The organism is Bradyrhizobium sp. B117 (genome assembly GCF_038969555.1).
Lineage (GTDB): Bacteria > Pseudomonadota > Alphaproteobacteria > Rhizobiales > Xanthobacteraceae > Bradyrhizobium.
Genome location: NZ_CP152414.1, coordinates 1,532,876 through 1,589,259 on the forward strand (window position 1 = coordinate 1,532,876; position 56,384 = coordinate 1,589,259).

Sequence of the window (56,384 nt, forward strand, 5' to 3'; positions counted from 1 at the left end):
GCACGGACGCTACGTGCTGTCGGGCCCGTGGCGGCAGCTTGCGATTCCGGCGACGCTGACCGACTCGCTGATGGCGCGGCTGGACCGGATGGGTCCGTTCAAGCGGATCGCGCAGATTGGCGCCACCATCGGCCGCGAGTTCTCCTACGAGACGCTACACGCGGTTGCCAACACGCCGGCCGAGCAGATCGAGGCTGCGCTCAATCATCTGGAGGAGGCGGGGCTGATCATGCGCCGCGGCCATCCGCCCGATGCGCTCTACTCCTTCAAGCACGTGATGATCCAGAACGCCGCGCATGCGAGCCTCTTGCACAGCGAGCGTCGCAAGCTGCATTCCCGCATCGCCCAGGTGCTGGGGGAAATGTATCCGGAGAAGACCGAGCGCGAGCCGGAGCTGCTCGCCCATCACCTGACCGAATCAGGCCAGAGCGAGGGCGCCGCCAGCTTCTGGCTCAAGGCCGGCAAGCAGGCGGCCAAGAGCGGGGCCAATCTGGAGGCGATCGGCCATCTACGCCGGGGCTTGAGCGTCGTGCAGGCCAATGCGCGCATGCAGGGCGCCGACGAGATCGAGCTCGAGCTGCGCATCGCGCTCGGTAACGCGCTGATCGCGGCCAAGGGCTATGCGGTGCAGGAGGTCGAGGAGAACTACACCCGCGCGCTCGAGCTCGGTCAGCAGCTCGACGACGAGGAAAAGACCTTCGCCGCCACGCGTGGCCTCTGGGTGTGCCATTTCATCCGCGCCGACCTCACCCGCGCGCACGATCTCAGCGTCGAGCTGTTGAAGTTCGCCAAGCGCGAGCGGCTCAACGACCGGACCCACCCGGCGCAGCAGACCGGCTATCTGATCGAGGCGCACCGCTCGATCGCGATGACCATGCTCTATCGCGGCCGCTTTGCCGCGTCCCAGCATCATCTGCACCGCTGCATCAACCTCTACAGCCCCGACCTGCACTCCGATCTGATGGAGCGGCACGGCACCGATCCCGGCGTCGTCTCGCTGTCCTATCTCGGCTATCTCCTGTGGTTCCTCGGCCGGCCCGACGCGGCGCGCCAGCACAGCGAGCAGGCGATCCTGCATGCGGAGAAGATCCGCCATCCCTTCTCGCTCGCCTTCGCGCTCGTGTTCGGCGCCTATCTCTGCCAGCATCTGCGCGACATCGAGGGCACGCGCGACTACGCCAACCGCGCCATGATCATCGCCACCGAGCACAATTTCCTGCACTGGAAGCAGCAGGCCGCGATCCTGCGCGGCTGGGCGCTGGCGCAGCTTGGTGAGGCCGACGAAGGCATCAGCCAGATGCGCTTCGGCCTCGACGAATACGAGGCGATGGATTCCTGGCTCGCCGGCTGCTGGTTCCGCTGCCTGCTGGCGGAAGCCTATGCCAAGGTCGGGATGCGCGATGCCGCCTTGCGCGCGCTTGACGGCGCTCTCGCGACCGCGCGGCGGACCGGCGATCACTCCTACCTCGCCGAGGTCTATCGCCTGCAAGGCGAGATCACGCTGCTCGACCGCGACCCGGCCTCGGTGCAGGAGGCCGAGGATCTGTTCGCGCTGTCGCTGGAGACCGCGCGCAAGCAGGGCGCGCTGTCCTGGGAGCTCCGCACCGCCGTCAGCCTCGCACGCCTGTCGCACGAGGCCGGCAAGCGCGAGCACGCAAGCCTCCTGCTCGTGCCGATCGTCGGCAAGTTCAGCGAGGGCTTTTACACGCCGGACCTGAAGCAGGCGATGCAACTCGTCAACGAGCTCGGTGCGGAAGTATCCGTGCGCGAACCGGCTGATCCCGTGCGATGAGTGACCTTGCCGCCGCGCGTGCGCGTTACGTCGCGATGATTGCCAAGCGCGAGCGGATTTCCTCACCGCGCTTGCTCGAAGCGCTGGCTGCCGTCCCGCGCGAGGATTTTCTCGCCAGAGGCCCTTGGCGTATCAAGAGCGAGGCGGCGCGCAGCTACCGGCTGACGCCAGATGCCGATCCGGTTCATCTCTATGACAATGTGCTGGTCGCGATCGACGCGCGCCGCAAGCTCGACACCGGGCTGCCCAGCCTGTGGGCGCATTTCGTCGATTTGCTCGACGTCAAGGAGAAGGACCGTGTCGTGCAGATCGGCTGCGGGCTTGGCTATTTCTCGGCGGTGCTGTCGAAGATCGTCGGCCCAAAGGGCAGGGTGCATGCGATCGAATGCGACGAGCGGCTCGCGGCGCGGGCCGCGACCTATCTCCGCGCCTATGATAATGTCGCGGTCGTCCACGGCGACGGCTGCCGCGACATTGGCGAGCCGGCCGACGTGATCATCGTCCACGCCGGCTTCTCGCATCCGCATCCGCTCTGGCTGAAGTCGCTCCGCCCGCGCGGACGCCTTTTGGTGCCGTTGACCCAGCGCGACCGCGAAGGCGCCGCCCTCAAGATCACGCGCAAGGGCAAAGGCTTCGAAGCCGAGGCGGTGCAGCAGATCCGGATCTTTCCCGGCCAGGGCCGAGGCGTGACTGCGCTCGACGACCGCGTCGCAGACTGGTGGCAGCGCGCCTCTGCCCTGGCCCCACTGCGCTTTCGCGGGATAGAGCAAGGGCTGCCGTCGGATGGCTAACGATTCGTTTCATTTTACCTTGATTGCGAATCCAAGTTTCCAATGTCTCGCCTCGCTTGTATGACTGCGGCTCGATGGCCATTCGGGCGCGCTCCATGCATTCCGTTGCACTGCTGACTGCCAGCTATGCCAAGGATATCGAACGCTTTTCGCTGCTCAGCGAGAGCATCGACACCTGGCTGACGGGATACACGCGGCATTATGTTCTCGTTAACGATGAGGATGTGCCGCTGTTCGAACGGTTCGCGTCCGACAAGCGCGTCATCGTTCCGGCCTCGCGTTACTTGCCGAAATGGCTGTTCGCGCTGCCGCCGGCGCTTCAGTTCATCAGCAGCCGCAGGGTCTGGCTGTCGCTGCTGTCGTCGCCCGTGCACGGCTGGCACATCCAGCAGATCCTGAAGATCGCCGGCGTCCTCAACGCGCCTGAGCAGCGCGTCTGCATCCTGGACTCGGACAATCTGTTCTTCCGCGAATTCGACGTCGGCCAGTATGCCGGCGGTGAGAAGACGCCGCTGTTCGTCACGCGCAAGGGGATCGACGCTGGTCACCCCTTGCATGTGCTGTGGCTGCGTACCGTCGACCAGCTCCTCGGTATCAAGGACCGGTCCTTCCCCGCGGACGACTATGTCGGCAATGCGCTGGTCTGGGACAAGGACAGCGCGCGGGCGATGACCGCGGCCATCAAGTCGGCGACTGGCCTGAGTTGGGCGCTGGCGCTGTGCCGGAAGAAGAAGTTCTCCGAATACCTGCTTTACGGAAACTTCGTCGCGAACTCGCCGGAACATCTGGCGAGGCATCGGGTCACGGAGGACAGCATCGCCGTCTCGCATTGGGACGACACCCGCCTCGACCGCGCCGCGATCGAAGCGATGATGCGGGCCGCTTCGCCGGAGCAGGTCGCGCTGTGCATCCAGTCCTATTCGTCGACCTCGATCGACGACATCCGCGACGTGTTCCGCTTCAGCTCGCGCGACCGCCGCGGCCCGAGTCTGTCGCCGGATCACATCGGCGATGCGGCGGAATTCGAAGTGCCGAAGACCCTCAAACGTCCTTCGTGAACTTGCTGATCACGTCCATGAACGGTTTTGGCTTGAACTCGCCGTCGAGCGGCAGGGGCCGGTTCGGCTGCTTGTCCTTGCGGGCGAAGGTGCCGTTGATCCAGCTGTAGCGGTCGGAGATGCCCCAGGTTAGGATCGAGCGCACCGGGCCGCTGGTCGAGATCGCCGTCAGGAGATCATCGACGCGTTTGGCGACGATGGCATCGCGCTCCGCCGGACTGCCGGCCAGCTTCTGATCGTCGACGTCGAGCTCGGTGACGTACGCCTCGAGCCCCCACGAGCGCAGCTCGGTGACGAACTCGGCGAGGCCATGCGTGTCGATCTCGAGCTCGGCATGCAGATGCGATTGCAGACCCACCGCGTGCAGCGGAACGCCCTGGTCGAGCAGGTCCATGATCAGGTTGCGATACGCCGCGCGCTTGGCGATGAACGAATCCTTCGCCGATTCTATGTCATATTCGTTGATCGCGAGCTTGACGAAGGGATCGGCCGCGGCCGCCGTGCGGAAGGCCAGAGGGATCCAGCGCTCGCCGAGATGCTGCGTCCAGAACGTGTCGCGCCGGTCCTTCACACTGCGGGGATTGTCCGGGATCGGCTCGTTGACGACGTCCCACGACGTCAACTTGTCCTTGTAATAGGACACGACGGTGCCGATGTGATCGACATAGGCGCGCTCGACGCCTTTGGCGTCCTTGATCTGCTTGGTCCAGTCCGGAATGTCGTGATACCAGGCGAGCGCGTGGCCGCGCATCGTCAGATCGTTCTTCTGCGCGAATTCATAGATGGCGTCGGCGCGTTCGAACGCGAATGTATGGGCATCCGGCCGCAGCATCGGCCATTTCAGCTCGAGCACCGGCACCACCTGGGTGCAATAGGTGCTGATGGCTTCACCGAGCCGCGGATCGGCTTGCAGGTCCCACAGTGTCGCGGCTGCGCCATAGCCGGGACGGCGCTGGGCGAACTTCGACGTAGGCGCGGCCGACGCCGATGCGCCCGCCGCAAGCGTTGCGGCGCTGCCGAGGAGAAATTCGCGTCTGTCGAGCCTGGTCACGGCCGTCCTTTCGGAACCAACGCGCCATCGTACCAAGCGGCACGTTGCGACGCCGGGCTTTTCCGTTGTTGGGTTAACCTTTGTGGCGTTGTTCCAGTCTGGATCAGGGCTTTCGCCTCGCGGTCGCGAAAATCGCTTCGGCGAAAGGGCAAATTTAACGCTAACGGGCGAAAGCGGCGTCAAAACCTCATTCGCCGCCCGGTCTGCAGACTTATGTGACACTCTTGCGCGATGCTGCGGCGCGGTTCGTTCGCCCCGCCAAGATCCCGTTAAGGCCCATTGATTGACGGCCGTCATCATCGCAACGGTCCCGCATGCTGAACCGCCATTTCTCGATCTATCTCGTCGCCTATATCCTGCCCGCGGCGGTGGGCTTCTTCGCCGTCACGGCCTACACGCGGCTGCTGACGCCCGCGGAGTACGGCGTCTATGTCGTTGGCATCAGCCTTGCCGGCATCTTGGGCGCGATCTTCTTCGCCTGGATCAAGCTGTCGGTGTCGCGCTATCAGGCGATGTCGGCGGAGGTGGATTTCCGCGGCACGGCGATGGTTGCCTTCGCACTGACGGCGGCGGTGCTCTGCGCCACCGCGCCGCTGGTGTTCCTGTTCGGCAGCGATCTCAGCGCCGAGCTGCTGCTCGCCAGCATGTTCGTCGCGATCATGGCCAATGCAGTCGACGTCGGCCAGGAGTTCGAGCGTGCCAAGCTGCGTCCCTATCGGTTCGCCGCGATCTCGATCGTGCGCAGCATCTCCAGCGTCGGCTTCGGCCTCGTCGGCATCTGGCTCGGTTGGGGCGGCCTCGGCCTGCTTGCGGCCTTTGGCCTCGGCTCGCTCACCGGCATCATTCTCAACCTCGTCGGCGACCGCAGCAAGATCGCGCGCTTTCAGCGCAGCCAGTTCATGCAGCTGGCGCGCTACGGCCTGCCGCTGACGCTGGCCGGACTGTCCGTCGCGGTCTATTCGGCCTGCGACCGGCTCATTGTGGCTTATCTGCTCGGCAAGGACGCGGCTGGCATCTTCGGTGTCGCCGCCGATCTGCCGCGCCAGTTCATGGTCATGATCGCTTCCAGCGTCGCCGCGGCGACCGTGCCGTTGGTGTTCCGGTCACTGTCCGAGAACAACAAGGAGACGACGCGGGAGCGGCTGACCGAAAGCCTCGAGCTGCTGCTCGTCGTCGTCGCGCCGGTCGCGGTCTGGCTTGCGCTCGCGGCCGACCAGGTCGCCGGCACGCTCGTGGGCGTCGACTTCCGCGCCGGTGTGTCGGCGCTGCTGCCGACCCTCGTGCTCGCGCGCTTCTTCGGCATCGCCAACCAGTTCTATGTCCAGATCAGCTTTCAGCTCGCCGAGCGGCCGTTCATGCTGGCGGCGCAGTCCTTCCTCACGCTCGTTCTGAGCGTGCTGCTGATGTTCGTCCTGGTCGCCGGCTACGGCCTTTACGGTGCGGCGCTGGCGACGCTCGCGACCGAAGCCATCGGCTTCCTGGTCGCCGTCGTGCTGATGCACCGCGCCCATCCGGTCCCGTTCGATCTCAACCGCCTCGCCGGCGTTGCCGCTTCCGCCGCCGTGATGGCGGCTGCAATCCTGGTCGCGCGATCGCAAGCCGGCGGCACTGGTCTCGTGTCGCTCATCATCGTCAGTCTTACCGGCGGCCTTGCCTATGCCGCGACGGCCTGGCTGCTGAACGTCGCCAGTGTCCGGACGCTGTCGCTGCGCTTCGCGCGCACGTTCAACCGGAAAGCGCTGGGCGTCTAGCCGGGCGCATCACACCCGGAGGCAGGTCTGACGCATGCGGCGATATGTGATCCGGATTGCGATCTTCGGTCTGCTCGGTCCCGCAGCAACGTATCTCGGCCTCTATTTGCTTGTGAGACATGCCGAGAGGTGGTGGTGGCCGCAGCCTGCGATCTATCTCGTCGAACTGCCGCCATTTCTTCTTTGCGCCGTCATTGACGGCGCGCTGAAGGATGCGCGCGCCTGGGAGCGTGCGGTCATCGCCGGGTTCAGCGCGCTCGTCGCATCGAGCCTGGCATTGGCGATTGCCTATGGAGGGCTCAGAGCCTGGACGCTCGGCTTGGTCGCGCCGTTCGCGGCGGTTGCCTGCTCCATTCTGGCGACAGGGACGGATGTGACGGACAGCACGGATCCGATCGACCGGCTCTAGGTGGCGAGCATCTTCCGCGGTACCGCCGTCCGCCGCATGCGAGTTTCCCCTTGCGTTCTATTCCTTGTCACGGAATGCTGCGGACGAGCCGGGCCAGCCGCACCACATTTCATAGCGGCGGCCCGAGCCATGTCGTTAGCGCTTGAAAAGCAAAGTTCGTTCTGCTCATTAGGGTTTAGAAAATGCGCTGCAACATGCGCAAAAAGCCCATCGACTAAAGTCGATAGCCAGCGAGGAAACAAACAATGCGCAAGCTCACTTTGGCCATTGCCGTGATCGCCCCGATGCTCGGTCAACCAGCGTCGGCTGAGGACACCATCAAGATCGGCTATATCGATCCGCTCTCCGGCGGCGGCGCCAGCGTCGGCGAGGGTGGTTTGAAGACCTTCCAGTATCTCGCCGACGAGCTCAACGCCAAGGGCGGCATCCTCGGCAAGAAGATCGAGATCATCCCGCTCGACAACAAGACCAATCCGCAGGAGAGCCTGGTGCAGGCCCAGAAAGCGATCGACGCCGGGGTGCGTTACATCACGCAAGGCAACGGCTCGTCCGTCGCCGCGGCGCTCTCGGACTTCGTCACCAAGAACAACTCGCGCAATCCCGGCAAGGAGGTCCTGTACTTCAACTACGCCGCCGTCGATCCGAGCCTGACCAACGAGAAGTGCAGCTATTGGCATTTCCGCTGGGATGCGAGCTCCGACATCAAGATGGAAGCGCTCACCAACTACATGAAGGACGCGCCGTCGATCAAAAAGGTGTACCTGATCAACCAGGACTATTCGTTCGGCCAGTCCGTGCGCACCGATGCGCGCAAGATGCTGGGTGCGAAGCGGCCCGACATCCAGATCGTCGGTGACGAGCTGCATCCGCTGCTGAAGGTCACGGATTTCTCGCCCTACATCGCCAAGATCAAGGCTTCCGGCGCCGATAGCGTCGTCACCGGCAATTGGGGGCAGGATTTTGCGCTGCTGCTCAAGGCCGCGGCTGATGCCGGTCTGAAGGTCAACTGGTACACCTATTATGCCGGCGGCGCCGGCGGCCCCACTGCCGTCAAGCAGACCGGTCTGGATCATCAGGTGTTCCAGATCACCGAAGGTTTTGCGAATTCCGGCAACAAGGCTGCGATGGACTACGAGAAGGCGTTCCGCGCCAAGGTCAATCTGTCGCTGTGGTATCCGCGCGCAGTCAACGAGATGCGCATGTTCAAGGCGGCGGCCGAGAAGGCCAATTCGATCGACCCCGTGAAGGTCGCAGCGGCGCTGGAGGACCTGAAGTTCGAGGTCCTCGACGGTGGCCAGGGCGTCATGCGCAAGGACGACCACCAGTTCTTGCAGCCGATCTACATCTCTTCCTTCGGCAAGCTGACCGAGAGCGAGCCATTCGACGAGGAGAGCACCGGTTGGGGCTGGCATCTGGTGTCGAAGATCGACACGCCGCAGGCGATGGTCTCCACGACCTGCAAGATGGCGCGGCCGTAATCACTGAGCTTGTCGTTGCCCGGCGGTCATCATGGGCCGCGGGTTGACGGCAGCAGGACTGTGTTTGATTGGTCGATGTTCACCGGGGCCATCAGGCCCCGGATATCCATGAGTGCGCTGTGCTTGAACTCATTGTCATTTCGACCCTGAACGGCGTGCTGTTCGGCATGCTGCTCTTCCTGTTGTCGAGCGGGCTCACCGTCATCTTCAGCATGATGGGGGTGCTCAATTTCGCCCATGCCAGCTTCTACATGCTCGGCGCCTTCTTCGGCTTCCAGCTCACCAAGTGGACCGGCTTCTGGCCGGCGCTGGTGCTGGCGCCGCTGCTGGTCGGCGCCATTGGCATGGCCGTGGAGCGTTACGGCCTGCGCAACACCCACAAGCACGGCCATGTCGCGGAGCTGCTGCTGACCTTCGGTCTCGCGTTCGCGATCGAAGAGATCGTGTCGATGATCTGGGGCAAGAGCCCGGTCGATTATCGCGTGCCGACGCTGCTCGACTTCCCGGCCTTCACGGTGTTCTCGACCAACTACCCCGCCTATAAGATCTTCATGCTGGCCGTGTCGGTCGTGATCTTCGTCGCGCTGCTGATCGTGCTCAAGCGCACCCGCGTCGGCCTGATCGTGCAGGCGGCGCTGACGCATCCGCACATGGTCGGGCATCTCGGCCACAATGTCGGCCGCGTGTTCATGGTGGTGTTCGGCGTCGGCAGCGCGCTCGCCGGCCTTGCGGGCGTCATCGCGGGACCGGCCCTGGTGACGCAGTCCGACATGGCCGCAGCGTTAGGGCCGATCCTGTTCGTGGTCATCGTGTTCGGTGGCCTCGGCTCCTTGCCCGGCGCCTTTATCGCTTCACTGGTCATCGGCCTGGTGCAGACCTTTGCAGTGGCGCTGAACGGCTCGCTCGCCAGCGCGTTCGGTCCGCTCGATCCGTCGGCGGGGCCGTCCGTCCTCACCGACGTCTGGAACGTCACGATCGCCCAGGTCGCGCCGATCGTGCCTTATCTTCTGCTGGTGATCATTCTGATCGTACGCCCCATGGGCCTGATGGGGACGCGCGAGTCATGACCACCACGAATACGTCGACATCCAAGATTGCAGACAAGCCCGCCGGCGACGGAATGCGCTTCTACGGCGTCTGGCTGATCGGCATTGCCGCACTGATCGTGCTGCCGATGGTCTTCTCCTCCGGCGGCTCGCTGACGTCGTTCAGCCTGATCGGCATCGCGATCGTGTTCGCGCTGTCCTACAACATCCTGCTCGGCCAGACCGGCCTCTTGTCATTCGGCCATGCCGTGCATTACGGCCTCGGCGGTTTTGCCGCCTGCCACATGATGAATGCCGTGGTCTCGCACGGCTGGCCGATCCCGCTGCCGTTCATTCCGTTGTTCGGCGGGCTCGGCGGCCTGGTCTTTGCGATCATCATCGGCTGGGTGATGACCAAACGCGCCGGCACCGTGTTCGCGATGATCTCGCTCGGCATCGGCGAGCTGGTGGCGTCGTCCTCGCTGATCCTGCGCTCCGTGTTCGGCGGCGAGTCCGGCATCACCACGGACCGCACCGCGCTGCCAAAAATGTTCGGCTGGTCGTTCGGGCCGCAGCTTCAGGTCTACTACCTCATCGCGTTCTGGCTCGTGCTGTCGGCGATCGCGATGTACGCGCTGACCCGGACGCCGCTAGGGCGGATCAGCAATGCCGTCCGCGACAATCCGGAGCGCGTCCAGTTCATTGGCTACGATCCCCACGTCGTCCGCTATCTCGCCTTCTGCTTTGCCGGATTCTTTGCCGGTGTTGCGGGCGGGCTTGCCGCGATCAATTTCGAGATCGCCAACTCCGCCTATCTCGGCGCGATCCAGTCCGGCCTCGTGCTGTTCTCCACCTTCATCGGCGGCACTGCCTATTTCTTCGGCCCGATCCTCGGCGCGATCCTGGTGACTTATCTGCAGCTCGGACTGACCAGTGTCACCAGCGTGTGGCAGCTCTATTTCGGCATCATCTTCATCGGCATCGTGATGTTCTCGCCGGGCGGTATCGCGGGCCTCGTGATGATGCACCGGCCGCTGGTTCGCGCCGGAACGCTGTGGACGGTGATCCCGTCCTATCTCGTCGCCGTTGTGCCGACCGTGGCGCTCGCCTGCGGCGTCATTCTCACGATCGAGACCATCGCGCGCTATTCGGGCGGGGACGTCATCAACCTGTTCGGGATCGGCTTCAGGCCGACATCGCCGGTGACCTGGGTCGCTGCCGCGGTTCTCGTGATCGGCGGCGCCTTCGTCGCGCGGCTGACCTGGCGGCGGATCGCGGATGCGTGGGACAGGGCTGCCACGGTCGCCCGCGACCGGGGGTATTTGGCATGACCGTAGCGATCGAAGTCCGCGCCGTCGAAAAGCGCTTCGGCAATGTCGGCATCATCCGCGACCTCAATCTCAGCGTCGCCCAAGGTGAGCGTCACGCCATCATCGGCCCGAATGGCGCCGGCAAGTCCACGACGTTCAACCTGATCAGCGGGCACATCAAGCCGACCTCGGGCGAGGTGATGCTGAATGGCGACCTGATCTCGGGCCTGAGGCCCTTCGAGATCAACCGGCGCGGCCTGTCGCGCTCGTTCCAGGTGACCAACGTATTTGCCCGGATGTCGGTCTGGGAGAACGTCCGCTGCGCCGTGCTGTGGGCGACGGGGCATCGCTACGCGTTCTGGAAGAACGTCGACCACCTGCCAGAGGTGCGCGAGCGCACCGCGCAGATCCTGGATGACATCCATCTGACGCATCGGCGCGACGTTCCGGCTGGGCTGCTCACCTACGCCGAGCAGCGCGAGCTCGAGATCGGCATCACCATCGCGAGCGGCGCCACGGTCGTCATGCTGGACGAGCCGACCGCCGGCATGAGCCATGCCGAAACCGATCGCGCGGTGTCGCTGATCCGCCGGCTGACCGAAGGCAAGACCCTCGTCATCGTCGAGCACGACATGAGCGTCGTGTTTGGTCTGGCCGATCGCATCTCGGTGCTGGTCTACGGCCACATCATCGCCTCGGGTACACCGGAAGAGATCCGGCGCGACCCGAAGGTCAAGGAAGCCTATCTCGGCGAGGAAGCGCACTGATGCTCGAGGTCAGGGATCTCCACGCCTATTACGGCAAGAGCCACATCCTCCAGGGTGTCGATCTCGACGTCGCCGCCGGCGAGGTCGTGAGCCTGCTCGGCCGCAACGGCGTCGGCCGCTCCACCACGGTCAAGGCGATCATGGGCGAGGTCGCGCCGCAGGGCACGATCCGCTTCAAGGGCAAGGACATCGCAGGGCTTCCCAGCTACAAGATCGCGCGGCTCGGCCTCGGCTATGTGCCTGAGCATCGCGATATCTTTCCGAGCCTGACGGTTCGCCAGAACTTGTTGCTCGGGGTCAAGGACACGCGCCGTCCCGGCAAGTGGCGGCTGCAGGACATGCTCGACATGTTTCCCAATCTCGCCGCGCGTGCCGACACGGCCGCGGGCGTGCTGTCGGGCGGCGAGAAGCAGATGCTCACGACCTGCCGCACGCTGATGGGCGATCCGGATCTCATCATGATCGACGAGCCGACCGAAGGCCTCGCGCCGCTGATCGTGCAGCAGGTCGGCGATCTCATCGCGCGTATCGCGGAGGCCGGTGTCGCGATCCTGCTTGTCGAGCAGAAGCTGTCGATCGCGATGCGGATTTCGAAGCGCGTCTACATCATGGGCCACGGCCGCGTCGTGTTCGAGGGCACGCCCGACGAGCTCAAAGCCAACGCCGCGGTGCGGCAAGAGTGGCTCGAAGTCTGACGCTCACAGGGCGGACATCCGTTCGCGTGCCGATCCGCCCGCACCCCGGCTGCCTGGCAGCCATGTGACACAGCTCTGTGTGATGACCGTCACATCCTGCCGTCTCCGGCTGGCCTAGCGTAGGTCCGTTCATCTTCGCCCCGGTTCTGGTCATGACCGCCACCGACTTTGCTGCCGTTTTGCGCAAGCTGGGTCTTGCCGCCGCGCTCATCTGCGCGCTCCTCAGCCTCACCGTGTTCGCCGTGCTGCTGATCATGCAGCATGAGCCGGCCGCGCAGGCCGCAGTGCGCGCGTTGCCGCTCATGGTCTTTGCGCTATTCGGCCTGTTCGGCGCCGCAATGACCCGGCTGATCGGGCGCCGGACCCATTAGCCGGACATTCTGCCGCAGTGATTCCCCAGCCCCGGATCAGCCCCGGCCCCGGGCCATCTTCCGCCTTTCCGGGCCGTCGTATATGAGAGATTTGCCGCCGGACCGGTCCGAATATCGCCAGATACGGAACGCAAGGTGGCTGCGAATTCTTAATCCAAAGATCGCAATCTGACATGCGATCGACACACGGACGCGGACTGGACCGGGGTATGGCATGAAAGACCTGATGACGACGGCGCAATCCACGATGGCGACGCGGCGTTGGCGGACCTCCGGACTTGTTGCGCTCGCGACGATCGCCGCCCTGACCGGGCTGACCGCCAGCGCCGAAGCGGCCAAGCAGGCCCGCCAGGCGGCCGAGGCGGTGGCGCCGCGCGAGGCCGGCGAGCCGATCATGGCGATCGTGTCGATCAAGAGCCAGCAGGTCATCTTCTACGATGCCGACGGCTGGATCCTGCGTGCTCCCGTGTCGACCGGTACCACCGGACGGGAGACGCCGGCCGGCGTCTTCGCCATCATCGAGAAGGACAAGGACCATCACTCGACCATGTATGACGATGCCTGGATGCCGAACATGCAGCGCATCACCTGGAACGGCATCGCGCTGCATGGCGGGCCGCTGCCCGGCTATGCCGCCTCGCACGGCTGCGTGCGCATGCCGTTCAACTTCGCCGAGGGCCTGTTCGACAAGACCAACATCGGAATGCGGGTGATCATCTCGCCGAACGATGCGGCCCCGGTCGATTTCTCCCATCCCTCGCTGTTCGTCCCGAAGCCGGAGGCCATCGCGGCGGCCCCTGGCCGTATCGGCAAGCTCTCGGCTGAAGCCGAGGAGGCGACGCGTGCTGCTGACGAGACCAAGAAGGCAGCGGCTGCGGCGGCGAAAGAGGCGCAATCGCTTCCGGCGACGCTGCGCAAGCTGGAGCAGCAGAAGACCCGCACTGATGCCGAGAACGCCTATGCCGACAAGCTGCTTGCGAATGCCAAGACCGACCAGGCCAAGGCAAAGGCCGAGGAGCTGAAGCAGAAGGCGGCCGCCAAGGCGGCGGACGCGGCAACCCAGCTCGATGCCGCCAAGGCCGCGGCGCAGCCGAAGCGCGATGCCGTCGCCGCCACCAAGGAAGCCGCGAAGGTTGCGGCGACCAGGAAGGCCGATGCCGTGAAGGCGGCACTGGACGCAAAGCTCGCGCTCGAGCCGGTCTCGGTCTACATCAGCCGCTCGACGCAGAAACTCTATGTGCGGCGGAACACGCACAAGCCGGCGCCGGACGGCGGCGGCGAGGTGTTCGACACCAGCATCGAGGTCCCCGTCACGATCCGTAATCCGGACCAGCCGCTCGGCACGCACATCTTCACGGCGATGGCGAAGAACGACACCGGCCTGCGCTGGAGCATGGTCACGATCGACGACGGCGACAATGCCAGGAGCGCGCTCGACCGCATCACCATCCCGCAGGAAGTGTGGGATCGCATCGGGCCGACTGCCTTGCCGCGCTCGTCGATCATCATCTCGGACGAGCCGCTGAGCAGCGAGACCAACTACCGCACCGAGTTCGTCGCGGTGCTGAGCAACCATCCGCAGGGCGGCTTCATCACCCGCAAGCCGACCGCGCCGCCGATGGCCGTTGCCAGCGATGACGGCTACTGGGACAATGGCGGCAACGGCTTTGGCTTCTTCTTCCAGCAGCCGAACCCGCAGCAGCCCGTCAATCCGCGTCGCCGCGGCCAGTACCAATATTATCAGCCGGCGCAGCCGATGCCGCGGAGCTTCTGGTAGGAGAGCGCTCTAAAGCATGATCCGGAAAAGTGCGAAGCGGTTTTTCGGAAAGATCATGCGTAAACAACAACTGAAAGCGCGATGATGATTCATCCAAATCTCATCGCGCTTCAGGGTGACCCCGTCGACATGCCCTGCAGCTGTCGAAGCGGATTGAGCGGGCCAAGCGGGATCAGCTCGAACCGCATGAGATGCGCTTCGCCCAAGGGCAGCTTTTCGAGCATGTCGTGAGCCGCCGCGACATCCGTGACGTTCAGGATGAACGCGACGCCGACGCGATCCTGCAGCGAGTACCACTGGTCGATCTTGCCCTCGAGATAGAGCTTCACCGTCTCCCGCACTTCCTTCGGCAGGATGGCGCGCGCGGCGGCGGCGTCGGCGCCGGGGCTGATCGTGCCGATCGCGAGAATTCGGGTGGTTGGCGTCGGCGGCGTGGGTGACTGCGCGCGTCCCGGGACCGCGGACACCAGGCAGAGGACGAAAGTCACCAAGGCGGCAGCGAGTGTAGGTTTCATTCGAGTTCTCCTTGCCCTGAGGTTTACGCTGTTCAACTACATAGGCTGCGTCGTGCTGCATCGCCGCCGGCGCGCGGCGGCGATGCAGGCTCGAACTTCAGGCGCAGGTCCAGCGCATTGTCACTTGCCTTGATTCACTTGCCTTGGATCAGAAGACCCAGCGGCGCGAGCGGGCCGACCGGCATCAGCTCGTAGGTGCAGAAGCCGTCAGTCACGAGCGGCAGTGCGTCCACGGTCGCCTTAGCCTGTTCGACGGACTCGGCGTTCATCAGGAAGACCACGCCGGGCTTGTCCTGGCGAAACCAGAACTGCTCGATCTTCCCGTCGAGATACAGCTTGAGCGTAGCCGGGACTTCCCGCGGCATGATCTGCTGCCGCTGCTCCGGCGTCGGCGCTTTGGTGATGTTGCCGATGGCGATGACTTTCATGGGGCTCTCCTTTTGGATGGTGTTCGTCAAAGGACGGCGTCCGGTCCGAAGGCCCTGCAGAGAGGGGCGAAAGCGCCAACTTTGGAGGCATTTGCGCCATCGATAATCGCGTCGATCATCCGCAAAAGCGTTGTTTTCTCAGATCGCTACGACTATCTCTCGTTCGCGGTGTGGGCCTCGGACCGAGCGCCGATGGGGAGTAGGCTAGGCCGCCCTCCGCACGAGCGGTATTGTCGTAAACGACAACTTTGAGAGCATTTCCGCCATGCGCATCGCGTTGCTCGCCCTCGAGGGATTTTGGGACACCGGGCTGACCGTGACGCTCGATGCATTCACGATCGCCAACAACTTCGCAGCCGCCCAGGCGGGCGGCGCACCCCATTTTGACGTGTCGATCGTTGGCGTGCGGAGGAAGGTCCGCTCCGGGCAGGGCTTTGCGCTCCCGGTCAAATCCGTGACGCCCGACCTGAAGCCGGACTGGGTCATCGTGCCGGCGTTGAATACGAGCCGGCCGGAACAATTGATTCCGGCGCTCGGCCGTCGCGACGTCAGGCAGGCGGTGGGGCAGCTTCAGTCCTGGTACGCCAATGGTGCGCGCATCGCTGCATCCTGCATCGGGACGTTCGTTCTTGCCGAGGCGGGGCTGCTCGATGGACAGGGAGCGACGACCACGTGGTGGCTGTCACCGCTGTTCCGTCAGCGTTACCCGAATGTCAGGCTCGATGAGAAACGCATGCTGGTGACATCGGATCGCGTCGTCACGGCGGGCGCCGCCATGGGATATCTCGATCTCGCATTGTGGTTCATACGTCAGGCCAGCCCCGAGCTTGCCGGCGTCGTGTCGCGCTACTTGCTGGCCGACCTGCGCTCTTTGCAGGCGCCGTTCATCATTCCCAATCATCTCGCGCAGGCCGATCCGCTCATCCAGCGTTTCGAACGCTGGGCGCGTGGGCATTTGAAGCAGGGGTTTTCGTTGCAGGAGGCCGCCAGCGCGCTCGCGACCAGCGCGCGAACCTTGCAGCGCCGCTGCGAGGCGGTGCTCGGCAAGTCTCCGCTGTCCTACTTCCAGGACCTCAGGGTCGAGCGCGCACAGTCGCTGCTGCATGGCAGCGGTCTCGACGTCGATGCGATCGCCGCCGAGGTCGGCTATGAGGACGGCGCGACGCTCCGAACACTCTTGCGGGAACGTCTCGGACGCGGCGTGCGCGAGCTTCGCGCGAACCTGCGCTGACCGTCCGCGGCTACGGCCGCGCTTCGATCACGATCGCCTGGATCTTGCCGTCGATTGCGCCGGAGCCGTGGCGCGACCGAAGTTCCTCGGCAACGAGATCCGTCGCGGCCTGAAGCTTGCTGGCATCCCTGGCCTCGATCTCGCTGCGCAGCGGCGTGCCCTGGCAGAGCGCGATCGCGACATAGTCCGCCGACGGTGCATGGCTGATTTCAGTTCGCGTTTCGATCGAGATATCGCGGAAGCCGGCACGCTCGAGGTCGAATCTGATCAGCGCCTTGTCATGATAGCCGTGCGGCGTCCGGCTCATGAAACGGGGCGGATCATCGGGAAACATCCTGGCGAGCGCGATCGTTGCTTCGTCGCTGAGCACATTGTCCTCGATGCGGTCCCAGACGTTGAACACGAATGTGCCGTCGCTCTTCAGGACACGCTTCACTTCGCCGTAGGCCTTGACGCGGTCCGGAAAGAACATGGCGCCGAACTGGCAGCAGACCACGTCGAATTCGGCGTCGCCAAAGGGCAGCGCCATGCCGTCCGCCTGGCGCCAGGTGATGCGGTCATCGTCGCCTTGCCGCTGCGCCGCGACCGTGAGCATCGGCTCGTTGAGATCGGTCGCGACATAACGGACGCCGTGCGGCAATGCCGCCGCCACCGCGCGCGTCACTGCGCCGGTGCCGGCCGCGATCTCGAGCAGCACGGAAGGCGAGCGCGCCGCGATGCGCCTTGCGATGTCTTCCGCGTAAACGGAGAAGATCATCGGGACCAGATATTCGTCGTAGATTTTTGGGATCGAGCCGGCGAAAACCTTGTCAGTGCTGGACATGCTTGCCTCGCTGAAGGTTCGGACGCGAGGTCAATGCTAGCACGGTTTAATGCCTGCCGTGCCAGCCGGTAAATCCTGCCGACACGCGCTTCTAGGACTTCGTGACGACTTCGCGGATCGGCCGCGTGCCGTCCCAGTTTGCCGCCGCCTGCCGGACCTTTTCGAAGAACGGCCCCTTGGTGCCGCTGATGTCGGAGATCTCGATGATCGTTCCCGGATGCGCCTGTGTGTCGAAATAGGCAAAGCGTCCCTTGTCGCCGCCGATCTGACCCTCATGGCCGATCCTGTAGCCAAGCCCGATCGCCTTATCGTGGAGCGCCTGATAGTCATGGCTCCAGTAGGACATGTGCTGCAGCCCCTCGTGGCCGGCGTCGAGGAACTCCTTGTACAGCGAGGGCGCGTCGTTACGCTGCTGGATCAGCTCGATCTGGAGATCACCTGAGTTCGCCAGCGCAATGCTCATCTCGACCGCGGAGTCCTGTCCGCGATGACGGAACCAGTCGGTCTTGACGCGGTCCATGTAGTACCAGGGACCGACGCCCATGACCTCAATCCAGTGCTTCATCGCGGCCTGGATGTCCCGCACCACATATCCGTTCTGGCGCGCCGCGCCGAAGATGCGGCTCATGCCCGCGCTCCTGTTCTCAACCTGCTCACTTCACCTCGATGCCGGCGTCCTTGGCAACCTGCTTCCAGGCCGCGATGTCGCGGGTGTTGATGTCGCGCTGCTCGTCGCCCGGGACGAATTGCGGCGTGATGCCGAGCCCCAAAAGCTTTTCCTTCACCTCGGCATCGCCGAGCGCGTCCTTGAGCGCCGCCGACAGCTTCGCGGCGATCGGCGGCGCGAGGCCCGCGGGCGCATACATCGCCCAGGACAGGCTGCGATCGAACGGCACGCCCTGCTCCTGGTAGGTCGCAACGTCCGGCAGGCTCGGCGAGCGCTCGCCGCAGGCAGCCAGCGCCTTGATCGAACCGTCCTTCACCAGCGGCGTCGCGGTCGCCATGTCGAGCGTCGCCAGCGAGATGTGGCCGCCGAGCAAATCGCCCGCGAGCTTGGCGATGCCGTTGAACGGCACGTGCTCCATCTTGATGCCGGTCTGCTGCATCAGGATTTCCGCGCAAAACTGCCCGGTCGAGCCGATGCCCCAGCTGCCGTACTGGATCGGCTCGCCCTTCCTGGCGAGCGCAATCAGGCCCTTGATGTCGTTGGCGGCAAAATCCTTGGTCGCCACCAGCATGATCGCAGAGACGCCGATGCGGCCGATGGTCGTAAAATCCTTGATCGAATCGTAGGGCAGCTTGGGATAGATCGCGGGTGCCAGCACATGCGTGGTCATGCCGCCGACGGTGATGGTGTAGCCGTCATTCGCTGAGGTCGCGACCATCTGCGTGCCGAGCGTGCCGGCCGCGCCGGTGTGGTTCTCGATATAGATGCTCTGGCCGAGCGTCTTGCCCATCTTGTCGGCGAGCAGACGGCCGATCACGTCGCCGCCACCGCCGGCCGCGTAAGGCAGCAACATGCGGATCTTGCGGGTGGGGTAGCGGCAGGGTCTTCGGCGTGCGACGGCAGCGCCATCGACAGCAATGCGAGAAACGAAAGCGTGACGGTGCGCAGCATCATGATGGCATTCCCCTAATCCTCGAAACGAAATCTGTAGGCGTCGCCGTACCTGACAACGCGGCCCGCGGTCGGCGCCGGAAAATGGCCGGTGAGCAGATAGCTTGGCGTGTCCGCAAGCTCCTCCAGCAGCGCCACCCGCGTCGCGACCGCGGCGGCCGGATCGACGTCGGCGGCGTTCGACAGCCACGGCGCGGCGCACTGGATTGGATGATGGATCACGTCGCCCGACATCACCGCATGATCGTGACCGCCATTGAGATGGATCTGCATGTTGCCGGCGGTGTGGCCGGGCGCCGGCGCGAAGCGCAAGGCGGCGTCTCGGTCGTGGAACAGGCGATGATCGGTCTCGACGAGCTCGGCGAGGCCCGCCGCGACGACCGGCAGCACGGAATCCTCGAACGAGCCGTGGTTGACCGGACTCCTCGGCGCGGCATTGTGTGCGGTCTCGAAATGCCGGTACTCCTCGCGCCCCATCAGATAGCGCGCATTGGGGAAGGTCGGCACCCAGCGCCCGTCGAGGAGGCGCGTGTTCCAGCCGACGTGATCGACATGCAGATGCGTGCACATCACGAAGTCGACCTGTTCGGGCTTCACACCCAGCGCCCGCATGTTCTCCAGATAAGGCTGGTTCAGATTGTTCCACGCCGGTACGCGCGGCCGCTTCTTGTGATTGCCACAGCAGGTATCGACGATCGCGGTCCAGCGCGGCGTGCGCACGAGGTAGGAGTGATGGCTGAGAATGAAGCGGCCGGTCTCCGGCTCGATATAGCGGTGATCGAGCCAGCTCCGGTTCTCCGCGATCACCTCGTCGGTGACGTTGGCGAACAGCCAGGTCTTGTCGAAGGCGAGCGAAGGGATCTCGCTGACGAGATCGACCCGCATGCTGCCGATCTTCACCTGCCGCATGCTTTAGTTCTTCAGGAGGTCGCCGAACGGCACCCAGCGCGTGCCGTCGAACCGGATCAGCTGCAGGCTCGTCATCGGCGTGTAGTGCTCCGACGAATTGTTCACAGCGGTGCCGTTGATCAGCATCGGCAGGTGCACGTCCCTGAGTGACGTCGCCTGCTTCATCACATTGGCGCGGGTGAGGTCGTTGCCGGAGGCCTTCAGCACCGTCACCAGTGTCTGCGCGATGGTATAGCCGTAGACGTTGAGCCAGTCGTTCTTGTTCGCGTCCGGCAGGTACTTGTCCATGAACGCCAGCCATTCCTTGTAGCCGGGGTCGTCCTTGTTGGCGGGATCGGTCGCGTCCTTCAGATACTGGCTGGAGATGACGCCGGTGGAATTGTCCTTGCCGGCCGGCTCCAGTACGCCGCTGATCGAGGCCGAGACGTTGGAGATGATGGTCGTCGGCTTCCAGCCGATCTCGCCGATTTTGCGGATCGCCTGCGCCGCGAATTTCGGCGTCGCCGCCACCAGCACCACGTCGGCGCCCGAGGTCTTCACTTGCAGGATCTGTGTGTCCACCGTCGGCGCCGAGGTCTCATACGCCGCGCGCGCGACAATCGCTTCGCCGCCGCCGAGCCCTTCCTCTAGCGCCTTCAGATAGTCCTTGCCGAGATCGTCGTTCTGGTAAAGCACGCCGATCTTCGCGTTGGCGTGGCTCGTCTTGATGTATTTGGCGTAGGCGATCGCCTCGTCGCGATAGGTCGGCTGCCAGCCGACGGTCCAGGGGAAATTCTTGGGATCGTCCCACTTCGCCGCGCCTGAGCCCAGGAAGAGCTGCGGCACCTTGCGGTCGTTGAGATATTTGTGCACGGCGCTGTTGGTCGGCGTACCGACACCGCCGAAGATCAGCAGCACCTCGTCGCTCTCGACCAGCTTGCGCGTCTGCTCCACCGTCTTCGGCGGGCTGTAGGCATCGTCGGCGATGATCATCTGGATGCGCCGCCCGTTGACGCCGCCCTCGTCGTTCACCTTGCGGAAATAGGCTTCCGCAGATTTTGCGATCTGGGCGAAGGCCGACACCGGGCCGCTCAGCGGCGCGGTCGTGCCGATCTTGATGGTCTTGTCGTCGGCACCGGGATCGTATTTCGCGGTTTGAGCAGAGGCGGTGCTGGCCGCGAGCAACGGCAACAGGATGCAGGCCGCGGACAAGCGAAGGCGGGCAAGGCGCGCCATGGGTCGTCTCCCCGAATTTGCTCTCCGCCTCTCATTGGAGCGGAGTTGAAACGCGAGAACGTTGCCCTTGCGGGCCACGATCGCTGCCGCCAGACTAGCGAGACGAACGATCGTTCGTACGGTTGACTAGCGAACGATCGTTCGTTAGTCAAGCCGTCATGGCTGTCCATACCTCCAGCGCGGCGGAAGCGGCTGCGCCCTCGACCCGCGAGCGCATCCTCTCCGAAGCGCTGAATTTGTTCGCGCAAAGCGGCTATGGCGGCGCCTCGATGCGCGAACTCGCGCGCCGCGTCGGCATCCGCGAGAGCAGCCTCTACAATCATTTTCCCGGCAAGGCGGCGATCCTGGAAGCGATCGTCAGCGAGCACGGCCCGGCGAGCTCGGCGAGCCGTCTGGAAGAAGTGCGCTACAAGCAGCTGGCGCGCCAGCCTGCAGCATTCTGCCGGCAGTTTGCGCTCGACCTCGTCGAGCAATGGTCCGACCCGCGCGAGCACCAGTTCCAGAAGGTGATCACCGCCGAGCGTAACCGCGTGCCCGGCATCCGCGCCAAATTCGCAGACCATTTCTATGCGCGCGAGCAGAGCATGATGACGGATTACTTCCGCGGCTTTGCGCTCGCCGGCCTGATCTCGACCACCGATCCGCGCGAGACCGCGCGGCTGTTCGCCGCCGGTCTGATCTATATCCGCCTCGAGCATTACGTGATGGGCGCGGCGCCCTCGCCGCGGCCGAAGGTGATCGAGGCGATCGACCGCTATCTCGCTTTCTTCCTGTCGCTGATCGCGGCGGATGGCGGGGGCGACGACAACAAGAAACGAAAGCCAAAGGGATAGAACCGTGGCAAGGCTGCCCCTGATTGATCCTGAGACGACGAGCGGCGACATCCGCGCCTCGTTCGACCGCATGCCGGTCAAGCTCAACATCTTCCGGATGATGGCCCATGCCGAGGCCAACATGATCCCGGCGATGCGGCTCGGCAATTCGATCCTGCACAAGCAGAAGCTCTCGGCCGTCAACCGCGAGCTCCTTATCCTCCAGGCTGCGCAGCTCGAAGGCGGCGCCTATGAATGGCGTCAGCACGTGCCGATCGCGCTCGGCGTCGGCTGCACCCAAGCGCAGGTCGATGCGGTGGAGAGGAGCGATTACGACGCGGCGGGCTTGAGCGATGCCGAGCGCGCGCTGCTGAAGTTCGGCCGCGAGGTCGTCGAGAACGTCCGCGTGCCCGACGCGACCTTCGCCGCTGCGCGAGAACATTTCAGCGACCAGGAGATCGTCGAAGCCATCGTCGCCCTCGGCTTCTACATGATGATGGCGCGCCTGACCGAAGCGACCGAAACCGATCTCGATCCCGCGGCCGGCATGAAGGTCTATGATGGCGGCAAGAAATAGGCGGTTGAGATGAGCGATACCGAGAGTAAGCCGGAGCGCTATGTCCGCCCGCCGAGCGCGGAGTCGTTAGGTGAGGCGCCGGGCAGGGCACGCCTGAAGGGGCGCCGCATCCTGATCGTCGGCGGCGGCCAGCGCGTGTTCGACGCGGCCACCGATCCGATCGGCAACGGCCGCGCCATGAGCATCTTGTGCGCGCGCGAGGGCGCGAAGGTCGCAGTCGCCGATCTCAACCGTACCTCCGCCCAGCAGACCGTCAAGCACATCACCGATGAAGGCGGCGAGGGCTTTGCCATCACCTCCGACGTCACCTCCGAAGCCGACGTGACGCGGATGATCGAGGAAGCGCACCGCGCGATGGGCGGCCTCGACGGCATGGTGCTGAACATCGGCACCTTCGGCAAGACCGGGCTCGATAATGTCAGCCCGGAGGAGTGGAACAGGATCTACGACGTCAATGTCCGCGGCCCGATGCTGTGCTGCCGCGCAGGCCTGCCGAAATTCGACAATGGCGGCGCCATCGTCTTCATCTCCTCGATCGCAGCCCTGAAAGCGGGATCGCAGATGGCGGTCTACGACTCCTCGAAGGCCGCGCTCGGCGGCCTGATGCGCAACATCGCCCATCTCGGCGCGCGCCGCGGCATCCGCGCCAACCTCGTCTATCCCGGTCTCGTCGACACCCCCAACGGCCGCGAAGCCGGCGCCGGCCGTCCCAACCGCGGTAAGGGCCACGTCCCCTTCGACCGCCAGGCGACCGCATGGGAGATCGCCTACGCCGTGCTGTTCTTCCTGTCGGACGAGAGTGTTTACGTCACGGCGCAAACGCTGGCGGTCGATAGCGGTTTGAGCGGGATGTAGCTCCCGCCGCGCGAGCCGCCCCGGATTACGCTGCGCTCCATCCCGGCACCGGCGACCTCGCGCCTTGCGTGAACTCAGCGTGAAAGACCGCCGAGCCACGTCTTGCCAGGGAGTCCGTCCCGCGCGATAATGGCCCGCATATTGAAGCCTGAAGTTGAGCTGCGCCGGCTAGCCGGCGATTGATTTCGTCAGAACCATCTGTTTTCCGGAGCGGTCATGCGCCAGCTGAAGGTCGACGGAAAGCCGCATGATGTGAATGTCGAGGACGACATGCCGCTGTTGTGGTGGCTGCGTGACGAGCTCGGCAAAACCGGCCCGAAATATGGCTGCGGCATCGCCATGTGCGGCGCCTGCACGGTGCATGTCGGTGGCCGGCCGGTGCGGTCGTGCTCGCTCAGGATCGGCGACGTCAAGGACAACGCCGAGATCACCACGATCGCCGGGCTGGAAACGCAGGCCTTTCACGCGGTGCAGGCGGCTTGGATCGAGCATCAGGTGGCGCAATGCGGCTATTGCCAGCCCGGGCAGATCATGGCCGCCGCAGCGCTGCTGCAGGCCAGGCTGGTCGAAGGCAATCCGCCGCTCGCCGAAAAGGATTTCGACGTTACGGTCGATCACGTGATGTCGGCCAATCTGTGCCGTTGCGGCACCTACACGCGCATCCGCGCGGCGATCAGGACCGCTGCCGCCCGGCTGCAAGGACAGAAGTCGTGAGCCGCGCGGGAACGATCTCGCGGCGCATTGCGCTGCTCGGAGCGGCCAGCGTGGCGGGCGGGCTCGTGTTCGGCTTCTACTATACCGAGCCGTTCCGCGTGAACCGGCGCCTCACGAACGGCATAAAAAAGGGCGAGCACATGCTGACGCCCTATGTGCGGATCGACCAGAGTGGCGTCACCCTGATCACGCCGCGCGCCGATCTCGGCCAGGGCGCCTATTCGGTGCAGGCGGCGCTCCTCGCCGAGGAGCTGGATATCGCCTGGAACGACATCAAGGTCGATCCGGGCGCGCCGAGCTCGGTCTACGCCAACACCACGGTGGTCAGGGAGGGCGTGCCGCTCTCCGTGATCGGCCATTTCAATTCCGTTGCGGAGATCATTGGCCAGGGGGCCGGCAAGATCCTGGGCCTCCAAGTGACGGGTGGCTCTTCGACCGTGGCCGACGCTTGCGACAAGCTGCGTGTTGCCGGCGCCACCGCGCGCGAGGTGCTGCTGCGCGCGGCCGAGAAACAGACCGGTGTTGCAAGAGCCAAGCTCGCGACGCGGGACGGCACGGTGATCCTGCCGGACGGACGCGCGCTCAGCTACGGGTCTCTCGCCGAGACGGCGGCGACGATCGAGGTTCCGTCCGGCATCGTGCCGAAGGATCCGAAGGATTGGCGCTATCTCGGCAAGCCGATGCAGCGGATCGACATGATGGCCAAGTGCACGGGCACCGCGACCTTCGGCATCGACATCCGCCTGCCCGGCATGGTCTACGCCACGGTCTGCACCAATCCGCGCCTCGGCGGCGCCCTGCGCAGCTATGACGATTCGAAGGCCCTGAAGGCAAGAGGCGTGCTGAAGATTGTGCCGGTCAAGGGCGGCGTCGGTGTCATCGCCGACAACACCTGGCGCGCGTTCGAGGCCGCAAGGCAGATTGAATGCGACTGGGGGGACGCGCCCTATCCGGCCAGCAGCGCAGCGATGTTCGACGCGGTGCGGGCGTCCTTCGTCCCGAAGTGCCGCCTGATTATCGGCAGGAACGATGGCGACGTCGATGCTGCATTCGCCGCCGGCAAACCGATCAAGAGCGAATACTGTGTGCCGTATCTCGCCCATGCCCCGCTCGAGCCGATGAATGCCGTGGTCCAGCTCAGGGATGGCCGCCTCGACATCTGGACGGGGACGCAGATTCCGGCATTCCTGGTCAAGACCGCACGGGAGATGACCGGGCTGCCGGAAGACGACATTCACGTGCACGCGCAGCTGTGCGGCGGCAGCTTCGGCCGCCGCCTCGAGGACGATTATGTGCGTCAAAGCATCGAGCTCGCCATGGCCTATCAGGGGCCGCCGATCAAGATGACATGGACGCGCGAGGAGGACATGACCCACGACCTCCCGCGTCCGCTCGCCGTCGCGCGCATGAGCGGGACGGTGAAGAATCGCCAGGTCGAGGCCTATGATCTCGCCATCGCCGCGCCGTCGGTGAACGCCTCGCAATTCAGCCGGCTGAACCTGCCGTTCCCGGGGCCCGATGCGGCGATCGTGGCAGGCGCCTGGGATCAGCCGTTCGCGATTCCGAATTACCGGGTGAGGGGTTACCGCGTCCCCGAGCTGGTGCCGGTCAGCTCCTGGCGCTCGGTTGGTGCGTCCGGCAACGCCTTCATGCACGAGTGCTTTTTGGATGAGCTGATTCATGCCGCGGGCGCCGATCCGCTGGAGGAGCGACTGCGGCTGTGCGCGAACAATCCTGTGTACGCGCCATCCTACAAGGTGCTCAAGGCCGTCGGCGAGATGTCGAACTGGGGCAGCAATCCCGGCGCCAACCGCGCGCGCGGCCTTGCCTTCACGCTGTCCTTCGGCGTGCCGGTCGCTGAAGTGGTCGAGGTCGAGAAGGTTGGTGATGCCATCGCGATCAGGCGAGTCTTCGTCGCTGCCGAGGTCGGCACGGTGCTCGATCGCGACAATCTGACGAACCAGGTCGAGGGTGCCGTGATCTGGGCGCTCGGGCACGCCATGAATGCCGAGCTGACTTATGATGATGGCAAGGCGATGCAGAAGAACTACCACCAATATGAAGGCATGCGCTTCTATCAGGCACCGCAGATCGAGGTCAGGCCGCTGGAAAACACCGGGCTCGAACACATTCGCGGCATCGGCGAGCCGGCCGTTCCTCCAGCCGCGCCCGCGCTCGCCAACGCCATCTTCGCCGCGACCAATAACCGGGCGTACGAGCTGCCGCTGATCAGGCATCCAAAGATCAGCTTCGTCTGAGGGGAGGGCCGATGATCCGCTACGCGCTCGCCATCCTGCTGGTTGCGGGTCCCGCGCAGGCACTGGCGGAGGATTCCGCGTCCGGCCTCGTGCTCTGGAGCAAGATCCACGAGGTCTTCTCGCATCCGCGCTGCGCCAACTGTCATGTCGGAATCGATCGGGTGCCGATGTGGTCCGGGCCTGAATACGGCGCCACGCCGCGGCCGCATGGCATGCACATCAGTGCCAAAGGTGGCGACGACGGCATCAACTATCTCGCCTGCACGACCTGCCACTCGAAGCAAAACTCGCTGACGCCGCACGGTCCGCCTGGGGCCACGAGCCCAAAGAGCGAGGCGGAGTGGCAGCTCGCGCCGGTCAAGATGCAGTGGTTCGGCAAGTCGAGTGCCGAGATCTGCAAGCAGTTCAAGGATCCGGACAGCAATGGCGATCGCAAGACGATCACCGAGCTCGTTCATCACGTCACGACCGAGCCTCTGGTGCGCTGGGCATGGACGGTGGAGCGGGAGCGAAGGCCGCCTCATTCGGCGGAACAGCTCGGCAAGCTCATCGAGGATTGGGGCAGCGCCGGTGCGCCTTGTCCGTAGAGCGAGTTGCGCCTATAGCGGGGTTGAGGATTCCATCGCGCGCATGATGCGCGAATGACATCGGCTCACCTGCTGTCCAAGACCTTGACCCCATGAAAACCACGCTGCTGACATCTGAAGACTATACCCGCTCGCCCTGGAAGAACGGCGGCGGCATCTTCACCGACATCGCGGGTGCGCATCGCACCGACGCGCCGGTGAAGGATTGGAACAGCCTGCTGTGGCGCTTTGCCTCGACGCCGATCGTGGCGCCCGGCCCCTTCTCCTACATGCCCGGCATCGACCGCCTGCAGATGGTCGTCGCCGGGCGCGGCCTGGTGCTGAAGGCACCGGGACAGGAATTCGACGAGCGTGAACCTTTTACGACGGTGCGCTTCGCCGGCGAGCTCGAGATCGTCACCGCACTTGAGGCAGGCCCCGTCGAGGTCGTCAATCTGATGGCGCGGCGCGGTGCGGCGGAGATCGCGCTTGTGGCTCTCAGGGAACCCGGCGACCGGGAACTAGCCGCCGGCACGCATCTGGTTTACGCGGTGTCCGGCGATTGCGGCATTCGTCTCAATAGCGAGGATTTCGTCATCCCTGGCGGCTGCACGCTGAAGGTCGAGCTGACCGAGGCGTCCCACCTGGCCTTCGTGTCGGGACTTGCGGTGCTGGCGTCGATCCAGCTCGTCGGCTGAACGGCCAGCCTCCGGCCGCTGCGCACAATCTGCGCAACTGGCCAGGTTGACGCGGCGCCGCCGGAGCACGATATCTGCCTGATGCAGGACCGCCGCGAAGCGCAGGATATGAGCGCGCCAGACACAAAACCCTCCGCCACGCTGTCACCCCCCGCCACGCTGTCCGACGGCGTCGTCGACTGGATGACCAACGGCACGCGCGATCAGCGTTTCATCGACAACATCTTCGCCGAGATGTGCATCCGCCTGCAGCAGGCCGGCATTCCGCTCAAGCGGGCGACGATGCACATCCGGATCCAGCATCCGCAATGGCTCGGCGCCGGCTTCATGTGGTCGGACGGCATGCGTGAGGCGAAGATCACGCGGGTGGACTTCGACGTCGTCGAGCGATCCGAGTTCATCGGTAGTCCTATCAATGAAATGATGGACGGCGCGACCGAGCTACGCGAAAGGCTCGAGGGCGATCCGTCGCTCGGCCGCAAGCATGCGATCTATGACGAGATGCGCGCGAAGGGCCTGACCGACTATGTCGTCTGGCCGCTCCATCACACCCTCGGCAAGCGCCATTTCGTCACCTTCGCAACTGACCGGCCCGGCGGCTTCGACGACGCGCATGTCGCGGCCTTGAAGAACGTGTTGCCGGTGCTGGCGCTGGTCAGCGAGATCCGCATCAAGAACCGCCTGGCGCGAACGCTGCTGGAGACCTACGTCGGCTCGCACGCCGGCGAGCTGATCCTCGCCGGCGCCACGAGGCGCGGCACCGGCACCACGGTACGCGCCGCGATCATGATCTGCGACTTGCGCGATTTCACCAAGATCTCCGACAATTGGCCGCGCGACGACGTCATCGATCTCCTCAACGACTATTTCGACGCGATGTCCGAGCCGATCGCGAAGCATGGCGGCGAGATCCTCAAATTCATCGGCGACGGTCTGCTTGCGATCTTCCCGCTGAGCCAGGCGGATGCCTGCGCCAACCTGCTGCATGCCGTGACTGAGGGCCGCGAAGCCATGGCCGCGCTGAACGCGCGCAACAACGGCACCGGCCGCGCGCCGCTGAACTACGGCATCGGCGTCCATGTCGGCGACGTCATGTACGGCAATATCGGATCAATGAGCCGGCTCGACTTCACCGTGATCGGCCCCGCCGTCAACATGGCCTCGCGCCTGGAGGCGCTGACCAAGCAGGTCGGGCGAAACGTGCTGCTCTCGCGCGACTTCGCCGAGCTGGTCCAGCCCAAATTCGAGCTGGAGCGGGTCGGCAAATACGAGGTGCGCGGCTTCAGCGATTCGATCGAGCTGTTCGCGTTTCCCGGCTGACACGCGCGCGAGCGCGTGGTCGTCACCCATCTCCATGTCACCTTTCGGTCAGGGCCGGCTTGAATGCCCGCGCCCGCGATCAGGCCTGCCTTCTCGCGGCATTTTCCGAGATCGAACGAAAATTCGGATCCGTCGACCTGACGTGGCCTGCCGGTTGCGCAAACGCACGCTTGCACGGCTCGCCCTTGATCCGCGATGGGGCAAGTCGTGCGGATGGGCAAATGGAGAGGCCCGGTTGAAAGAGATTGCCGCGCAGGACTCCTAAGGTGGTTTCGTTGGCGACATCCGGCGTGACAACAGAGGAGGCTTCAATGCCAACCTGCTCCGAAACTCTTCACGGCCGAACCGGGCGATGCGCAGTCTGCGACGGCAAATTTGGTCTCGTTCGCTACTACACGTGGCGCAGGCCTCTTTGCTCGAAGAGGTGCGTCGAGCGTTTCGCGGCGCGCCGTCAGGATGATCGCAACTGGGTCGGGCGTTTCCCGATCGCTTTCGACAGGCTTGCAGAAAACCCCGTGAGGATCCCATGACGCTCCAGATGTCACGACGTGGCAAGGAATATATGGAAACGGCGCAGAGCCTGCTCCGCGCGGCCCGCAGCATGACTGACGATGCGGTCGCGGCGCGGCTGAAGATGCTGGCCGAGGATTATCAGCGGCGCGCCGAAAAGGCCTCGAGCGCCGATGCAGCGAGGCCAGTGGCGCGCTCGGCCGCTAGAACCGGGTACGACTGGTCGAAGGAGCTGGCGTGAGATGATCCGGATCATTGCCGTGCTCTGTCGTCTTGCCTCTCCGACGGACTGCCATGAACAGATCGTCACGACCTCGGACTTCGCCGATGTGACGATGCAGTCCTGCCTGATGGGCGCGCCGCAGCTCGCCGAATGGATGGCGCAGCATCCGGCCGAACGTCTGGCTGCCTGGCGCTGCACGATCGGCAAGCGAGGCGACGGCGGGGGTGCTTAGGCTGCGGAGAACGGGGCAACGTGCCGGCAAGCACCGTTGCCAACGCGGCAATGTCCGATTACGTTTTGGCCGAGGTCAGCCAGACGTTCCTGTGATCGGCCGCAGGTCATGCCAAAATTCCTTCGCATCGGTCTCCATCAGTCGAACGTCTCCGGGTACACGTCGAAGGCGTGGTGCGTCAGGCGCGTCGGCTCGACCATCTTCCTGAAATGGGGCGCCGTGGAGGTCCAGGGCACGGGGAGCGGCCGCAAGGTCTACTGGAGCCGTACGCCGCAGGAGAAGACGATCCGGTGCGGCAGCGCGGAGCGCGCCCAGGACTATGCGAAATCCGCGATCACGCGGCGCCGCAGCCATCGCTATGAGCCGCTCGGCGGGTCAATCGCGAACCGGCCCCGATCGGCCGCGTCCAGCGTCGAGCTCAAGCAGGCGCTCGCCACCATCCTGATCGTCGATATCGTCGGTTCAACTGCGAAAGCCGCAAAACTCGGCGATGCACGCTGGACCAAGGTGATGGGCCACTATTACGCAGCGGTGCGCAAGGAACTGAAGAGCTCTCGCGGCAAGGAGGTGGTGACGACCGGAGACGGCGTGCTCGCGACCTTCAAGGCTCCGGCCGCCGGCATCAATTGCGCGACCGCGATCCAGAAGGCCGTGCGCACGCTGGGCCTCGAGATCAGGGTGGGGCTGCATGCCGGCGAGTACACCATCAGCGGCGGCGAGATGGTTGGTCTTGCCTTCCACATCGGCACGCGCGTCGCGGCCAAGGCGCGCGCCGGCGAAGTCCTGGTGTCGAGCGCGGTCAAGGACCTGATGAAGACGCCGTCCACGATCCGCTTCAGGGATCATGGCAGCCATCAGCTCAAGGGCGTACCGGAGCGCTGGCGGCTGTACCGGGTGGAGGGGTGAGGGCTGCGCGTGCAGCCAGCCCTTCGTCGTTCATCCCATCGCGGCTGCGCCACGCGGACACCAGGCCCTCCAGCTCGCGCCGAACGTTGTCCACGACGCCGGCCCAGTCGTCTCGCTTCGGCTGCCGGAACAGCCGCATCGACCGGTACCACGGGCTGTCGTCGCGATTGAGCAGCCAGCGCCAGTCCGGATTGAAAGGCAGCATGGTCCAGACCGGCGCGCCGAGCGCGCCCGCGAGGTGAGCGACGCTGGTGTCCACCGTAATCACCATGTCGAGACAGCCGATCATCGCCGCGGTGTCGCAAAAGTCCGTGAGATGATCCGTCAGGTCGACGATATCAGGACGTTCGCCGAGGAAGGCTCGGTCCAGATCGCGGGGGCCCTTCTGCAAGCTCACGAACTGAACGTCGCAATCCAGGAGAGGAGCGAGCGTCTTGAGTGCGATCGATCGGTCGTGATCGTTCTTGTGAGCGGGATTGCCCGACCAGACGAGACCGACACGGAAGCGATTGCGGGCGCCAAGCCGGTCCTCCCACGCCTTCACGCGCGCCACCGGGGGCGCAGGAAGGTATGGCTCCGGGCTCGGGATCGTGTCGAGCCGCGTCTTCAGCGCTAATGGCAGGGTTCCAAGGGGACAGTGGAGGTCGAACGGCAGCGACGCCGCGGACGGTCGGCCGACACACATTGCGACGCCGGACACCTCGGACAGCAGCTGCTGGATCGGAGGCTGGACCTCCAGGATGACCCGTGCTCCGAGCGCGGCCACCATGGGGACATAGCGCGCAAACTGGATTGCGTCGCCGAATCCCTCGTCGGCATGAAGCAAGATGGTCTTGCCTTCGATCGGTTGGTCACCAAGCCAAACAGGCTGGGAAAAACCGCGATTGAGCAAACCGACAGGAAGTTTCCAGCGCGCTTCGCGCCCAAGCCAGCCCGGCTTGAAGTCTCCGGTCAGCAACTGAAGTGTCGCCAGATTGTAGGTGGCCACCGCATTGCCCGGGTCGACCGTCAGCGACCTGCGGAAGGTCGCGAAAGCTTCATCCAGAAATTGCAGATTCAGCAGGACCAAGGCCCTGTTGGAAAGCGCTCCGGAAAAAGCCGGTTGAAGCTCGAGCGCCCGATCGAAACACGCCAATGCCCGGTCCATTCGGCCAAGTTTCACATGGAGCACGCCAAATTTGTTGTGCGTGTCGGCCAGGCTGGGGTCGAGCGCAATGGACGTCTCGTAGGCGGCCTCCGCTTCCTCGAACCGCTTCATCTCCTGGAGGCAATCGCCGCGAATTTGATGCAGGAGTGCGAAATCCGGGTCCGGTGTCTCGGCCACATCAAGGCATTCGAGAGCTTCCGCATACCGTCCGAGACTGAACAACAGCCTTCCGCAGCAGTTCGCCGCTTCCAGATATTGGGGATACAGCTGTAACGCCCGCTGGAAGTGCAGCACAGCCTCGTCCGTGCGCCCGTGTTGCCGGTGCATATGGCCGAGGTAATTCGAGACGACTGCATCCAGTGGTTTGGCGATCGGGGCCCCGCTCTGGAGTTGCCGTGCTCCCGACCGCCATTCGGACACCAGCCCATGGAGCTCGCGCCGAACGCAGTCCACGACGCTGACCCAGTCGTCTCGCTTCGGCTGCCGGAACAGCCGCATCGACCGGTACCACGGGCTGTCGTCGCGCTGGAGCAACCAGCGCCAGTCCGGGTTGAAGGGCAGCATGGTCCAGACCGGCACGCCAAGCGCGCCGGCGAGGTGGGCGACGCTGGTGTCGACCGCGATCACCAGGTCGAGACAGCCGATCAGCGCCGCGGTTTCGCAAAAATCCGTCAGCTGCTCCGTCAGGTCGACGATGCCAGGCCGTTCGGCGAGGAAGGCCCGGTCCTGATCCCGGACGCCTTTTTGCAAGGAGACGAACTGGACGTCGCAATCGAGCAGCGGCGCGAGCGTGTGCAGCGCGATCGATCGATTGTGATCGTTGTTGTGATCCGGATTGCCCGACCAGACGAGGCCGACACGGAAGCGGTCGCGCCGGCCGAGCCGGTCCTCCCACGCCTTCACCCGCGCCGCCGGCGGGGCAGGAAGGTAAGTATCCGCGAACGGGATCGTGTCGAGCCGCGTTGCGAACGCCAGCGGTAGGCTGCCAAGCGGACAGTGCAGGTCGAACGCGGTCGAAGCCGCGGCCGATCGGCCGATGCATGCTGCGACGCCGCTGATGCCTTCCAGAAGTTGCTGGATCGGCGGCGGCACCTCCAGGATGACCCGAGCCCCGAGCGCGGCCACCATCGGCGCATAGCGCGCGAACTGGATCGAATCGCCCAATCCCTCGTCGGCATGCAGCAGGATGGTCTTGCCTGCGATCGGGGTGTCGCCGAGCCAGAGCGGTGCGGAAAAGCCGCGATCGACGAGGCCAAGCGAGGCTTTCCAGCGCGCCTCGCGTCCCAACAGGCCCCGCTCGAAATCTCCGGTCAGCATCTGCAGCAGCGAGAGATTCCAGATCGTGTGCGCGTTGGTCGGATCGGCCGCCAGCGCCGCGCTGAAGGCCGCGAAGGCCTCGTCCAGCAATTGCATGCTCCACAACGCCCGCGCCTTTTCGGTCAGCGCTGCGGGGAAGTTTGGACGAAGTGCGAGTGCGCGATCGATGCAGGCAAAGGCCTGCTCCATTCGGCCCAGCCGCGAATGAAGCGTGCCGAGGTTCTTGTGCGTCTCCGCCTCGAGGGGGGCGAGCGCAATCGACCGCTCGAAATCGGCCTGCGCCTGCGCGAACCGGCCGAGGCGCTGCAGGCAAAGCCCGCGCGTCTGGTACAGCGGCGCGATGCCGGGATTGTGCCTCTCGAACAGGTCGAAGCATTCGAGCGCTTCGGTATAGCGGCCGAGATGAAACAGCGATTGGCCCTGCTTCAAGGCCTCGAAATGCTGCGGCAAAGCTCGTGGTGCGACCGTTTTGGACTGTTGCTTGGCCGCAGCCCGGCGCTCTTGGCGATTCATGTGGTGACCAGAAGGAGACCAGGTAAAAATTTCTGACCGGGCCAGGTGTGCGGAATCCACCGAGCACGGCCATAGCGTCCCGTTGGGGCAGTTTCTGGCGCGAAGCTGGTGTGAAGCTGATGCGGATTGAACGTTCCGTGATGGAATGTTCAGGATTCGCAACAAAAATTGCAACTTTCGTCGGGGAGGCGTGAGGGCTGAACCTGCAACCAGACCGTCATGAGCGGCCCGACTGAATTCTTGTTCACGTTCGATGCGGGGCAGTCGAATCCGCCCTTACGGCTCGTGTTCGCGGGCGATTGCACGCGCCTCAGGCAAATCGAAAACGACTTCGTGACTTGGGAATAAGCACCGGGCTACGCACGTCTAGGCGTGGTGGATTGGATCTCTTGCCTCGCGGGAGATCACCCAATCGAGAAGGAGTAGCCACGATGACATCATTCAGAAATCCCATGGGGTCGGTGCTGTTCAAGGCCCTGTTGACCGGACTGGTCGTCACTGCAATCTCTGGCGCGCCGCTGCAGGCGCACGAGCATCGCGCCAGCGATCGACACGCCGAGCAGAGCGTGGGGTCCAGCTTCCGTCGCATCGCGGGCGATCGGTCGATCGCGACGCCGGCCTACCACGCATTTGCGCCGGCGCCCGCGGAGCAGCCGGGTGGCGTTTGCGACCACGGAGATAACCCGATGATATGCTGAGGGCGGACGGCGCGGTGCGCATTGTGGTGGCAGCGCTGTCAATTGACGGGTCTTCGGATCCGTGAAGATGGTAGAGCCGTTGAGTGCACTGTCACCGTAATCCTCGAAGGTCGTCGCTTTTCGATCCTCGTCGCCAACTGGGAACTGCGAGCAAGGATGACGCTCAAGATCGGGGTGATTTCGGACACGCATGGGCTGTTGAGGCTGGAGGCCGAGCACTGCCTCGCCGGCGTGTCCCACATCATCCACGCCGGTGATATCGGCACTCCGGAGATCGTGGACCGCCTTGGCCGGATCGCGCCCGTGACCGCCATCAGAGGCAACGTCGACACGGGCGACTGGGCGAGACGCTTCTCTGACACCGAAACGTTGCGCCTTGGCGGCCGCGGCCTCTACGTCCTGCACGATCTCAAGCAGCTTACGATCAAGCCGAAGGAGCTTGGGATCGATGTCGTGATATCGGGCCACTCCCATCGCGTCGCGATCGAGACCGTCGATGGCGTGCTCTACCTGAACCCGGGAAGCGCGGGGCGCAGGCGCTTCAAGCTGCCGATCACGCTGGCAACGCTCGATCTGGATCGAAATGGTGCTCTCCAGCCTGTCATTCATGATCTCGGCAACGTGTGACAGCCGCACGCAGGCGCCTGCGGTCTAAGTGCAACCGGACGGTCATGAGCGGCCGAATGTTGGTCAGCTCCGTTGATCTCCTGCGATCTTGTTCGAGCCCAATTGCTTTGGTTGCGTTTCGTTCACGCCGTTCCTGGTGCGAAACTGGTGCGATGCTCCGAAACTTGCCTGAAGGCCCTAAGTCGGCGATCGGCAGCGTTTGGTAGCGCAGACCTTCGGACGAACTCGCAAGTTGCAGAAGGGTCCAAGATCGGACCAAATCGGCCATGATTGCTTTCACGATCGGCCTTTTGCGGTCATCTCGGTGGGGGTCCGATCGAATCCGGCCATCCGGGCATCGGCCGGACAGCGGCGCGCTTAATGGGCGCTTAATGCTTTTGCGCAACAGATAGATTACCAGCGCGGAATTAGTCCTAGTTACGAATGCGAGCCGAGCTCCCGAGGAGGGGAAATCGGATGGGACTGCTTTTTGTCGGAGTGCTGGCAGGAGTCCTGATCGGCTTTGGCTGGTTTGCGCCTTCCCGGGGGTATTTCCTCGGGTGCGCGTCACGACCCTGTTTCGACAGGGTTGCTGTCGCCCAATCCGCGCAGCCAATGCCGAAGGCGTCGGCGCCAGAGCCTACGGTCGTCAGATCGAATTCCGCAACGCCGGCAAAGCCCGGCAAGACATCAACTCCGAAGAAGCGGGGATCGACCGAGCTTGCCAAAGCGGCGTCCCCGCGGACGACGATCAGCGTCCCGGCTCCCGAACGGGCCGCGGAAATGTCGGATCCTGCGCTGGACAAGGCGAAGGTTGCGATCGCGACGCAGATGGGGGCTCCGGAAACGGTCGAACTCAGTGACGTGAAGCGCGCAATGCGAAAGAACATGCTTGGACGCCCCGTGGATACGATTTGCGGGCGCGCGAAAGGAAGAAACGCGTCAGGCGGCGAGACTGGAGAGCGGCCGTTTCTGTATCTCGTGAAGGAGGATGAAGCATATGTCGTCGACGGCAGGTCAGGGTCGGCGGCGTCAACAGCGTATCGAAATATCTGCAATTTAGGGGATGCGTCGACTGCGCCACCGGACGGTACACGCCCCAAATGATTTGAGCGGAAAGAATTTCCACCCAGGTGTCAAGTGATCCCGCAGTGGATGCGGAACTAACGGCGGCACTGCGCCGCTCTCGTGATGATGCATTCAGGATGAGTGCAGCAGCAGGGGAGACGCAATATGGAATGGGAATATCGCGGAAGTTCTTTTCAGCTCGAGGACATCATGCACGACATAACCAGCACTTCAAAACGGCTCAATGAATCGCTTCACTTGCCGGTTCTGGTGATCATCGAGCCGCTCCTGTTGCCTCGTACATGTATTCTGCAGATCCTCAGGAGGGAGTTGGACGAAGTTGAGATCCTTGACATGGCAACGGCCCAGGGCCTGGACTGCACGTCAGCCCGCGATGTTCGTCTGGTGATGCTGAGTATCGCGGACAAGCCCATCGGCGATCCCTCGGTCGAGGACGATCTCGCCTTCGTTGCGGAGTGTTGTCCCAACGCCGCCACCGTGGTCCTGTCAAACCATGACGACGAGCCGACCGTGCAGGCCGCGATGCAGCGGGGCGTGCGCGGCTTTCTTTCCTCCTCGCTACCGATCGAGATCGCGATAGCCGGCCTGCGCCTTGTTCTTGTCGGCGGCGCCTACAGGCCGTTGCCGGTGGCCGGGATCAACAGGATACCGGATTTCGAGCCACCGGATTCGCGCGGGCCCGCATATCTGGTGAACGAGGGAGCCAGAGTGGCTATCGACAGGAGCGTGACCGATCTCACGCCTCGTGAGCAACAGGTTCTGGCGGAACTGGAGCTCGGCCTGCCCAACAAGCTGATCGCCGCCAAATTGGGCCTCTCGGAAAGCACGGTCAAAATGCACATTCAGCATATCATGAGGAAATGTGCCGCGCACAATCGCACGGAAGCCGTCCTCCGCTGGCGCGGCCGGTTGCCCGCGCAGAGTCGCGATCACGACCCTGGCGCTGCTCCCATGCAGGAGACCTAGTCTTCTCTGAATGCACCACGGAAGCTGTCGAGCAGGGGCCTGAGCGCGTAGAGAGCCATGGTGCCGCGCCCCGTCGTGATGAACACTTGAACCGGCATGCCGGGGACGATCTGGATGTCGTTCGCGACGATCTGCCCGTCGTCGATCCGGATCTTGGTCGCGTAGTATGGCTGGTCGGTACGCTTGTCGAGGAGCCGGTCTGCGGATACGTGCACGACGGTTCCCTTCAAGCGAGGTACGCGACGCTGATTGTACGGTACGAGGTGAACCTCGGCGTTGAGGCCGGGATGAACCACATCGATGTCCTCGGGCCTCAGGCGCGCGGTTACGATGAGACGGTCTTGCCGGGGCACCAGGTCCATGAGCGGAGCACCTGCCCCGATGACGCCGCCGGCTGTATGAACCCGCAGATCGGTTATCACGCCGTCCTCGGGCGCCTTGACCTCCGTTCGCGATAGCTGATCCCTGGCCGCAAGCAACCGCTCGCGGAGCTGGAATATCTGGTTCTGTGCTTCACGAAGCGACTGTGCGATCTCGTTCTGCCTCTCGCTCTCGAGCTTGAACAACGTGGCCTGCTGTTCGCTGATGACCTGCCCGGCGCGGGCAATCTGCGCGGCGGTCTCGCCGCGGCGGCCCTCGACCTCGGCCAGCTCCCGCTGCAGGTTCAGAAGCCGCGGCCGCCGTTCGAGCCCCTTGTTGACGAGGGTCGCGACCATATCCAGTTCCTCCCGAACGATGTCGACCCGCTGCCCGGTGGCGGTTTCCTGCGCCTTGAGACCTTCGATCTCCTTCTCGACCTGATGCCTTCGTTCGCGAATGACCGCAAGCTGCGACTCGTGAACCTGCAGGCGCGCCTGGAAAATGAATTGCTGCGCCGACACTGCAGCGGCGGCCACTCCGCTCTGCCTGCTGTCCTGTTCCAGCGCGTCCGGAATTGCGATGCTCTCGAACCTCTGCTGCTCGGCTTGAAGCCGAGCGGCTCGAGCAGCCGCATCCCAAAATTGGCCTTGAAGACTTTGCACCTCCGAGCTCGCCCTTGTGTCCTCCAGCGCGATCAGCGTCTGGCCGCTTCGCACGATATCGCCATCCGACACCAGGATCTTGCTGACGATACCGCCTTCCAGGTGCTGGATCGTCTTGCGGCTCGATTCCGATTCCACGACGCCGGACGCGATCGCGGCGCTCTCGAGCGGCGCGAGGCTCGCCCATGTCCCGAGCCCCAGCATGAAGCAGAGCACCAGCAGATTGCCCGCAACGGTAATACCGCGAAGCCTTCCGCGCGGAGAGGTCGGCGTGGGCGTCGAGCACCATGGAAATTCCAGAGGCTCGTAATCGTCGATCGCGGTCACCACGACGCCAGATCGCCGCACGGGCGGGGGGCTTGTCGGCGCTCGCATGAGCTGGTCCCAGATCATGGGAAGCCTCGAGACGGCGGGATGCTTCCATATGGTGAGAGAATTCCAGATCATGGCGCAATCTGCGAAGTAACCTGCGGGCGGCTCAGGTGCCGTTCAAAGATGTCCTCGCTGTCGCCGAACGCGGCGACCGCACCGTCCTCCATGATGGCAATCTTGTCCGTGGCGGCGAGGAGACCCATCCGGTGAGTGACGACGACGAGGATGACGCCTGCGAGCTTCATGCGCTCGATCGCATCCAGGAGCATTCGCTCTCCCCCGTAATCGAGGCTGGCGTTGGGTTCGTCGAGAACGACGAGGCGTGGACTGCCGAAAAAGGCGCGGGCGAGACCGAGGCGCTGGCGATATCCGCGCGAGAAAGTTGCTTCACTCTGAACCACCGTGTCGTAACCCAGCGGCAGGCGCATGATCGCGTTATGGATACCGACGAGCTTGGCCGCTTCGATGACCTCTCGTCGATCGGCATCTTCAAGGCGTGCGATGATGTCGTTGATCGTGTCGCCGAGGAGGCTGATGTCCTGGGGGAGATATCCGAGGCGGTCGCCGTTTCGGCCCTCGCGAAGCAGCAAGACGTCGGTATTGTCGAGGAGGACACGGCCGCGCGTTGGCATCGACAGCCCGGCGATCACCTGGCCGAGCAAGGACTTGCCCGACCCGGACGGACCGATAATGCCAAGGCATTCTCCGGGCATGAGGCTGAACGAGACGCCGTTCAGGAGAAGATGGTTGGTCCCCGCAAGCCGCACGTCGACATTGTCGACGACGAGGCCGCTTCGCGCCTGCGGCGGAGCAACCTCCGCGCTCTGCTGCCGGGCGACGGGAAATGCGGCAAGCAGAGCGCCGAGCCGCTGACAGGCGCTCGCGGCCGTCACGAGTGATTTCCAGCCTGCGACCGCGCTTTCGACCGGCGCGAGCGCCCGGCTGAACATCAGCGTGGCAGCAAAGATGATGGCCGGACTCTTCCCGTGATCGAGGACGAGCCATGCGGCGGCGCCCATGATCAGGACCTGTGACAGCGCGCGAACCGGCTTGGCGGCCAGTGAGACGATCTCGCCTCGCCGGAGTGCCACATCGTGCTCTCTGCGCGCGTGCTGCGCGTCACGGTGGATCATGCGCGCAGCGTTGTCGAACATTCCCATGGCGCGGATCATGTGGATGTTGCTCGCTGCAGTCTGGAGGCGGCCGCAGCTTCTGGACAGCGCGGCGCCGGATCTGAGCAGAACGTCTTCCGTGACCAGCTCTCCGGCAACCGTGAGCGCGAACAGGAAGGCGACGCAGCAGGCGCCGACCACGCCAAGCAGGGGATGGATCAGGAAGAGGACAAGGAGGAACAACGGCGCCCAGAGCGCGTCGAACAGCATCGGACATGCGCCGGACTCGACGAACTGGCGCAGCACGGTGAGATCCCGATATGCGCCCGACGCCTGCGTCCAATCGCTGCGAAGCGCCGATTCGAGGCCGGCCGAGAGCACGCAAGGACGAAGGCGATCGTCGAGCCAGGCGCCAAGGCGCCCAAGGACGGCGCGCCGCAATGCATCGAACACGCCGCCGACGACCACCGTGACCGCGACAATGAGCGTGAGCAGGAGCAACGTGTCGCCGCTCCGGCTCGACAACACCCGGTCGTAGATCTGAAGAAGATAGATGGAGGGCGCAAACAGTAGCAGGTTGTAGCTGCAGCTATACGCGAATACGAGACCGAGCGGTCCCGCGCAGGCCCGGAGGGCCGCGTGCAGCGGGGTCCCGATCTGCGGCAGGATGGGCAACCGAAGGGGCGGCATCAGCATGATCGTCACCGCCTGAAATCGAGGTCCGGCGCACTTGGCCGGCGTACTTGGCCGATGGCCAAAATCATCCGCCGACGGGTTCGGCGGGGTATGGGCTCGAACTTCAGGACCGGTGGCGGCGGCCACCGGTCCTGCCGGACGAACCGGTGGTCAGAACGTGTCGAGATGGAAGCTGACTTCGCCGCCCAGCGCGGCGTTGCCGTCTCCGCCATGGCCGCCGATGCCGGCCACGACCTCCTGGTGCTGGTCCACCGCGACCTTGTTGATCTGGGTCGCATCCGTATTGGCGTAGACCTTGGAGGTATCGTGGCCGCTGTAGGACTTCTGGCTTCCGTTCGACTCGGCGTCGCCGCCATGGGCCTTCGAGAACCACGAGGCCTTCGCGTTGGCGCCGCCGGCATCCCAATCTGCCGTCTGTTTGACGTGATCGCCGGTGTTCACGTGAACGTCGGCACCGACTGCCTTGTTGGTTGGGTCGAAGTTGAGCGTCGGCTTGCTGATGATGGCTCCCTTGAAGGTGCCGTCGCCGCCATTTCCGACGCTCTGACCACCGGTGCTGATCGATTTGAACTCGATCGAGTCCGAGATGTTGATCGCTTTGGGCATCATGTGTGCCTCCCTCTGTTGGCTTTCGTGCATCATCCATCCCGATCAGGCGGACGCGCGCGGGAAGTCTGATCCGCCCACGCGCGATGGCGATAGATGTCAAATCGGACACCATCCGGCTTGGTCGACCTACGTACGAAAGTATGACGTTCGTCGCGCAACGCCGGAGCGCGAGACATCCGGGGGGCCGCAGGGCGAGCTTGCATGCGCAGAGCATCGACGCAGCTCGCGATCGAACTTGTGCGAGCGGCACGATGTCCCGCTATGCCATCAGGTGAAGATCCGACAGAAGATGGGCGGAGAGATCGCCACCCAGCGCGAGATTGCCGTGGCCGCCGTCCCCGCCAACACCGGCGATCTGGATCGCACTCTGGTCGATGTGCACGTTGTTGACCTGATCGGCTACGGCCGTCGAATGGGGACCTGCGATCGCGATATTGATGGGTGCATAGATCGCAACGCTGACATCGATCAGGCTGCCGGCAAAATATCCGTTGCCGCCATTGCCTGCGCCGTTCGAGCCGGTCGCGATCGTGTCGGAGCCGCCCCACAGGCCATGGGAAAGAAGGTTTGCATGGCCGCCCGCCGCGGCGTTGGCGTTGCCGCCGTGCCCGCCAATGCCGGCGATCTGCATGATGGATTGATCCACGTAGGCGTCGTTGGTCTGGACCGAATGAACGCTGGAGCCATAGCCTGCGACCGCGATGTTGATCGGGTCGTACACCACGACGGAGGAATGGACGAGACTCCCATGGAACGCGCCGTCGCCGCCATTGCCGGCCTGGCTTCCGCCCGTTTGAACGTCCCCGACGCCCCCTCCGTTGCTTGATCCCCAGCTGGGGTCGAGCGTCATGACGCTGCCGCCGGCGGCCACGTTGCCATTTCCGCCACTGCCGCCGACGCCCGCGATCTGGGTGGCCGACTGATCGATGTCCACCGTGTTCGATTGACTTGCATGCGCAGTGCCGCTCGAGGCCGCCACCGCGATGTTGATCGGATGATAGATCACCACGGGAGCGTCCACGATCGCACCCGAGAAATGGCCGCTGCCGCCGTTTCCGGCGCCGTTGTCGCCGCTCGCGATCACGCCGGCGCCTAAGGACGTACTGACGCTGCCTCCCGATGCAATGTTGCCATTGCCGCCATGGCCGCCGACGCCGGCCATCTGAAAGGCGGATTGATCGACATTCAAATTGTTGGACTGGTTGGCCAGGGCGATCGCGCCGTATCCCAGGCTCACCGAGATGTTGATCGGTTCATAGACCAACAGGGACGCGTGAATGAGACTTCCGTAGAAGTAGCCGTCTCCGCCGTTCCCGGCCGTGTTGGCTCCGCTCTCGACCGCAGCAATGCCCATCCCGGGATGCGATGCGCCGGAAGCGGGTGTGGTGGACGAAACATCCAGGCCCGCCGCAGCGTGATTGCCGGCGTGGCTGCCTATGTCGATCCCCGATGTGGGATGTTTGGATTGAATCGGGTCGGAGTCACGATACTGGGTATTCGCGCTCGCGGCGTGCGCTTCAGCAGACGGGCCGGGACGATGGACCAGGGCGCCGCCGCCGACCGCGTCGGTCAGGAACGGAGCGCTCGGTGCCGGACCCGCTTCGTCGTCGCCATCGTACCCATCGTGCCGATGAGAGGCGTGATGCAGCCGGATCCCATCCGACATCCGCGAAAAATCCATCCTAGCCTCCCTCATCGCAATCGCTCCACGCAATCGGACGGGTTCTGCACGGACAGAATGTCATCCCGGGAAGGTCGAAAGCCCAGTCGTCAGTTCGGATATAGCGCTTCGTCTGGCAGCCGTAACATCGGCTACATCCGTTCGGGTAAGGTGACAGCCTTCGCAACTTTGCGCGCGCCAATGCTTGAAAGTGCGACCTTGAGGGGATGGCGAAAATGCACAATCGAGCTGACGGCCAAGTCGCCTGGATCGTCGCCTGCATCTCGCCTGCGGCCAAAATGAATCCACCGCGTTGCCTGATTTAAGTCGCATTGCGACCCAGGTCACGGCCAAAACTCCCGTCCGGGCAGGGGGCGCAACACCGGGGTTTTTCATGTCCGGTCATTTGCGAGTTTATTACGCCGCTTTTGCGTTTCTTGCGGGTCTGTCGACATCATCCGCGTTTTCGGCTCCCCTTTCCGAACTCTTCAATGCCGGTCCCGCCACAGCCCCTGCGCCCGCTTCCGCGGAAGCGGAGTGCTTGACGCGGCCCGGCAAGCCGAGCGCCGATGGCCAGCACTGGGTCTATCGGGTGGAAGGCCAGCGCAGATGCTGGTTCCAGATCGCCAAAGGAACGGAAACAGCGAAGAAGCTGGTTCAGCAACGCGCCACCAAACAGCGTGTCGCCACGGCCGAAGAGAACCAGACCGCGGCGCGCAAGCGGAAATCGGGCGTGGATGCGCGCGCGGAGCTGCCGCGCTCCGCGCCTGCGGATACGTCCCGGCCGAGCCCTTCCGTGCCCGTGCAGGTGGTCGATGCCAGTCCCGTCCTCGCCGGGATCGCAAGCCGCGCGTCGCCGGTCCCCCTTGCCAAACGCGACCGGCTCACGGCCGACGAGATCGCGCTGCGCCAGGTCGACGTTGAGGCACTCCTGGCGGCGACGCCGGCCGCCAGCGAGGTTGTTGCCGCTGCGACGATGCCGCTCGCACTTTCCACCGCCGAGGCGGACGATGACGGATGGGTCTGGACCTGGCTTGGCATGCTGCTGATGGCTTTGGGTCTTGTCTCCGTCCTGAGCGCTGCTCGAACCATTCGGTGGGATGTGCTGCTTCCCCAGCTGAGGTCATCTTTCGCTGGCCAGAGGCTGCTGCAGGTCAAACGCGACCTCGCGCAAAGGCGCGGCAAAGCCGTCATCGAGGCCTGGTTCTACGTCCGCTCGAAGAGCGTCAGCAGGTCGTCGCCATCCAGCTTACATATTCCAGAGATAATGCACTTAATTCATGAGCCTTCGAACCCGCGAAGCAGCCGGGTTCATTGACTGCACTGTCACCGTAATCCCGACGCAGACATGCGTGTCACGCAACGGTGAGCGTACCGATTTGCCGTTCGCGCAGCTGTGATTTTCCACTGCGTGTCTTTTCTCAAGCGCGTACCTACCTAATCCCTGTCCAAAAAAAGTTCGAAGGAAACGCTTTCGACAGAGCAGCCGATTCTGGCCAGCGCGAATGCTCCGCACGAAACGACAACCGTTCGGAGCACGACTATGATTGGATTCAGGACTTCCATTATTGCAGCAATTATGTCGATTGGCGCGATAAGCTCTGCAAGCGCCCAGTGCCCGACCTGGGCTACGCAAAATCCAGCTTCGTTTCAGGCGCAATATCCCGATAGGGATGTGTTGAACGACTGCGAGTTAACGCCAGCAGGCAGAATGGGCCTCGAACTCCCCGGCGGCGCGGCTCCCTGGTTTGGGCCCAACAGAGCTTATGGGGCAATGCCTGGCGTTGCTCAGCACCACAGCTTTCAGCACCGATCGCGGTGAGTATCTGAAGATAAACCCGAATGGTCGGATTCCGGCCCGTGGATCGCGATATCGAGAAGTTCGAGGCCGCCGCAATCATTCTTCACTTCGTTGATCGGCATCCGAGGCCGGCGTGGCGGCGCGAGCACCATTGGAACGCACTCGGTATCGAGCAAGAACGTAGGATTGGTTGTCTCGTTGGTTGACGAAAGGGCGAAGCGGGAAGGCGGGCCAAATGTCGGGACCAAATAGAAACGAGTCGGCTAAGTCATTGATTCTGTATACGGCACCAAAAATTCATGAGTCGATAAACCAAAGAATCTTGAGTCGATTTGACGCGATTCCAAAGAGTCGCGAGTCGATCTACAAAATATGCTGGATGTTGGGTGCCTACCGTCGGCGGACCCACTAGATATCGCCCCCTCGAGGGGCCGTGTCGATGAAGTGGGGAGTAGTCGAAACGACTCTCAACCCAGGTCAGTCGCCGTGCTCTCTACTGAGCGAGGTCCAGACTATCGCGACGGAGTGCTGCGTGCCCCATTCCTCGATCGCCGCTGAGGAGAATTTGAAGCCATGATCGATCCAGGCTTCATCTGGGCATCCCGAATCCGCGCAGGCTTTCTCCAACATCGCCTGGATATCCCCGGGTGCTTCGAACGCCGCGGATGCTACAGCGAGCCGCGAATAGCGGTCGACCGCAATCGCCAAGAATGGTTCGCCATGCACGTCGAGGGTTGTGATCTCGATTTGCCAAATCCGGCCTCGGCGTTCACCATTGACGGGCTTACTGAGGGTCATCTTGATTGGCGTAGCACATGGCGGACAGATGCAGGCCCCTAAAGTCGTTGATTTCTTGCGCGCCTCGCTGCCCGGTTGAATTGACGGTTAATGAGCGGTCGATCCCGCTTTCACCTCCGCTTCACCGCCCAGAGTTGATTGGACACCGGTCGGCACACCGCTGCGCAGCGTCGCGAAGAATAACCTTCGGCGGCTACACCGCGCTCCGGCCCGCGACCAACGCAGGAAGCCGTGACAGCCGGCCGACGCGCTGAATTTTCCGCCTTCGTCCTCGACTTTTTGGACTTCATTGAGGAGAAAATCCGGGAGGCGCTGCAGGACGAGTCCTCGCGGCCGGCTGCCATCGGCGAGGCGGCCGGGACGGTGCCCGTGCTGCGCGACCGGCTCCGCGAGAACGACGTCGTTACCACGCAGTTCGTTCTTGTGCTCGGCAACGTCATCGAGCAGCGATGGGCGGCGGAGTGGTGGGACGGCTTCGCGAAGATGGACCGGGCGGAATTCGAAGTCGCCGCCCCGGACCTGGTCGGGCCGCGCGGCCGGTTGGCGGTCCTTCGCAAGGTCGCGGCGGCGGACGGCTCCTAGGCGGCTTCTCACCCGGGCCACGACTCGGATAGCCTCGCTGCGCCCAGGATGCGGCGAGATGGTCACCGAACCGAAGAAGGCGCCGAGGAAAGCGAAGCGGCGGCGCAAGCCGCCCGAGGAGATACTCGACTACGTCGTCGAGATCGATAGCTGGGATTTCAGCTACTGGCTGGCGCTGAACACGGTTCGAAACGCGTTCGATCCCTATCACGATCACCGGGACGTGGAGCTGAAGGGCCGGCTGCTGCGGCCGACCGGCCTGCAGACCGATCGGGCCACGGCATCGCTTTTTCCGTCGACGAACCTGATGGAGGATCGGCGGAAGGACTTCAAGCCGATCGCAGTGGGCTCGATCGAATCTTATCCGGACAGGCTCGAAGCGCGCCTCTCGATCCCGTCCGACATGCTGCCGTCGGTCCTGCAGGTGTTGGCCGCCGGGCGCCTGAAGTGTCTGGTGATGAGAGGTTCGAAATTCCGCTACCGCAGCGCTAGGCTTGTCAGTTTCAGTCTCCAGACCAGGCTGGCCGAGGACGACCTCATGGAGGAAACGGCGAGTTAGGTCCGGCTTCCAGCCGCGCGGGCTCGTGGTCCCGCAACCGTCCGCGATCGCTGACATGGGCGAACGCAGGTTTTAGCAGATGTAACGTACAACCTGGCTTCTCAGGACACATTTTCTGTACTATGCTGGAGGTAGAATAAGGCCCTACATTGCATCCAAGGATTTAATCGGATTGATCGATGTTCATTCTTCGATTTTTTCGCTTGGCGTTTGTTTGCGTGTTCGTATTTGGAATTGGGTCGGCTTCCAAAGCCGACGGCCCGCAGCGTCCCCTCTTGTTCATTCCCGGAATTTTGGGCTCCGAACTCAGCGACGGTTCGGGAAACGTGATTTGGGGAAATAGGAATTCGTTGTCGAACTATTCAGGCCTTGACGTGCTCCCCAACAGCAACGGCAAGGGCCTGAAGGCATCTGGCCTCGTTTCCAGCATCAACGTGCTGGGGCCTTTTTGGACGATCCATCAATATGACGATCTTTTGGAGCTCCTGAAAGATCTTGGTTTCGAAGACGGCAAGACCCTCTTTCGTTTCCCGTACGATTGGCGCCTGAGCAACTTCGAGACGGCAAAGCGGCTCGATGAGTTCGTGAGCGGAACCCCGGCCTTGCGAGACGGAAATTTCGATATCATTGCTCACAGCATGGGCGGATTGGTCACAAGGATTTGGGTGGCCGAACACGGCGGCACCGGCAAGGTGCACAAGGTGATCTATTTGGGCACGCCGTTTCTTGGAAGCATGAACTCTCTCGACACGATCTCGAATGGATGGGGCTCTTTCGCCAATGTGGTGGCTGGTGGCTTGCCGACGATCCGACGCGTGACGCTTTCCTTCCCCTCCATCTACGAATTGTTTCCCGCCTACCCTGACTGCTGCAGAGAAGGAACGAAGGAGAAGTTCTCCCCCTTCGATATTCTCGATGCGAACAACTGGAAGAGCGGATGGCTTCCTGACGAATACCGCCCAGGCGGAGCGCGCCGGCAGGTACTACTCGACGGCCTCGCGAGCGCTCGTAGACTGAGTTCGATCATAGCGAGACCTCCGGCGGTCCCCGAGATCAAGGTTACGGGCGACATCCTCGACACCAAGTTGTGGCTATACACTGCCGACCGAGCGTCTAGTCCTGACCATTGGACATTCACCAGCAGCCGAGGGGACGGAACAGTCCCGATCTGGAGCGCGGCCGCTTCATTCAAAAATCTGGAAGGCACGGACCCCTCCTTCGTAGAGCACTCGACCATCTTCGCCGACAAATATGTGAGAAGCAGGATAGCACGCGAGCTTGTGCCGGGCGTCGCCCCACCGGTCGCGGCGGCCACATTGGGCGAAGTGATGACTTCGGCCGGAGTCCGTCATCTTTCGAAAGTTCGCGCAAGAATCGAACCGCCCATTGTGGCTCCCGGCAAGGACACCGAAGTCCTGGTTGAGTTGACTTTTGAAGAAAGCACGGCCGTAGGCGCCGTCAGCCCAATCGTGGAAATCGTCCGCGATGCGGCCGTCGACCGGATCTCTGTTTTGGACGCAAGCTCTGCGGAAGATCTCGACAATCATCGTTTAAGCTTCCGTGGCGTGCTGACCGCACCGGCGAAAGAGGACACGTTCGAAGTGAGATTGACTATCGCCGACCAGGGCACAACGTCGCTCTATCTCATGGTTGCCGAAGATATGTCGAAAAAATGAGATGAAAGCAGCGGGGGCTGCAGGGGGCTCAAATGCGAAGAACCTTGTGGAATGCGGTTTCGCTGTTCAGTGCGACCGCATTGATGGGCTGCGCGACGGTACCGGAGCTCGAGCAGGATGGCGTCTCCATCTCGGATATCGTCCAGCGCGTGAAGTGCGAACTCGCCTTCGCCATGCCGGACCCGCAGCCGCCGTACCCGACGGGTCGCTATCAATGGATGCGTGACTGGACCGCCAAGGTGGACCTGACCTTGATAACGAACAATCAGGCCTCGCTCACCCCGAGCATAGCGGTACTTCATCAAATGCCTCCGGCCGTACTGACGGGAATAGGTACGTTCGGGCAGATGTTCGGAGTCTCCGGGGGCGGCGGCGTGGCAACGACGGCGATCCGCAACGAAAGCCTCAGTTTCACCGTCGCGTTCAAGGAGTTGAGAGCGGAAAGAAGCCATCTGGCCTGCGATCTACCTAATGCCCCTGATCTTTATGGCAGGCTTGGATTGCAGGAATGGATCGCGTCCGCCTTGGCGCCCGTCGCAAACTCTCAGCTGCGAATCGGACATCATCCGCCTCCCAATGGAAAGTCACTTCCCGCTCCTCCGGTCCCAGTCGCTGCAGCGGAAACTCCGAAGCAGATCCTCCAACAGAAGAAGGCGCTGGTGGAGTTCTGGGACGGCGTGGTGAAAGACCATGCTAAGGCCGTGGACGACCATGCGAAAGCTGTGAATTCAGGCGCCGACCTCAAGGACATACAGATCGCGTACGACGAAGCCTTCATCGTAAACCGTGCGACCGCGAAAACAGCCGCCGAGTTCGGCAAAGCCACGGTCGCCTACAAGAACGCCAAAGCCGCCGATCCCAAAGATACGGAGTTGGATGGCCTTCTTCAGGCCGCAAAGGACGCCAACGACGAAGCGGCAAAGGCCAAGCAGGACGTGGCGTCAGCGCTCGAGGGGCTGCCTCATGATCCGCCGATAGATTCGATCGGGCATCAGGTGCAGTTCGTCGTACTGAGCAATGCGAATATTGCTCCCAATTGGAGCTTGGTCAGTTTCAAGGGGCCATCGAATGCCGGTAACCTCGCCGCCGCTTCGAGAACGAACACTCATACTCTTATCATCGCCTTGGGGGCGCCGGCGGTGCCGGGTACCGTCAAGCCAAGCGAGGAACAGATTCGTCAGCTCAACAATCAGCACCTCGACGCACTTCGTGCTCCTCTCGGGCAATAGCTCAAGGCGCAGGAACGTAGTCGAGCACCGCGCTACCCGCAATGGAACTGGTTTCTCCGGTTTCGACATCGCGAAACTCGAAGACGACTTTGTCGAGCATGGATTTGTCGCAGAACTTCCTTTCGAGGCCGGACGGTTTTGTGTCATCGTCGTTCGAGAACACTAGGAGATCATTCGTACCGTTTCTGGCGACCTTTCTAATGGTATCGAAACCTAGCTTGTCTCCCGCGCGGCATTCGACCTCGCCGATGGAAGATCGGTTCATGAGCGCTCCATAGCGAATATTTCGCGATTTGGCGCCGCCGGGATCGGCAAGCTCTAATAGGTCGTTGTCGACGCTGAGTACCTTCGAGATATCTAAGATGCCGGAGGAGTAAACGTCGTCCCGAAGTTCCCAATCGTAGTCCGAACCCATTTGTATGCGGGCCTTGACGAGCCCTGGCCGCCCGGCAAGCTTGGGGCTGTTCATCAACAGTGCCGCGACGAACGAGACAAGCGGAGCCGAGAACGAGGTCCCGGTCTCGTTCCGCGCCACGATGCCGATCGCACGTCCATCGCTATCAAGGCGCAATTCGTACGACGGAACGGTGCAACCCGGCGCCAGAACGTCGACGGCCAGGCCTTTGTTGGAGAAAAGCGCGAGCTTGCCGGCCGCATCGTGCGCTCCCACAGAAACTACGGCGCCTGAGGTGGTATCGAGTGGCGCACTCTTGCCGCCGAACGCAGCCGGGTATACGGCATCCTTTCCCACCAACTTGTTTCCGTCGTTTCCCGCTGCGACGACGAAGACGCGCCCTTTCCCCTTGTTGCTTACGATGTCATCCCATCCCGGAATTTTGTCGGTGGATGAAAGGCTCAAATTGACGACGTTGAAGTCATTGCCTGCGGCGGCCGCGAACCTAAGCGCCTTTTCGATGTGCCCCGTGTTGATGATCGGATTCAGCGTATCGAGTGCGACGAGGCTTGCGAACCCGAGTCGCATCGGCAGGTGCACCACGCGCCGCAACTCTTCGACCGGCCGGCCTCCGAGCGCTAGAGCCGCTACCGAAAGTCCGTGCGAACGATGCTTGAAGACGATCGAAGTGGCACTGGACCTGAGACCGTTTACGCCGCTAAGATTGACCCCGGCCCACCCGCCATTCCCCTTTACGCCGTCTTCATTCTTGTCTCGTTGCGGATCGGGATCCATCATCTGGTTCAATCGATGGAAGTAAAATGGATCGAAGACCAGTCCCGTAGAATCGGTTTTGATCTGATCGCTGAAGTCGAATCCGGTATCAACGATCAGGATACGCCTTCCCTCCTGGTCCTGATTTATTCCGTTCAAGCTGGCTACTCGTAGAAAATCACGTACGCTGTAGGGCCAGGAATCACTTTTGAGTTCGGCCGCCTTCGAGCAGCTCTCGCCGAACTGCTGCACGTCCTCGATTTCGGTGACGAACTTCAGTTGCCCTTCGATGCTCTGAAGCTGCGGAAACGCCGCGCGAACCGTGTCTTCCGACACTCCGATTCGGAGTGCGATACGTCCGTCCTTGGGTTCGACGTCCGTGCCCGCCGTAGCGAGTTGGGTCAACGCCGGCACGGTCACTTCCTTTACCATGTTCGGCTTCGTAATCTGGGGGTTTGCCGCCGCGATCTGAATGGCGTTTCGGCAGGAAGCAATGTCTCCGGGTAGGGAAGCATTAGGGGTCGAAGAGCAGATCATTTTCCAGGCGGTCTCATAGCTCTTCGAATTATCGGTGAACGCCGATGCGTAGTTCAGCTGAACGTCTCTTCTGAGGCTGTGATCATTGACGACGCGCTCGAACACTCCGGTGTCGAACGGGACTGCGAGTTCCTTGGCGAGCTTTTCCACGCCTTTCGGCGCCGGCAAAGTGACGTCCTCTATGAACTTGCCGCACGCAGGAATTTCCAGGGCTCTTTGTTCGGGAAGTGCGTCGAGGTCCCCGCTGCTCAGCCCGGCGTTTCCCTCGAGCAGGATCTTCTCATATACGGGGTGAATCTTGAAGTTGCCGGGCGGTCGGCCGCACTTTTCCGCAACGAATTGAGCGATATCCGCTCCCTTCGGAAAGACGACGATCTGCGGCACGCCGAGTTCGGCCACCCCCTTGATCAAACCGACATCCGTGGCCGTCGGTCGAGGGACGACGGCTACCATACCGCTCGGTCTGTTGGCGATCTTCAGACCGCCGGCCTGCGACGTGGATCCCGAACACCACACGATGGCGACCGCCGCGATCGATAGGCTATCTACAATTCTCCGCATCTGGATCGACCCCGCAGATCTTAATGGCCCCCTCGGGCAGATTGAAGTCCGACCTGAACGATCCCGCCTTTCGCAGGAAGGTCTGCACTTGCGGCGTGCGGAGGTCCACGAGGTACGACTCGGTGCTGAGATTCCCACGCGACGCCAGAGCCAGCATTTCGGGCTTGGCCTTGTCCGGCGAATAGCTCGCTCCGCCGCTGTCCCCGTGGCAGACCGCAGCTCCCGCCGTCTTGATGAATTCTCTCATCGTGCGGCTCGGGTCACTGGAAGCGCCCGGCTGCGCAGGCCATTCGACCGAAGCCACGCCTTCCTGCAAGGCCTCGGTGATTTTTCCATCAGCTTCCGTGCAGCCGAACCCGAGCAGGAACATCTTGTCCTTCGCGGATACCAGAGGAGGACTGCTTCTCACCCGCTCGAATTTGGCGGCATCGGGAGAAAGAGGTTTCGCAGCGATACAGATTGCGACGTCAGCGGTGCAGCCCACCAGCTTTTGTGGCGCGATCTCGTTTGCGCATGCCCTCCCCCGATAGTCCGAATGAACATGGCACAAAAGATCGGTGGTTCGATTTCCCCAAAGTAGCTTGGCCGGCGATTTGTCGTCGACGCAGTGTCCCGCCGTCAAGACCACATAGGTTCCCACGATCGTGCTCGTACATCGACCTTGATTGCCGTCGAACATCAGGGTAGCGGGCCAATCCTCCTTCGTCGCGGGCTTGCCTCCAATGATCTGGACATTGGCTCCGTTCGTAGAGGGAATCGGCGCCATCATCCTCTCCTGGGATTGGGCGGCCGCCATGTCGACCGACAGAACGAAAAGAAGCATCCAAAAACGAGAAGGCGACATGCGCAATAATCCGACTGAAAGACCAATGACTACCACAGGTTGAAGGAGATTCACAAGAAGCAGACTAAGCGCTGGAGTTTGCTTCCTGCGAGCAGAGCCGCCCGGGAAGGCCTTGCCTTCTGCCCTGCGGATCGCTCATTCCCACCGCCCTTGTGCAACGCAGACAATCCACCGGATCGGAATAAAATCGTTTTGTTCTTATGATGTTCTATTGGCCAATCTGGGCTCGGAAAACCAGGGACGCCGTATACACTCTTGCACCCGTGTCAACTTGAAGCCGTGAGATAGCGCGACTGTCTGACCGTTCGAGGCGCTCTCCGGCTACCGCGCGCGAGTTGCTGTGCGGGTGCTGCGGGGCCGGTCGGCGGAGAGGCTCAGAATGCTCGATTCGCCTCGGGGTTCGCGGAGGCAAGCGGCCTCAGGTCCGGCAGGAAAAACGAGTGAAGGCGGTCAGCGTCTTCCGCAGGTTCCGTTCCGGGTTCATGGGCGCGCGCTCGGAGCAGTCTTCAGCCGGTGACCGCGAGCGCTCCGGGCCAAGAGGTCAGGTCCATTCCGAGGTGTAGACCGGACCCGGCGATGACTTCCTTGATCTCGTTGAGCGACTTCCGGCCGAAATTCGGCGTCCGGAGCATTTCGGCCTCGGACCTCTGAACCAGTTCGCCGACGTAGTTGATCCCGTCGTTCTTGAGGCAGTTCGCCGACCTCACGGACAATTCGAGTTCGTCCACGCGCTCGAGGAGTTTTTCGGCCTGCTGCGAGAGTGCGGCGATGTCCTCCGGCGGCCAGTCGGGCAGGTTCATTCCGAGGTGCAGCCCGATCTGGGCCAGGACCTCCTTAAGTTCGTTGAGCGACTTGCGCCCAAAATTCGGGATCTGGAGAAGCTCGGCCTCGCTCATCCGCACAGGAAGGAAAGCCGGGCGAATAAGGAACGCCGCGATAGCTCCGTACGAACAGTTTCGGATAGAGCGCTATAACTTGCCAGCGCCAGTCTTCCGCTACATTTGTGATGCGACCGCCGTACTGAAAGTTTTGACTGCACATTGTTGCTACTCCGTCCGGCGTCTCCTGACTCGGTGATCATTGAATGATCGGACTAAGCACGCTTTTTTGGGGTATATAATTCGCGCAGCACTACTCATTGGCATTTATCCCGAACCGGCCCAGCCCAGCGGCAGAAAGAGGAAGCGGGTGCCGGCGAAGGGCGACTCCAAGCCTCACACTGTCGAGCGTTACAGGCGCACACTGGGGTGGGCGAGCGAAGGGCAGGTGATCAGATGTCATCCGATGGGCGGCTTCGTCCTTTTTCCCACCCGGGCGTCGGATTGGACGGATTTTGAACGTATGCCGGGGGCAGGCGATATCACCCTGTTGTGCCCGAACCCGCATGACGACGTGGACGCAGGTCGTCGATTTGCCAAGATTCTGGCTCTCGTAGCGCCCGTGTTTGGCGCGGAGCTTGCTGATAATTTCGCCGCTGCCGGAGTAGCGGCGGGCGTGTCTTTCGCTGGAGTCGTCGACTTGCAGAGAACTTGACTTTGACCGACAAAGCGGCCGACGGATGCCCGATCGATAGCGTAAATTGATGAATGGAAGAGGCCCTGCTAACTGGCAAGGTTTGGTCGCTAAGGGAGTCAGTTCTTGGACTGATAATGTTTCTAACAAAATGGAGTCAGTTCGGGACTGATAAGGAAAATGCCGAAAGCTTATCAGTTCCGAATGCGTGTCGAAGGGCGGAGTACACCGAGGCAAGGCTGGGGGGCACTCGCGCTCTCGCGACTGCGATCTGTGCGCTGACGCTTCCAACTTCTGCATGTGGTCTTTGGGGAAGCCCAGCCTTGGAAGATCGATCGTTCCAATGATGGATTGGACCGGGACATCTCGAAAAGCGAAGCGCTGACGACACCTAAGCGTTGTCGCCAGAATCCGTGCAGTATCAAATGCAGTACCGATCTGGTTTAGAGGCGCACGCGGGCGACTGATGTCGCAACTTGGCGTGCATTGAGTCACTCGCGCGTAACGCAGTGTACTACGCTAATTTGCGCGATTGTGCTCCTTCGAACGAAGGCGGCGTTCTGTCTCGTTTATCGAAGTGGTGGAGGCTGCGAATATCGCGCCCGTCGTTGTCACCGTTTGCTGCTTGGGCTCGGCCAAATTTGAAAGCTCAGCGGCGGTTCTCTACGGCTTTCGTCTCAACAAAAAAGGCTCGAGGCCAATCGTCGCCAGAGCTCAATTCGCGGAATGAGCGATATGGAACGGCCGCTGTTGGCGCAAGGCGGCTTTTGCGAACCGGATCACGCCAACTTGACCCGGAAAACGCCAGGGATCCTTCGCTTTTCAGGCCCTCCGGTGTCGGTGCGGCCGGAAGGTTAGGAAACATTGAGGCCATCGATTCTCGAGAGAAAAGTCTTCAGGGCGATGCATTGTCTCGGCGGAAGCCGACCGTCACAGCGATCGTCGGCGCATCACCTTCGAGGGGGCGACTTACGACCGACCAGGGCAGAAAATTCCTCGCCGAGGCTGGCAAAATCGCAACGCCGCGGTTGGATGCGACGAGCGAAACCGCCATAGCGCAGTTGTCGATCTCGAACGCCGGTGTGATCTCGATGCCGCAGCGATCGAGATAATCGGCGATGAGCGCACGCAGCACACGCGGCACTTTCGAGATGCCGATATAGGTTTCGCCGACCAAATCCTTCGGATCGAAAGTCTCTCGCTGCGCGAGCCTGTGATCGCTGGGCAGAACCGCGACCAGCGGCTCCTGCGCCACGACCTTGAATTCAATGTCCGGCATCTTTTCGCCGCGCAGGAATGCGACGTCCAGCCTGCCATGTACGAGCTCTTCCGCTAGCGTCGCCGAATGATCGCTGGATACCCGAATTTCGATGTCGGCCAGTTCGTTGCGTAACAATCTGGTGGCACGTGGCAGCCAGTCGACCTCCTGCCCGGTGGTGAAGCCGATCGCAAACACCGGCTTGCTCGGCTGTGCCGCGCGCCGAGCGCCTTCGGTCGCGGCTTCGGCTTGCATCAGTGCCAATCGCGCGTGATCGAGGAAGACCCGGCCAGCCTCCGTCAGCTGCACGCCGTGCACGCTGCGGGTCAGGAGCGGCACGCCGACTTCGTATTCCAGGTCCCGGATCTGCCGGCTCAGGGAAGGCTACGCCGTGTGCAGTCGCTTTTCGGCCGCCACGGTGAGACTGCCTTCTTCGGCGACCGCGACGAAATAGCGGAGATGACGGAAGATTGGAACTATCGGTTCGGCTGATTGGGAGTCAATGGCCCGCTAATTGGAAGTTTATGGGCCGCGATCTGGAAGGCCTGGAGGGGAAAGCCTTCCCCTGGGTCGGCGCCTCGATCGCCGACACACCCCCTTCTGCGGGGAGACCCCTAGGCTGTGCCAAAACGCCAGCGGCCGACCGCATCGCCAGCCAGCTTCGGCTAAAGCGAAGCGAGGCCCCACCTCAGTTCCGTGTAATTGCCCTCGTTCCAAAAGTGAGACGCCGAGTTGTTTGAGCGGCTCCGCTTCCCCAGCCGCCCGTAGCGATCGCCCGGTAGCCTCGATGCGGTCGCCTCTTGACAATGAGGATGATGAGCGTCATCTTCGTTATTGTGGATGACGATCATCATCCTCGTGGTTGTCGACCAGATGGTCTGCGCACCCGACACCTCCGGTGCTCAGCGCCCTAGAACGAAGGAATCTTTCGGATGAGTACTCCATTGACCCAGTTCACGATCACCGAGGCAGCGCCGGGATACTGGCGGGTGACCTTCAACAATCCGCCGTTGAACTTTTGCAATCCGGAGACCCTCATCGAGCTTCAGCAGATCGTCGGTCTCATCGAGTCCGATGACACGTTGCGGGTGGTCGTGTTCGATAGCGCTGACCCGGACTTCTTCGTCAATCACTACGACGTCTCCCGGTTCGCCGATTTTCCCCTGACGCCGGGGCCGACTGGTCTGCCGACGTTCATCGATGCCACGACGCGGTTGACCAGTTCCCCGGTCGCGACCATCGCGTCGATTCGGGGGCGCACGCGCGGCGGCGGTTCCGAGATTGCTCTGGCATGTGATATGCGCTTTGCCAGCCTGGAGCGCGCGATCTTCGCTCAGATCGAAGTCGGGGCAGGCGTGTTCCCTGGC

Annotated in this window: 52 protein-coding genes and 3 pseudogenes (2 of these 55 running past the window's edge); 35 read left to right on the plus strand and 20 right to left on the minus strand. The window is 63.1% G+C overall.

Annotated features, from left to right (window positions below; genetic code table 11):
- The 3 genes from AAFG16_RS07430 to AAFG16_RS07440 all read left to right on the plus strand — a co-directional run.
- A protein-coding gene (locus AAFG16_RS07430; RefSeq protein ID WP_342738376.1) for an AAA family ATPase crosses the window boundary here: on the plus strand, positions 1-1,792 show its 3' portion. Its footprint begins 1,679 nt before the window's first position; only the last 1,792 of its 3,471 coding nucleotides appear in the window; its start codon lies beyond the left edge, outside the window; the stop codon is at positions 1,790-1,792.
- Entirely contained in the window at positions 1,789-2,583 is a 795-nt protein-coding gene (locus tag AAFG16_RS07435) for an rRNA adenine N-6-methyltransferase family protein (protein ID WP_342738378.1), read from the plus strand. The genes AAFG16_RS07430 and AAFG16_RS07435 overlap by 4 nt, the downstream gene beginning before the upstream one ends.
- 95 nt (positions 2,584-2,678) lie before the next feature.
- Complete coding sequence (locus tag AAFG16_RS07440) at positions 2,679-3,641, plus strand: DUF6492 family protein (RefSeq protein ID WP_342738380.1); 963 nt, start codon at positions 2,679-2,681, stop codon at positions 3,639-3,641.
- On the opposite strand, the gene AAFG16_RS07445 is transcribed toward AAFG16_RS07440, so the two are convergent.
- Positions 3,625-4,692 (minus strand): endo-1,4-beta-xylanase, encoded by a 1,068-nt coding sequence (locus tag AAFG16_RS07445; RefSeq protein ID WP_342738382.1) that lies wholly within the window; start codon positions 4,690-4,692, stop codon positions 3,625-3,627. The genes AAFG16_RS07440 and AAFG16_RS07445 overlap by 17 nt on opposite strands.
- Before the next feature lie 314 nt (positions 4,693-5,006).
- On the opposite strand from AAFG16_RS07445, the gene AAFG16_RS07450 reads away from it, so the two are divergent.
- The 9 genes from AAFG16_RS07450 (at position 5,007) to AAFG16_RS07490 (ending at position 14,275) form a co-directional block, all read left to right on the plus strand.
- Positions 5,007-6,443, plus strand: a complete 1,437-nt coding sequence (locus AAFG16_RS07450; RefSeq protein ID WP_342738384.1) for an oligosaccharide flippase family protein — start codon at positions 5,007-5,009, stop codon at positions 6,441-6,443.
- A gap of 34 nt (positions 6,444-6,477) precedes the next feature.
- Positions 6,478-6,852, plus strand: a complete 375-nt coding sequence (locus tag AAFG16_RS07455; RefSeq protein ID WP_342738386.1) for a hypothetical protein — start codon at positions 6,478-6,480, stop codon at positions 6,850-6,852.
- Between the two features lie 245 nt (positions 6,853-7,097).
- Positions 7,098-8,330 carry a branched-chain amino acid ABC transporter substrate-binding protein gene (locus AAFG16_RS07460; RefSeq protein WP_342738388.1) on the plus strand — a complete coding sequence of 411 codons (1,233 nt, stop codon included), beginning with the start codon at positions 7,098-7,100 and terminating at the stop codon, positions 8,328-8,330.
- Between the two features lie 119 nt (positions 8,331-8,449).
- The gene (locus AAFG16_RS07465; RefSeq protein ID WP_342738390.1) at positions 8,450-9,397 is read left to right on the plus strand and encodes a branched-chain amino acid ABC transporter permease; all 948 of its coding nucleotides are present in this window, start codon (positions 8,450-8,452) and stop codon (positions 9,395-9,397) included.
- Entirely contained in the window at positions 9,394-10,686 is a 1,293-nt protein-coding gene (locus AAFG16_RS07470; RefSeq protein WP_283084227.1) for a branched-chain amino acid ABC transporter permease, read from the plus strand. Before AAFG16_RS07465 ends, AAFG16_RS07470 begins: the two co-directional genes overlap by 4 nt.
- On the plus strand, positions 10,683-11,432 hold the full coding sequence (locus AAFG16_RS07475; RefSeq protein WP_283084228.1) for an ABC transporter ATP-binding protein: 750 nt from the start codon (positions 10,683-10,685) through the stop codon (positions 11,430-11,432). The genes AAFG16_RS07470 and AAFG16_RS07475 overlap by 4 nt, the downstream gene beginning before the upstream one ends.
- A complete protein-coding gene (locus AAFG16_RS07480; RefSeq protein ID WP_283084229.1) occupies positions 11,432-12,127 on the plus strand; it encodes an ABC transporter ATP-binding protein in 696 nt (231 codons plus the stop codon). The genes AAFG16_RS07475 and AAFG16_RS07480 overlap by 1 nt, the downstream gene beginning before the upstream one ends.
- A 152-nt stretch (positions 12,128-12,279) precedes the next feature.
- Complete coding sequence (locus tag AAFG16_RS07485) at positions 12,280-12,498, plus strand: hypothetical protein (protein WP_283084230.1); 219 nt, start codon at positions 12,280-12,282, stop codon at positions 12,496-12,498.
- A 214-nt stretch (positions 12,499-12,712) separates the two neighbouring features.
- Positions 12,713-14,275: a L,D-transpeptidase gene (locus tag AAFG16_RS07490; protein WP_283084231.1), complete on the plus strand. Its 1,563-nt coding sequence runs from the start codon at positions 12,713-12,715 to the stop codon at positions 14,273-14,275.
- A gap of 110 nt (positions 14,276-14,385) precedes the next feature.
- Here the strand turns inward: AAFG16_RS07490 and AAFG16_RS07495 are convergent, their stop codons facing one another.
- The gene (locus AAFG16_RS07495; protein ID WP_283084232.1) at positions 14,386-14,790 is read right to left on the minus strand and encodes a hypothetical protein; all 405 of its coding nucleotides are present in this window, start codon (positions 14,788-14,790) and stop codon (positions 14,386-14,388) included.
- A gap of 134 nt (positions 14,791-14,924) precedes the next feature.
- Positions 14,925-15,218, minus strand: coding sequence for a hypothetical protein (locus AAFG16_RS07500; protein ID WP_283084233.1), 294 nt, complete (start codon positions 15,216-15,218; stop codon positions 14,925-14,927).
- Between the two features lie 265 nt (positions 15,219-15,483).
- Here AAFG16_RS07500 and AAFG16_RS07505 point away from each other — a divergent pair, with 265 nt between their 5' ends.
- Positions 15,484-16,449, plus strand: a complete 966-nt coding sequence (locus AAFG16_RS07505) for a helix-turn-helix domain-containing protein (RefSeq protein WP_342738393.1) — start codon at positions 15,484-15,486, stop codon at positions 16,447-16,449.
- 10 nt (positions 16,450-16,459) lie between these two features.
- Here AAFG16_RS07505 and AAFG16_RS07510 read toward each other — a convergent pair whose 3' ends face one another.
- From AAFG16_RS07510 to AAFG16_RS07530, 5 genes are all read right to left on the minus strand, one after another.
- Complete coding sequence (locus AAFG16_RS07510; protein WP_283084235.1) at positions 16,460-17,272, minus strand: class I SAM-dependent methyltransferase; 813 nt, start codon at positions 17,270-17,272, stop codon at positions 16,460-16,462.
- A gap of 91 nt (positions 17,273-17,363) precedes the next feature.
- Positions 17,364-17,900, minus strand: coding sequence for a VOC family protein (locus AAFG16_RS07515; protein ID WP_342738395.1), 537 nt, complete (start codon positions 17,898-17,900; stop codon positions 17,364-17,366).
- A gap of 25 nt (positions 17,901-17,925) precedes the next feature.
- A complete protein-coding gene (locus tag AAFG16_RS07520) occupies positions 17,926-18,792 on the minus strand; it encodes a tripartite tricarboxylate transporter substrate binding protein (RefSeq protein WP_342738396.1) in 867 nt (288 codons plus the stop codon).
- A 113-nt stretch (positions 18,793-18,905) separates the two neighbouring features.
- On the minus strand, positions 18,906-19,799 hold the full coding sequence (locus tag AAFG16_RS07525; RefSeq protein WP_342738397.1) for an MBL fold metallo-hydrolase: 894 nt from the start codon (positions 19,797-19,799) through the stop codon (positions 18,906-18,908).
- A gap of 3 nt (positions 19,800-19,802) precedes the next feature.
- Positions 19,803-21,014 (minus strand): ABC transporter substrate-binding protein, encoded by a 1,212-nt coding sequence (locus AAFG16_RS07530; protein WP_342738398.1) that lies wholly within the window; start codon positions 21,012-21,014, stop codon positions 19,803-19,805.
- Positions 21,015-21,172: 158 nt separating this feature from the next.
- Between AAFG16_RS07530 and AAFG16_RS07535 the strand changes: the two genes are divergently transcribed.
- From AAFG16_RS07535 to AAFG16_RS07585, 11 genes are all read left to right on the plus strand, one after another.
- Positions 21,173-21,847, plus strand: coding sequence for a TetR/AcrR family transcriptional regulator (locus AAFG16_RS07535; protein ID WP_342738400.1), 675 nt, complete (start codon positions 21,173-21,175; stop codon positions 21,845-21,847).
- A gap of 4 nt (positions 21,848-21,851) precedes the next feature.
- Entirely contained in the window at positions 21,852-22,403 is a 552-nt protein-coding gene (locus AAFG16_RS07540; protein ID WP_342738402.1) for a carboxymuconolactone decarboxylase family protein, read from the plus strand.
- Positions 22,404-22,412: 9 nt separating this feature from the next.
- Complete coding sequence (locus tag AAFG16_RS07545; protein WP_342738404.1) at positions 22,413-23,258, plus strand: SDR family oxidoreductase; 846 nt, start codon at positions 22,413-22,415, stop codon at positions 23,256-23,258.
- A gap of 216 nt (positions 23,259-23,474) precedes the next feature.
- Entirely contained in the window at positions 23,475-23,972 is a 498-nt protein-coding gene (locus tag AAFG16_RS07550; protein WP_283084243.1) for a (2Fe-2S)-binding protein, read from the plus strand.
- The gene (locus AAFG16_RS07555; RefSeq protein ID WP_342738406.1) at positions 23,969-26,230 is read left to right on the plus strand and encodes a molybdopterin cofactor-binding domain-containing protein; all 2,262 of its coding nucleotides are present in this window, start codon (positions 23,969-23,971) and stop codon (positions 26,228-26,230) included. The genes AAFG16_RS07550 and AAFG16_RS07555 overlap by 4 nt, the downstream gene beginning before the upstream one ends.
- Positions 26,231-26,241: 11 nt before the next feature.
- Positions 26,242-26,817 (plus strand): hypothetical protein, encoded by a 576-nt coding sequence (locus AAFG16_RS07560; protein WP_342738408.1) that lies wholly within the window; start codon positions 26,242-26,244, stop codon positions 26,815-26,817.
- Positions 26,818-26,909: 92 nt separating this feature from the next.
- Positions 26,910-27,494, plus strand: a complete 585-nt coding sequence (locus AAFG16_RS07565; RefSeq protein WP_342738410.1) for a HutD family protein — start codon at positions 26,910-26,912, stop codon at positions 27,492-27,494.
- Between the two features lie 108 nt (positions 27,495-27,602).
- A complete protein-coding gene (locus AAFG16_RS07570; protein WP_342740865.1) occupies positions 27,603-28,814 on the plus strand; it encodes an adenylate/guanylate cyclase domain-containing protein in 1,212 nt (403 codons plus the stop codon).
- 526 nt (positions 28,815-29,340) lie between these two features.
- Positions 29,341-29,565 carry a hypothetical protein gene (locus tag AAFG16_RS07575; protein ID WP_283084247.1) on the plus strand — a complete coding sequence of 75 codons (225 nt, stop codon included), beginning with the start codon at positions 29,341-29,343 and terminating at the stop codon, positions 29,563-29,565.
- A 1-nt stretch (position 29,566) separates the two neighbouring features.
- The gene (locus AAFG16_RS07580) at positions 29,567-29,779 is read left to right on the plus strand and encodes a hypothetical protein (RefSeq protein ID WP_283084248.1); all 213 of its coding nucleotides are present in this window, start codon (positions 29,567-29,569) and stop codon (positions 29,777-29,779) included.
- A gap of 108 nt (positions 29,780-29,887) precedes the next feature.
- On the plus strand, positions 29,888-30,685 hold the full coding sequence (locus tag AAFG16_RS07585) for an adenylate/guanylate cyclase domain-containing protein (protein WP_283084249.1): 798 nt from the start codon (positions 29,888-29,890) through the stop codon (positions 30,683-30,685).
- On the opposite strand, the gene AAFG16_RS07590 is transcribed toward AAFG16_RS07585, so the two are convergent.
- Entirely contained in the window at positions 30,639-33,722 is a 3,084-nt protein-coding gene (locus tag AAFG16_RS07590; protein ID WP_342738413.1) for a tetratricopeptide repeat protein, read from the minus strand. The two genes, AAFG16_RS07585 and AAFG16_RS07590, sit on opposite strands and share 47 nt — an antisense overlap.
- Positions 33,723-34,093: 371 nt before the next feature.
- Here AAFG16_RS07590 and AAFG16_RS07595 point away from each other — a divergent pair, with 371 nt between their 5' ends.
- The 4 genes from AAFG16_RS07595 to AAFG16_RS07610 all read left to right on the plus strand — a co-directional run bounded on the left by AAFG16_RS07595 (position 34,094) and on the right by AAFG16_RS07610 (position 37,021).
- Positions 34,094-34,360, plus strand: coding sequence for a hypothetical protein (locus tag AAFG16_RS07595; RefSeq protein ID WP_342738415.1), 267 nt, complete (start codon positions 34,094-34,096; stop codon positions 34,358-34,360).
- 156 nt (positions 34,361-34,516) lie between these two features.
- Entirely contained in the window at positions 34,517-34,987 is a 471-nt protein-coding gene (locus AAFG16_RS07600; RefSeq protein WP_342738417.1) for a metallophosphoesterase family protein, read from the plus strand.
- A 456-nt stretch (positions 34,988-35,443) separates the two neighbouring features.
- Entirely contained in the window at positions 35,444-36,073 is a 630-nt protein-coding gene (locus AAFG16_RS07605; protein ID WP_342738419.1) for a hypothetical protein, read from the plus strand.
- Between the two features lie 126 nt (positions 36,074-36,199).
- Complete coding sequence (locus tag AAFG16_RS07610) at positions 36,200-37,021, plus strand: response regulator transcription factor (protein WP_342738421.1); 822 nt, start codon at positions 36,200-36,202, stop codon at positions 37,019-37,021.
- Here the strand turns inward: AAFG16_RS07610 and AAFG16_RS07615 are convergent.
- From AAFG16_RS07615 to AAFG16_RS07630, 4 genes are all read right to left on the minus strand, one after another.
- The gene (locus tag AAFG16_RS07615) at positions 37,018-38,370 is read right to left on the minus strand and encodes an HlyD family type I secretion periplasmic adaptor subunit (protein ID WP_342738423.1); all 1,353 of its coding nucleotides are present in this window, start codon (positions 38,368-38,370) and stop codon (positions 37,018-37,020) included. The two genes, AAFG16_RS07610 and AAFG16_RS07615, sit on opposite strands and share 4 nt — an antisense overlap.
- Positions 38,371-38,486: 116 nt before the next feature.
- Positions 38,487-40,223, minus strand: coding sequence for an ATP-binding cassette domain-containing protein (locus AAFG16_RS07620; protein WP_342740866.1), 1,737 nt, complete (start codon positions 40,221-40,223; stop codon positions 38,487-38,489).
- A 150-nt stretch (positions 40,224-40,373) separates the two neighbouring features.
- A complete protein-coding gene (locus AAFG16_RS07625) occupies positions 40,374-40,832 on the minus strand; it encodes a hypothetical protein (protein WP_283084256.1) in 459 nt (152 codons plus the stop codon).
- A gap of 259 nt (positions 40,833-41,091) precedes the next feature.
- On the minus strand, positions 41,092-42,513 hold the full coding sequence (locus AAFG16_RS07630) for a hypothetical protein (protein ID WP_342738425.1): 1,422 nt from the start codon (positions 42,511-42,513) through the stop codon (positions 41,092-41,094).
- 373 nt (positions 42,514-42,886) lie between these two features.
- On the opposite strand from AAFG16_RS07630, the gene AAFG16_RS07635 reads away from it, so the two are divergent.
- Positions 42,887-43,810, plus strand: coding sequence for a hypothetical protein (locus tag AAFG16_RS07635; RefSeq protein WP_342738427.1), 924 nt, complete (start codon positions 42,887-42,889; stop codon positions 43,808-43,810).
- Positions 43,811-44,770: 960 nt separating this feature from the next.
- Here AAFG16_RS07635 and AAFG16_RS07640 read toward each other — a convergent pair.
- Positions 44,771-45,091 carry a transposase family protein gene (locus AAFG16_RS07640; RefSeq protein WP_342738429.1) on the minus strand — a complete coding sequence of 107 codons (321 nt, stop codon included), beginning with the start codon at positions 45,089-45,091 and terminating at the stop codon, positions 44,771-44,773.
- A gap of 231 nt (positions 45,092-45,322) precedes the next feature.
- On the opposite strand from AAFG16_RS07640, the gene AAFG16_RS07645 reads away from it, so the two are divergent.
- The 4 genes from AAFG16_RS07645 (at position 45,323) to AAFG16_RS07660 (ending at position 49,137) form a co-directional block, all read left to right on the plus strand.
- The gene (locus AAFG16_RS07645) at positions 45,323-45,673 is read left to right on the plus strand and encodes a hypothetical protein (RefSeq protein WP_342738431.1); all 351 of its coding nucleotides are present in this window, start codon (positions 45,323-45,325) and stop codon (positions 45,671-45,673) included.
- Positions 45,674-45,731: 58 nt separating this feature from the next.
- The gene (locus AAFG16_RS07650; protein ID WP_342738433.1) at positions 45,732-46,232 is read left to right on the plus strand and encodes a hypothetical protein; all 501 of its coding nucleotides are present in this window, start codon (positions 45,732-45,734) and stop codon (positions 46,230-46,232) included.
- Between the two features lie 179 nt (positions 46,233-46,411).
- Positions 46,412-47,908, plus strand: coding sequence for a hypothetical protein (locus tag AAFG16_RS07655; protein ID WP_342738435.1), 1,497 nt, complete (start codon positions 46,412-46,414; stop codon positions 47,906-47,908).
- A gap of 32 nt (positions 47,909-47,940) precedes the next feature.
- Positions 47,941-49,137, plus strand: a complete 1,197-nt coding sequence (locus AAFG16_RS07660; RefSeq protein ID WP_342738437.1) for a hypothetical protein — start codon at positions 47,941-47,943, stop codon at positions 49,135-49,137.
- 1 nt (position 49,138) lies between these two features.
- Here AAFG16_RS07660 and AAFG16_RS07665 read toward each other — a convergent pair whose 3' ends face one another.
- The 4 genes and pseudogenes from AAFG16_RS07665 to AAFG16_RS07680 all read right to left on the minus strand — a co-directional run.
- The gene (locus AAFG16_RS07665) at positions 49,139-51,403 is read right to left on the minus strand and encodes a S8/S53 family peptidase (protein WP_342738439.1); all 2,265 of its coding nucleotides are present in this window, start codon (positions 51,401-51,403) and stop codon (positions 49,139-49,141) included.
- Positions 51,384-52,169, minus strand: a complete 786-nt coding sequence (locus tag AAFG16_RS07670) for a S1 family peptidase (RefSeq protein WP_342738441.1) — start codon at positions 52,167-52,169, stop codon at positions 51,384-51,386. The genes AAFG16_RS07665 and AAFG16_RS07670 overlap by 20 nt, the downstream gene beginning before the upstream one ends.
- Positions 52,170-52,753: 584 nt before the next feature.
- Positions 52,754-52,987, minus strand: a pseudogene (locus AAFG16_RS07675) (DNA-directed RNA polymerase subunit alpha C-terminal domain-containing protein); the annotation flags it as partial.
- Between the two features lie 3 nt (positions 52,988-52,990).
- Positions 52,991-53,149, minus strand: a pseudogene (locus AAFG16_RS07680) (DNA-directed RNA polymerase subunit alpha C-terminal domain-containing protein); the annotation flags it as partial.
- Positions 53,150-53,531: 382 nt separating this feature from the next.
- On the opposite strand from AAFG16_RS07680, the gene AAFG16_RS07685 reads away from it, so the two are divergent.
- The gene (locus AAFG16_RS07685; RefSeq protein WP_342738443.1) at positions 53,532-53,780 is read left to right on the plus strand and encodes a hypothetical protein; all 249 of its coding nucleotides are present in this window, start codon (positions 53,532-53,534) and stop codon (positions 53,778-53,780) included.
- Positions 53,781-54,654: 874 nt separating this feature from the next.
- Here AAFG16_RS07685 and AAFG16_RS07690 read toward each other — a convergent pair.
- Together AAFG16_RS07690 and AAFG16_RS07695 are read right to left on the minus strand one after the other, a co-directional pair.
- Entirely contained in the window at positions 54,655-55,356 is a 702-nt protein-coding gene (locus AAFG16_RS07690) for a LysR substrate-binding domain-containing protein (protein WP_342740867.1), read from the minus strand.
- A 6-nt stretch (positions 55,357-55,362) separates the two neighbouring features.
- Positions 55,363-55,434: pseudogene (locus tag AAFG16_RS07695) on the minus strand (hypothetical protein); the annotation flags it as partial.
- Positions 55,435-55,961: 527 nt separating this feature from the next.
- Here AAFG16_RS07695 and AAFG16_RS07700 point away from each other — a divergent pair.
- Positions 55,962-56,384, plus strand: partial view of an enoyl-CoA hydratase/isomerase family protein gene (locus AAFG16_RS07700; RefSeq protein WP_342738445.1) — the 5' portion only. It continues 402 nt past the right edge of the window; only the first 423 of its 825 coding nucleotides appear in the window; its start codon is at positions 55,962-55,964; its stop codon lies off the right edge, out of view.

Bases quoted from the DNA above. Each gene is read 5' to 3' on its own strand.
- AAFG16_RS07605 (WP_342738419.1), top strand. From the start codon at position 35,444: ATGGGACTGCTTTTTGTCGGAGTGCTGGCAGGAGTCCTGATCGGCTTT.
- AAFG16_RS07575 (WP_283084247.1), top strand. From the start codon at position 29,341: ATGACGCTCCAGATGTCACGACGTGGCAAGGAATATATGGAAACGGCG.
- AAFG16_RS07570 (WP_342740865.1), top strand. From the start codon at position 27,603: ATGAGCGCGCCAGACACAAAACCCTCCGCCACGCTGTCACCCCCCGCC.
- AAFG16_RS07470 (WP_283084227.1), top strand. From the start codon at position 9,394: ATGACCACCACGAATACGTCGACATCCAAGATTGCAGACAAGCCCGCC.
- AAFG16_RS07515 (WP_342738395.1), bottom strand. From the start codon at position 17,900: ATGAGCCGCATCTTCGGCGCGGCGCGCCAGAACGGATATGTGGTGCGG.
- AAFG16_RS07500 (WP_283084233.1), bottom strand. From the start codon at position 15,218: ATGAAAGTCATCGCCATCGGCAACATCACCAAAGCGCCGACGCCGGAG.
- AAFG16_RS07650 (WP_342738433.1), top strand. From the start codon at position 45,732: ATGGTCACCGAACCGAAGAAGGCGCCGAGGAAAGCGAAGCGGCGGCGC.
- AAFG16_RS07480 (WP_283084229.1), top strand. From the start codon at position 11,432: ATGCTCGAGGTCAGGGATCTCCACGCCTATTACGGCAAGAGCCACATC.
- AAFG16_RS07510 (WP_283084235.1), bottom strand. From the start codon at position 17,272: ATGTCCAGCACTGACAAGGTTTTCGCCGGCTCGATCCCAAAAATCTAC.
- AAFG16_RS07595 (WP_342738415.1), top strand. From the start codon at position 34,094: ATGACATCATTCAGAAATCCCATGGGGTCGGTGCTGTTCAAGGCCCTG.
- AAFG16_RS07625 (WP_283084256.1), bottom strand. From the start codon at position 40,832: ATGATGCCCAAAGCGATCAACATCTCGGACTCGATCGAGTTCAAATCG.
- AAFG16_RS07545 (WP_342738404.1), top strand. From the start codon at position 22,413: ATGAGCGATACCGAGAGTAAGCCGGAGCGCTATGTCCGCCCGCCGAGC.
- AAFG16_RS07670 (WP_342738441.1), bottom strand. From the start codon at position 52,169: ATGGCGCCGATTCCCTCTACGAACGGAGCCAATGTCCAGATCATTGGA.
- AAFG16_RS07655 (WP_342738435.1), top strand. From the start codon at position 46,412: ATGTTCATTCTTCGATTTTTTCGCTTGGCGTTTGTTTGCGTGTTCGTA.
- AAFG16_RS07450 (WP_342738384.1), top strand. From the start codon at position 5,007: ATGCTGAACCGCCATTTCTCGATCTATCTCGTCGCCTATATCCTGCCC.
- AAFG16_RS07565 (WP_342738410.1), top strand. From the start codon at position 26,910: ATGAAAACCACGCTGCTGACATCTGAAGACTATACCCGCTCGCCCTGG.
- AAFG16_RS07610 (WP_342738421.1), top strand. From the start codon at position 36,200: ATGGAATGGGAATATCGCGGAAGTTCTTTTCAGCTCGAGGACATCATG.
- AAFG16_RS07620 (WP_342740866.1), bottom strand. From the start codon at position 40,223: ATGCTGATGCCGCCCCTTCGGTTGCCCATCCTGCCGCAGATCGGGACC.
- AAFG16_RS07635 (WP_342738427.1), top strand. From the start codon at position 42,887: ATGTCCGGTCATTTGCGAGTTTATTACGCCGCTTTTGCGTTTCTTGCG.
- AAFG16_RS07455 (WP_342738386.1), top strand. From the start codon at position 6,478: ATGCGGCGATATGTGATCCGGATTGCGATCTTCGGTCTGCTCGGTCCC.
- AAFG16_RS07630 (WP_342738425.1), bottom strand. From the start codon at position 42,513: ATGGATTTTTCGCGGATGTCGGATGGGATCCGGCTGCATCACGCCTCT.
- AAFG16_RS07485 (WP_283084230.1), top strand. From the start codon at position 12,280: ATGACCGCCACCGACTTTGCTGCCGTTTTGCGCAAGCTGGGTCTTGCC.
- AAFG16_RS07530 (WP_342738398.1), bottom strand. From the start codon at position 21,014: ATGGCGCGCCTTGCCCGCCTTCGCTTGTCCGCGGCCTGCATCCTGTTG.
- AAFG16_RS07490 (WP_283084231.1), top strand. From the start codon at position 12,713: ATGAAAGACCTGATGACGACGGCGCAATCCACGATGGCGACGCGGCGT.
- AAFG16_RS07440 (WP_342738380.1), top strand. From the start codon at position 2,679: ATGCATTCCGTTGCACTGCTGACTGCCAGCTATGCCAAGGATATCGAA.
- AAFG16_RS07520 (WP_342738396.1), bottom strand. From the start codon at position 18,792: ATGTTGCTGCCTTACGCGGCCGGCGGTGGCGGCGACGTGATCGGCCGT.
- AAFG16_RS07640 (WP_342738429.1), bottom strand. From the start codon at position 45,091: ATGACCCTCAGTAAGCCCGTCAATGGTGAACGCCGAGGCCGGATTTGG.
- AAFG16_RS07525 (WP_342738397.1), bottom strand. From the start codon at position 19,799: ATGCGGCAGGTGAAGATCGGCAGCATGCGGGTCGATCTCGTCAGCGAG.
- AAFG16_RS07660 (WP_342738437.1), top strand. From the start codon at position 47,941: ATGCGAAGAACCTTGTGGAATGCGGTTTCGCTGTTCAGTGCGACCGCA.
- AAFG16_RS07560 (WP_342738408.1), top strand. From the start codon at position 26,242: ATGATCCGCTACGCGCTCGCCATCCTGCTGGTTGCGGGTCCCGCGCAG.
- AAFG16_RS07585 (WP_283084249.1), top strand. From the start codon at position 29,888: ATGCCAAAATTCCTTCGCATCGGTCTCCATCAGTCGAACGTCTCCGGG.
- AAFG16_RS07580 (WP_283084248.1), top strand. From the start codon at position 29,567: ATGATCCGGATCATTGCCGTGCTCTGTCGTCTTGCCTCTCCGACGGAC.
- AAFG16_RS07665 (WP_342738439.1), bottom strand. From the start codon at position 51,403: ATGCGGAGAATTGTAGATAGCCTATCGATCGCGGCGGTCGCCATCGTG.
- AAFG16_RS07495 (WP_283084232.1), bottom strand. From the start codon at position 14,790: ATGAAACCTACACTCGCTGCCGCCTTGGTGACTTTCGTCCTCTGCCTG.
- AAFG16_RS07505 (WP_342738393.1), top strand. From the start codon at position 15,484: ATGCGCATCGCGTTGCTCGCCCTCGAGGGATTTTGGGACACCGGGCTG.
- AAFG16_RS07600 (WP_342738417.1), top strand. From the start codon at position 34,517: ATGACGCTCAAGATCGGGGTGATTTCGGACACGCATGGGCTGTTGAGG.
- AAFG16_RS07460 (WP_342738388.1), top strand. From the start codon at position 7,098: ATGCGCAAGCTCACTTTGGCCATTGCCGTGATCGCCCCGATGCTCGGT.
- AAFG16_RS07685 (WP_342738443.1), top strand. From the start codon at position 53,532: ATGGGCGGCTTCGTCCTTTTTCCCACCCGGGCGTCGGATTGGACGGAT.
- AAFG16_RS07535 (WP_342738400.1), top strand. From the start codon at position 21,173: ATGGCTGTCCATACCTCCAGCGCGGCGGAAGCGGCTGCGCCCTCGACC.
- AAFG16_RS07475 (WP_283084228.1), top strand. From the start codon at position 10,683: ATGACCGTAGCGATCGAAGTCCGCGCCGTCGAAAAGCGCTTCGGCAAT.
- AAFG16_RS07435 (WP_342738378.1), top strand. From the start codon at position 1,789: ATGAGTGACCTTGCCGCCGCGCGTGCGCGTTACGTCGCGATGATTGCC.
- AAFG16_RS07550 (WP_283084243.1), top strand. From the start codon at position 23,475: ATGCGCCAGCTGAAGGTCGACGGAAAGCCGCATGATGTGAATGTCGAG.